Raw genomic sequence first — 57,671 nt, forward strand, 5'->3', positions numbered from 1 at the left:
TGATGAAGGACTGGGACTTCGACCGGGCCATCTCCGTCGCCACCGGCGACACCAAGAAGGTGCGCAAGAGGTTCACCGCCATGGCGGAGCTCTTCCGGGGGGTAGTGGGACAGTGATCGACCAGCTGACGCTGACGAACTTCAAGGCGTTCCAGCACCTGGACCTGCCACTCGGGCCGCTCACCCTGCTGACCGGCCTCAACTCCTCCGGCAAGAGCAGCGTGCTCCAGTCGCTCGGCCTCCTCCACCAGTCGTACGCGGCGGGCGACCTCGACGAGGTGCGGGATCTGGTGGCAGAGGCGGGCTCCGGCGAGATCGCGGCCCTGGACAGCGGTTTCCTCCTCAACGGCGAATTAGTGTCCCTCGGCACCGGCCACGACGTCCTGCACGAGGACTTCACCGGCGACGAGCCGGAACTCACCGTCGCCGTGAACGAAGGCGCGTACCGCTACTCCTGGACCGTGGCCTACGCGGCCGAACAGAACCTGCTTCCGCTGACCGGTGTCGACGTCCCGCTGACCAGTGAAGGGGCGTCGCCTCCTCTCGGCCTCGCCGCAGTCGTCCCCGGATACTTCGTCAACGACTTCCAGTACCTGCACGCCGACCGCGTCTCGCCCGCCGAGTTCTACCCACGTGATCACCAGGTGGCCATCGGGCGCGGCTTCCTCGGCGTGCGCGGCGAACACACCGTCAACTTCCTGCGCCACCACGCCAGGGACGAGGTCCTCGACGGGCCGCTGCGCCACCCGCGCGCGGAGTCGACGCGACTGCTGGACCAGGCCGCAGCGTGGATGGGAGAGCTCTGCCCAGGGGTGGATCTTCTGGCCGAGCCCATCGAAGGCACCGACTCGGTGCGCCTCTCCTACGGCTTCGACGGCCCGCGCGGCACCCGGCGGCGCCCCACGAACGTCGGCTTCGGCCTCACGTACGCCCTGCCGATCGTCGTGGCCTGCCTGACCGCCCGGCGCGGATCGCTGGTCCTCCTGGAGAACCCCGAGGCGCATCTGCACCCGCGTGGCCAGAGCCGGATGGCCGCACTCGTTTCCGCGGCGGCGGCCCAAGGGGCGCAGCTCGTCGTCGAGACGCACAGCGACCACGTGCTCAACGGGGTGCGGCTGGCGGTCAAGCGAGGCGTGCTGGCACCCGAGGCGGCCGTCCTCCACTACTTCCGGGGCGGTCCCACGGGCAGCGAGGTCACCAGCCCCCGCATCGACCGCGACGGACTGCTCGACCAGTGGCCCGAGGGGTTCTTCGACGAGGTCGAGAACACCCTGGACGAGCTGCTCGCCTGAGGACCGGCCGGGGGGGCCGGCCGACGGGCGCGGACGACATTACCAAGGGGGAAGTGTGCCGCTGCTGTTCCTGAACGAGAGATCCTGTGGGACCGGAGTCGATCCCGCGCGGGCCGAACGGGCCATGACGGAACTGGCGCGGGCGGTGCTCGCCGTCCTCCGGGCCGACCGGCCGGGCACCGTGCTGGTCAGCAGGGATCCGATCACCGGACTGCAGATCGCGGACGGGCACCCGATCGGCAAGTGGCACGGCGACCCGAAGAACCGTGACGCCTGGCGGCGGCTCCTCCAGATGCAGAGCAAATGGCCGCACCGCGTCGTCTTTCCCGAGGGCGAGGACTTCTACGACGTCGAGTACCGGCACCAGGGCGAGGCGGTCGCAGGACTCGGCGCTGCCCACCTCATGGACGGGCTCGGTGTGTCGTTGGCCGTCGCCCCGTGCTGGGGCGAGGGCCGGGTGTGGCTGGAACGCGAGCAACTGGTCGAGGAGCAGAACGGAGACTTCGCGTCGCACGTCAGCGACGTCGAGCTCCGGCACGCCTCTAGCGGGACGCATGTCGACGAACATCTGAGGTGGATCGAACAACAGGCCGAACTCGCCCGCAGGGGCGGACTCGACGCGGTGACTCACGGGGCCGACCTGTGGGAACGGCGCGCGGCCCTCTTCCCCCGGCTGGAGTTCCTCCCCCGAGTGGAACAGCAGTTGCGGAACCTGGTCCAGGTCTGGGTACGCCCGGTCGCCAGGCGGCTGGCCGAACTCGACCAGGCGGTCACCTCGTGGAACCCGGACACCGAGCCCGAGGGTCCCCAGTGGCACTCCTGGGTGACGGGCGAGGGCGAAGAGCGAGCCCGCGAGCTCTGCGCGTTCACCGACCTCGACGGCCGGACGCGGACCTTCGCCACGCACGCCCGCTTCACCCCGGGACCCGGCCGGGTGCACTTTCTGCTCGTGCCGGAGAACAAGGCCCTACGCGTCGCGCACGTGGGCCGCAAGCTCGGCGTCTGAGCGGACCGGCGAAGCACGGCCCAGGCCCGGCCACCTCCCTCGGGCCGGGGTGCCGGCCCCGCCCGTTACCGTGGGGCCCGGAGCCGGGCAGGTGACGGCACCGACGAGACACCGGAACGAAGGAGAAGCAGGGTGCGACCGACCCTCGCCGCCGAGCAGGTACGCGACAGCCTGAGCCAGTACCTGTCGACGACGTACGCGCTGGCGGACGAAGGCACCCGCACCGCCCTGGAGCAGTTCCTCGGCGACCCGGACGACGGCATCTTCCGCGGCCCCTACCTGCGGATCCGCACCCCCTTCCGCTCCGCCGAGGACGACGACTGGCAGCGGCACCTCACCTGGTGGCCGCGGACCAAGGGCTTCACCACCCCGTACCGGCACCAGGAACGGGCCTGGGAACGCCTCTCGACCCTGCACGGCCCCGCCCGGCCCACCCTGGTGACCACCGGCACCGGGTCCGGCAAGACCGAGTCGTTCCTCGTGCCGATCCTCGACCACTGCCGACGGGAGCGCGAGGCGGGCAGGGAGGGCGTCAAGGCCGTTCTCCTCTACCCGATGAACGCGCTGGCCACCGACCAGGCCCATCGCATCAACAACTACCTCGACAGCCGCCGGGACGCCCGGCTCAGAGAGGCAGGGGTGCGCGCCGCGCTCTACATCGGCGACAAGGCGTCCAAGGAGTTCAAGCAGGCCAACCCGCGCGTCGCGGTCGACCGGGACGAGATCCGGCGCACCCGGCCCGACATCCTCATCACCAACTACAAGATGCTGGACCTGATGCTCCAGCGGCCCGAGGACCAGCGGCTGTGGCAGGAGCCGGGCGGCTCCGCGCTCGCGTACGTCGTCCTTGACGAGTTCCACACGTACGACGGCGCCCAGGGAACCGACGTGGCCATGCTGCTGCGTCGGCTCGGCGCCGTCGCGGGCCTCGACGAGCCGGGACGGCCCCTGGGACCGGTCTGCCCCGTCGCCACCTCGGCCACCCTCGGCGAGGGCACTCCCGGCATGGCGGGCGGGTCGATACTGGACGTGGCGGAGCAGGTGTTCGGCGTACCCTTCCCGCCGGACGCCGTGGTGGGCGAAGACCGGCGCAGCACACAGGAGTTCGCGGGCAACAGCGACTTCGCGCTGCCCTTCCCCGCCCCGCACGAAGTGGCGCAACTCGGCGACCCTACCCGCGACCGCGAGGCACTGGACCAGCTGATGGCCGCCTTCACCGGCCGGAGCGGCCTGGATCCCGGGCAGCTCGGCAGGCAGCTGCGCCGCCACCGGCTGACCGCCGCCGTCCTGGAGATCCTCGACGGCCGGCCGCGCACCACCGCCGAGATCATGGACGTCCTGCCGCGCTACGCCTACCACTGGGGCGTGGCCGTCCAGCAGAACCCGGCCGTCGCCGCCCAGGCCCTCGCGCGCTACGTCGCCCTGCTGTCCACGGCCCGGGACCCCGAGCACCCCACCCGGCCGCTCCTGTCGATCGAGGTGCACCACTGGGTGCGCTCGGTCTCCCGGGTGCTGCGCGGCGTCAGCGCGGCGAGGGCCGAGTTCCGCTGGGACGACGAGCGGATCACCACGGGCGGCAGGCTCGCCGCCCGTACGGCCGGTGGCCACAAGACCTCAGGCCTCGCCCCGGACGACGACACGGCCCCGGTCGCACCCGCGGGTGACAGCGCGCCCCCGCCCGCGCAGGTGTTCCTGCCCGCCGTCTTCTGCCGGGAATGCGGCCGCTCCGGCTGGGCCGCGCTCTCCCCCGAGGCGGACCCGGCGGAGCTCGACATGGCGGCCACGAAGATCCGCCGGGCGTCCGTCGGCCGCGACAAGAGCCGCGTCCGCAACATGATCGCGGCGACCCCGCGACAGGCGTACGAGGCGGCCTTCGTGGCCGAGAAGCAGCGCAGCGGACCGACCGTGATGGTGCTCTACGGGCCGAGCGGACGCGTACGGCCGCTGTCGCGCGAAACGGACTTCGACCCGCCGCGCGGCGGCGAGGGCCCGCACACGGCCAAGCCGCTGCACGACGCGGCGTTCGTCTGGGCGGACCTAGGCGACGACCGGGCGGCGCGCGGCGACCAGTGCCCGGCCTGCCGCACCTTCAACGCCATCCGCTATCTCGGTACCGGGCTCGCCGCGCTCGCCGCCGCCTCCATCACCCAGCTGTTCACGGGCGGCGAGCTCGACAAGAACCTGAACGAGGACAAGACCCTCCTCTTCAACGACTCCGTGCAGGACGCCGCCCACCGCGCCGGATTCGTCGCCAACCGCTCGTACACGTTCTCGCTGCGTTCCCTGCTCGCCAGCCACATCGACGAGGACGAGCCCATCGCGCTGAGCGACCTGGCCGCCGACCTCATCGCGGACGTCGTGGACAGCAAGGCCGTTCAGGCCGCGGTGATCCCGCCCGACCTGCACGTCGTGCGCGGCGTGGACACGCTGCTGTCCGGACGCAGTCAGGGCTCGCGCGCCACCTGGGAACTCATCGCCCAGCGTCTCGCCTTCGCGGCGGTCATGGAGTTCGGGCTGAGGTCCCGGCAGGGCCGCACGCTGGAGCTGACCCGCACGGTCGCCGCGGACGTCCCGCTCCAGGACCCGGACGCGGTCGCGGAGATCGTACGCGAACTCCTGCACACCACCCCCGGGGACATCGCCCTGCCGGACGGCTCCCTGCCCGGACCGGACCGCTGGATCGGGTACGTGCGCGGCCTCCTCGAAAGGCTGCGCACGCGCGGTGCCGTCCGGCACGCCTGGCTCGACGGCTGGCTGGACGAGGCGGGCGTACGCCGCTGGCTCGTCTGGGGCGGGCGCAGGACCGGTATGCCGGCGTTCCCGCCCGGCGTGTCCGCCCCGGCGTTCCTGCTCGGCAGCCCCAAACAGGGCAGCGACGACTTCGACGTGGTCACCGGCCGCCTCGGCTGGTACCAGGACTGGACACGGCGGAGCCTCGGACTGCGTCCCGACGCCGCCAACGCCTTCCTCGTACGGCTGCTGCCCGCGCTCGTCGACGCGGGCGTGCTGTCCGCCCGCACCGCCAAGGACGGGGTGACCCGCGTCTACGGTCTCCAGCCCGGCCACGTGCACGTCCGCAAGCTGGCCGACGACCGGGTGGCCGACGCCTCCGCGCACTGCCCGGTCTGCTCCTGGGAACAGACCGTCCACCCGGCCCTGGCCGACCAGTGGCACGGACAGCCGTGCCCCCGCTACCGCTGCGGCGGACTTCTGCGCACCGGCCAGGATCTGGAGAGCGGCGTACGGCGCCGGGACTTCACCCAGGACTTCTACCGGCGGATGTACCGGGACGCGGGTGTCTTCACCATCAACACCGCCGAGCACACCGGTACCCTCACCCGCCCCAAGCGCGAAGCCGTGGAGAAGGCGTTCCGCGAGGGCATCCAGGTCCACTACGCCAACCCGCAGGTGCTGTCCTGCACCCCCACGCTCGAACTCGGCATCGACATCGGTGACCTGTCGGCCGTGGTCCTCGCCTCGCTGCCCAAGGGACCGGCCAACTACGTGCAGCGGGTGGGCCGGGCCGGCCGTGCCACCGGCAACGCCTACCTGCTGACCATGGTCGACCGCGGCCCCCGCGACCGCTACTACCTGGACGACCCCCGGCAGATGATCGCCGGGGACATCCAGCCGCCCGGCTGCTTCCTCTCCGCGAGCGAGATCCTGCGCCGCCAGTACCTCGCGCACCTCCTCGACATGGTCGGTGCGGGACGCCTGGCCGCTCCGGACGGCGACGGGGACCCGCTCGACCCGATGCCCCGCCTGGCCACCGACCTGTTCGGTGCTTCCGCATGGCTGTCGGAGTTCCAGCAGGCCGCACTGGCCGAGGGCCCCCGCCGCGTCGACACCTTCATCGAGCTGTTCCCGCCGTACGACGGGACGAAGGGCACGGGTGTCAGCCCGCAGGCGGCCGAGGCACTGCGCTCGTACGCGACGGCGGGGCTCGCCGACGCCCTGAAGGAGGCGCGCGACCAGTGGGAGGACCGGCGCGGCGAGATGCAGCGCCGGGTCACGTCGATCGACGAGGCGCTGAAGGCACTGGTGGCCGGCGATCCCGAACACGAGCGGCAGGGCAGGGAACTGCGGGCCGAACGGCGAGCCGTGTCCCGGCACGCGGGCGAGATCAGCCGCACCACCGCGCACGGCGCGCTCGTCGACCTCGGGCTGCTGCCCAACTACAGCCTCGTCGACTCGCTGACGGAACTCGAAGCCACCCTCACCTGGAAGGAGGACGGCAAGGACGGGCAGCCCGAGCACCAAAGCAAAGTGCTCAGGTACGACCGGTCGGCGCGCCTCGCCCTCACCGACTTCGCGCCCGGCAACCACTACTACGTGCAGGGTTACAAACACCGCGTCACCGGGCTCGACATCGGCAGCCCGAACCGTCCGGCATGGCTGTGGTGGCGTGTCTGCCCCGACTGCGGGCACATCCGCACGGAGCGGGCACGGCAGGACTCCACCGCGTGCCCGCGTTGCCAGTCCCCGGCCATCGGCGACGTCGGCTGCCTGCACAAGGTACTGGTGCCGCACCGGGTGACGGCCCGCGACCAGCGGGACGACATCCGCGTCCGCGACGACACCGACGACCGGGAACGGCGCCTCTACACCGTGGTCCCCGCCGTGGACATCCCGCAGGAGCACGTCGAGGCGGGGTGGAAGCACAAGAACGCCACCTTCGGCTGGGAGTTCACCCGGCAGGCCGTGATCCGCCACCTCAACGTCGGCGCCTCTCGCGTGGACACCGGGGTGGAGAGCGCCTTCGCGGGACGCCAGGTGCGGCTCAACCCCTTCTGGGTCTGCGACTCCTGCGGACACGCCGACCCCGACGGCGGACCCGCCACCGTGCAGGCCGGACAGCAGAGCGCTTTCGGCACGTCGTCGTCCCGGGCCACGAAGTACCACCGCCCGTGGTGCCCCCGGACGCGCGACGGGCTCGGCGACACGAAGGCCGCGCAGGCGGGCGTGAAACTGCTGCTCGCCCACGAGTTGCGCAGTGAGGCGCTGCGCATCCTCATCCCCGCGGTGACCGCGTACACCGAGGAGCGTCTGGCCTCGTTCAAGGCGCTGCTGCTCGCGGGCATCGCCCAGAGCTACGGGGGCGACCCCGACCACCTGGCCGTGGTCACCGACTCGATGCCCGAGCCCGGCGGCGACGTCCGCAGGCACTTCCTCGTCCTGTACGACTCGCTGCCCGGCGGCACCGGCTATCTGCACCGGCTCGCGGGGCCCGACGGGCTCCACGACGTGCTGACCCGGGCCCGCCAGGTCATCGAGCGCTGCCCGTGCGTCGGCGAGAAGCGACCCGCCTGTCACCGCTGCCTGCTGCGGCACGTCGGTGACAGCGAGTACGAACTGGTCTCGCGTGAACACGCCCTCGACATGCTCGGCGAACTCCTCGGCCGCAGCGGCGACGCCTGGCACATCGAGGAAGCCGCGACGACCCGGGCCATCAGCCTCGACAAGCAGGTCGAGAGCGAACTGGAAGCGCTGTTCCGCCGGGGACTCCTCGCCTGGGCCGAAGGCGCCCCCGAGGTGAGCGTGCGTTCCGCGCAGACCCCCGACGGCGAGCGGGACACGACGCTGCGGTTCACCGCGCCCGACGGCAAGGTCAGCGGCTGGCGCATGGAGACCCAGACGGACCTCGGTTTCACCGTGCCCGACGTGGTCTTCCGCAGCCTGGACGACGACCGCAGGCGGGTCGCCGTCTACCTGGACGGTTACCGCTATCACGCGAGCCCCGAGCACAACCGCATCGCGTCCGACGCCGACAGGCGGACCCGGCTGCGCGCCGGACACGGCTGGCAGGTCTTCCAGCTGACCTGGGACGACGTACGTGCCTGGACCGGCGACGCGAAGCCGCCCGCCGATCCGGTCTGGGTGCCCTACCAGAACACGGCGCAGAAGACCGCGTCCGACATCCACCGGCGGCTGCACGGCGACGACCCGCGCGACCTGACCAACTTCGTGTGGACCAACCCGGTCAAGACGCTGATCGGCTACCTGACCACCCCGGACCAGGAGCTGTGGCGGCGGCGTACCCAGAGCGCGCTGGCGGGATTCGCCGCGGTCTCCGCGACGAGCCGCGCCCTGGCGGACGGGCCCGAGATCGGGCACCGGATCGCCGAGGCCCTGAACGGCAAGCGACTCTCAGGCGGGCAGGGCGCCGTCCAGATCATGGCCACCCAGGACGGCAGCGGATGCCCGCTGACGGTCGCCCTCGACCTGCGCAAGGGGCAGGCGGGCGCGGTGTGGACCGCTCTGACCGTGCTCGACGACAGTCCGGAAGCGCCGGTCCGTGACGAGAACGCCCACCGCAGGCGGTGGCAGGCCTGGCTCTACTGGACCAATCTGCTCCAGTTCCTCAACGAGGGCGAGGGCGACGGTGTTCAGCTGGCGGCCGGCCAACTGCCGGGCTTCGACCCGGTGGAACTGGCGGTGACCGGTGGAGGGGGCTGGCTGGAGTCCCGCCGGCAGCCGCAGCGACCCCCTACGGAAGGGCCTGCCACCGAGGCCGCCGAGACCGGGGCAGGGCCCGTGGAGGTACCGCTGCCGTCGGGTTCACCGGCGGAGGCCGTGCGCGATCCCGCCTGGGACGAGGTCGTCGACTATCTGGTGGAGGAGCCGGGGCTCGCGGAACTCGTCGACGTACTCGTCCGGTCCGCGGTGCCCGCTCCCGAGGCGGGGTTCGAGCTCGGCGATGCCGCCTGGCCCGCCGAACTGGCCTGGCCCACCGACCGTATCGGTGTCGTTCTCGCCCCTGCCCAGGAGGACGAAGCCGCCGTCGCCGAAGCGTGGGACCGTGACCGCGCCTACGCGGCGGCGGGGTGGACCGTACGGACCGCCGTCGAGTGGGACGCCGGAGAACTCGCGGCCGCCCTCACCCGGCGCACCGAGGCAGACGGCCGTCCGGCCGCGCACGACGACGAGGAGCAGAACCGATGACCAGCACCGGCGCGCCCACAGCGGGCGCGACCCTCCGCCTGCTCGACAAGGCGGACAAGGAGATCGTCAAACTGGACCGGGCGATCGTCGGAGCGGTCTACAAATTCCAGCACGAGTTCCGGAGGAACCCCGGGGCGCCGGGCTTCGATCTCAAGCCTCTCAAGGGGCACGAGCGTCTGTGGTCGGCGCGCGTCAACCGCGAATACCGGGCGCTGCTGGTGCGACTGGGCGGCAACGACTGGCTGCTCGTCTCGGTCAAGCACCGCGGACACGTCCACCGCAACCTCGACCGGCTCGCCTACGGCATCAACCAGATCACCGGCGCGATCGAGTACGTGGACCTCCAGGTGGTGGAGGACGGCGTTCTGGGCACGGAAGAAGCCGGGGCGCGTCCCGAACCGTCCGCCGCGGAAAGCGCCGCCGCCGAGACTCCGCTGTTCGCCGCCTACACCGCGCGGCAACTGGCGGACCTGGGGGTGGCCGAGCCCCTCATCCCGATCGTCCTCAAGCTCACCACGGACGACGAGTTGCTCGGACTCGCCGAGTACGCCCCGCGGCACACGGGCGAGGTGCTGCTGCGCCTGCGGGACGACGTTCCGTACGACCAGGTGATGGAGGAGGTGACCGCGCCGGTCGCGGTCACCCCCGAGGAATCGGCCGTCAGCGCTCGCGGTGACGACTGGCGAGCCGCGGCCGACCGCTCGCAGGCCGTGGTGATCACCGATGACGAGTCGCTGCGGAGCATCCTGGAGGAGGGCGACTTCGGCCGGTGGAAGGCGTTCCTCCACCCCACCCAGGAGAAGCTGGTGGGACGTGGGTACTCCGGGCCGGCCCGCGTGGGAGGAGGCCCCGGAACGGGGAAGACGATCGTCGCCCTGCACCGGGTGAAGCACCTCGTGGACCGCCTGGCCCCCGGCCACAACAAGCCGGTCCTCCTCACCACGTACAACAAGAACCTGGCCGCCGACCTGCGTTCTCGTCTCCTCTCCCTCGGCGGGCCTCAACTGCTCGCCCGCGTCGACATCCTGCACGTCGACCAGTTGGCGACGCGTGTCGTGAGCGAGGCCGACCCGGGGAACGCCAAGCGCAGAATCGATGACGCACAAGCGCTGCGCGAGTGGCGCCAACTGCTCGTGGAGATCGGCGAGAACCGCTGGGACGCTGAGTTCCTCAGCGACGAGTGGAACCAGGTGATCCTCGGCCAGGCCGTGGCCTCGCGCTCCGACTACTTCAAGGCCCGGCGGGCCGGTCGGGGGCGTAGCGTGAGCCGTCCCGACCGGGCGGAGATCTGGCAGCTCGCCGAGCGCTTCACCCAACGCCTTGACGTCAAGGGACTGGAAACTCACCGACAAGTGGCGGAAAGAGCGGCCCAGTTGGAGATGGCCCGCAGCCACAAGATCGAGGAGCGTCGCCGTCAGGAGGAGGAGCGCGGGGGACCGGGCAACGTCCACGTGGAGTCGGGAACAGGAGCCTGGCTGCGTTACCGCTACCGGCACGTCGTCGTGGACGAGGCACAGGATCTCGGTGCCGCGCACTGGAAGATGCTGCGGGCCATGGTTCCCCGTGAGAACGACGACATGTTCCTCGTCGGTGACACCCACCAGAGGATCTACGACAACCAGGTCACCCTCAGCAGCCTGGGCATCAACATCCGGGGCCGTTCGGCGAGACTGACACTCAGCTATCGCACCACGCGCGAGATCCTGGGCGCCGCCATCGGCATTCTTGAAGGGGCCGACTACGACGACCTCGACGGCAGCACCGACAACCTGGCGGGATACCGGTCGGTGCTGCACGGCGGACGCCCGTGCCTGCGGAGTGCGGACAGCTGGGACGAGGAACTCGACCTCGTGGTGGAGCAGGTGCAGGCGTGGCACGACGTCCCGCGCGAGTCCGTCGCGGTCTGCGTGCCGACGAACGAGAAGGTCGACGACGTGATGGCGCGGCTCGGCCGCCGCGGAATCATGTCCACGAAGATCACCGGTGACGGGGCACGGGGAGTCGAGGGAGTGCACGTCGGCACGATGTACCTCTTCAAGGGGCTTGAGTACCGCCGCATGATCATTGCCGGCGTGTCCGAGGGCTTGGTCCCCCGCTCGGCTGTGGACGCATGGGAGCGGACCGACAAACTGCGCCACAGGCGTGAATTGCAGCGGGCCCGCTCTTTGCTGTTCGTCGCGGCTACAAGAGCGAGAGACGCGCTCACGATCTCCTGGAACGGTGAGCCCAGCAGGTTCCTTCGCACCCTGGGAGCCGGGGTCCAATGAGGCCCCACCCTCCTGATTCCTGCTGGTCAGTGGTGCGGGGGCGTCGTCTCGACGGGGTTCTCGCGCTGGTCGGAGCGGCCGTCACGTCCTGGGACGGTCGCCGCGGCCTCGAAGTCCCAGAGAAGTCCCACAGACGCCGCCGCACCCCCTCAGGACCAGCGTTCCGGCTGGTCGGACGGGGTGCGGCGGCGCCGTCACATCAGATGTCCCGGAAGATCTCGATCTGCGCGCCGATCGAGTTCAGACGCTCGGCGAGGTCCTCGTAACCGCGGTTGATGACGTACACGTTCCGCAGCACCGAGGTGCCGTCGGCCGCCATCATCGCGAGCAGCACGACCACGGCGGGCCGCAGCGCGGGCGGGCACATCATCTCGGCGGCGCGCCAGCGGGTAGGGCCCTCGACCAGCACGCGGTGCGGGTCGAGCAACTGGAGCCGGCCGCCGAGACGGTTGAGGTCCGTCAGGTAGATCGCCCGGTTGTCGTAGACCCAGTCGTGGATCAGCGTCTGGCCCTGCGCGGTGGCCGCGATGGCCGCGAAGAACGGGACGTTGTCGATGTTCAGGCCGGGGAACGGCATCGGGTGGATCTTGTCGATCGGCGCCTCCAGCTTGGAGGGCCGCACCGTGAGGTCGATCAGCCGCGTACGGCCGTTGTCCGCGAAGTACTCGGGCGTGCGGTCGTGGTCGAGGCCCATCTCCTCCAGGACCGCGAGCTCGATCTCCAGGAACTCGATCGGCACCCGGCGCACCGTCAGCTCGGACTCGGTGACCACGGCGGCGGCGAGCAGGCTCATCGCCTCGACCGGGTCCTCGGAGGGCGAGTAGTCCACGTCCATGTCGATGTTCGGCACACCGTGCACCGTGAGCGTCGTGGTGCCGATGCCCTCCACCCGTACGCCCAGGGCCTCCAGGAAGAAGCACAGGTCCTGGACCATGTAGTTGGAGGAGGCGTTGCGGATGACCGTGACGCCGTCGTGGCGGGCGGCGGCGAGCAGCGCGTTCTCGGTGACCGTGTCCCCGCGCTCGGTCAGCACGATCGGCCGTCCGGGGGTGACGGACCGGTCGACGCGGGCGTGGTAGAGCCCCTCGGTGGCGGCGATGTCGAGGCCGAACCGGCGCAGGGCGATCATGTGCGGCTCGATGGTGCGGGTGCCGAGGTCGCAACCGCCCGCGTAGGGCAGCTTGAAGGCCTCCAGGCGGTGCAGCAGCGGGCCGAGGAACATGATGATGGACCGCGTGCGGATGGCGGCCTCGTGGTCGATGGACTCCATGTCCAGCGCGCTCGGCGGCACGATCTCCAGGTCGACCCCGCCGTTGATCCAGCGGGTGCGTACGCCGATCGAGTTGAGGACCTCCAGCAGGCGGTAGACCTCTTCGATCCGGGCGACCCGGCGCAGGACCGTGCGCCCCTTGTTCAGGAGCGTCGCGCACAGCAGGGCGACACAGGCGTTCTTGCTGGTCTTGACGTCGATAGAGCCGGACAGACGACGACCGCCGACGACGCGCAGATGCATCGGACCCGCATACCCGAGCGAGACGATCTCGCTGTCGAGCGCCTCACCGATACGGGCGATCATCTCAAGGCTGATGTTCTGGTTGCCGCGCTCGATGCGATTGACGGCGCTCTGACTGGTGCCGAGCGCCTCGGCGAGCTGCGACTGTGTCCAGCCCCGGTGTTGCCGGGCGTCACGGATGAGCTTGCCGATACGTACGAGGTAGTCGTCTGCCATGGCGCGACCGTATATCGGATGTGAGATAAACAAAAGTGGAGCGCGGCCTTCCGAGTGGTGAGGGTCACCAGGCGGTGTTCGAGGGGCAGTTCGGACGCCGCGCACCGGCGCGGCGACGGCGCCCGCAGGGTGTCCGCACCTCCGCGAGCCCGTGCCGCCGCGCGTGAATGCCGTGAAGAGGCTCTTCCGTGACGCTTCGTCGGTGATGGACTCTTTGTCGCTATTGAGTCACTTTGCCTTGCGCGTGGTCTTGCGCCACCCGAACGGCCCCGGCAGGTCCATCGACGTCGTCCGGCGTCCGGTGCTGCTGTGCGTGCGCTTCGGCCCGTGCTTTCCGCCCGAGGTGATGGACCACGACTTGCGGTTGATGTTGAGCCGCAGCCCGGGAAGGATCCGGAAGCTCTTGCGGAAGGTGAGCGGCATGGGTGCCCCCTGTGTCGTCGTGCCGGGACTCTCCCGGCGGACACCGGGTACCCCGAAACGGCTCCGGTGTGCCTGTCCGTGCCTTCGGGGCGTCAACTTCCCGCGGGAGGTGGCGCCGTGGCCGTCCGGGCGCGGGATCCGTCCGGAGGCGGCTCGTCGGCGACGGGGCGCGGACGTGTGCTCGTGGCCGGGTGATGCCGGATGATGCGGGCATTCCGTGCGCGGCGTGACAAGTGGTACGGCCCGGACATGCGGGCGTGCGGACATGACCTGTCCGCCCCCATGCACTAGAGTTATCTCGACATCGAGATATCTGCCGAGGCGTACCGCAGACAGCGCGCCGCCATCGGTCCGGCGGTAAGGGTTACCTAACTTAGCCTTACCTTAGCGGATCGGCCATGGCGTCGTGGCGGCAGGATGCGGTGGGAACGCGCACATCAATGAAGGAGACTGTCGTGTCGGCGAACAGCTTCGACGCCCGCAGCACGCTGCAGGTGGGCGACGAGTCGTACGAGATCTTCCGGCTGGACAAGGTGGAAGGCTCGGCTCGCCTTCCGTACAGCCTGAAGGTGCTGCTGGAGAACCTGCTTCGCACGGAGGACGGCGCGAACATCACCGCCGACCACATCCGGGCGCTCGGCGGCTGGGACTCGCAGGCCCAGCCCAGCCAGGAGATCCAGTTCACGCCCGCCCGCGTGATCATGCAGGACTTCACGGGCGTGCCCTGTGTCGTCGACCTCGCCACCATGCGCGAGGCCGTCAAGGAGCTCGGCGGCGACCCGGCCAAGGTCAACCCGCTCTCCCCGGCCGAGCTGGTCATCGACCACTCCGTCATCGCCGACAAGTTCGGCACGAAGGAAGCCTTCGGCCAGAACGTCGAGCTGGAGTACGGCCGCAACAAGGAGCGCTACCAGTTCCTGCGCTGGGGCCAGACCGCCTTCGACGACTTCAAGGTCGTCCCGCCGGGCACCGGCATCGTGCACCAGGTCAACATCGAGCACCTGGCCCGCACGGTCATGGTCCGTAACGGCCAGGCGTACCCCGACACGCTCGTCGGCACCGACTCGCACACCACCATGGTCAACGGCCTCGGCGTGCTCGGCTGGGGCGTCGGCGGCATCGAGGCCGAGGCCGCGATGCTCGGCCAGCCGGTCTCCATGCTCATCCCGCGCGTCGTCGGCTTCAAGCTGACCGGTGAGCTCACCCCCGGCACGACCGCCACGGACCTCGTGCTGACCATCACCGAGATGCTGCGCAAGCACGGTGTCGTCGGCAAGTTCGTCGAGTTCTACGGCGAGGGCGTGGCCGCCACGTCGCTGGCCAACCGCGCCACCATCGGCAACATGTCGCCGGAGTTCGGCTCCACCGCCGCGATCTTCCCGATCGACGGCGAGACCATCAAGTACCTCAAGCTCACCGGCCGCTCCGAGCAGCAGCTCGCGCTCGTCGAGGCGTACGCCAAGGAGCAGGGCCTCTGGCTCGACCCGGCCGCCGAGCCCGACTTCTCCGAGAAGCTGGAGCTCGACCTCTCCACGGTCGTCCCCTCCATCGCCGGCCCGAAGCGCCCGCAGGACCGCATCGTCCTCGCGAACGCCGCCGAGCAGTTCAAGAGCGACGTGCGCAACTACGTCGCCGACGACGACGAGGCGGGCAAGGAGTCCTTCCCGGCCTCCGACTCCCCGGCGGCCGCCAACGGCGTCCCGTCCAACCCGGTCACGGTCACGGCCCCCGACGGCTCGACCTACGAGATCGACCACGGCGCGGTGACGGTCGCGGCCATCACCTCCTGCACCAACACCTCGAACCCGTACGTCATGGTCGCCGCCGCGCTCGTCGCGAAGAAGGCCGTGGAGAAGGGCCTGACCCGCAAGCCGTGGGTCAAGACCACCCTCGCCCCGGGCTCCAAGGTCGTCACCGACTACTTCGACAAGGCGGGGCTCACCCCCTACCTCGACAAGGTCGGCTTCAACCTGGTCGGTTACGGCTGCACCACCTGCATCGGCAACTCCGGCCCGCTGCCGGACGAGGTCTCCAAGGCCGTCAACGACCACGACCTCGCGGTCACCTCGGTCCTCTCCGGCAACCGGAACTTCGAGGGCCGTATCAACCCCGACGTCAAGATGAACTACCTGGCCTCCCCGCCGCTGGTCGTCGCCTACGCCCTCGCGGGCTCCATGAAGGTGGACATCACCCGCGACGCGCTCGGCACCGACACCGAGGGCAAGCCGGTCTACCTGGCCGACATCTGGCCCTCCGAGGCCGAGGTCAACGACGTCGTGGCGAACGCCATCGGCGAGGACATGTTCAACAAGTCCTACCAGGACGTCTTCGCGGGCGACGCCCAGTGGCAGGCGCTGCCGATCCCCGAGGGCAACACCTTCGAGTGGGACGCGCAGTCGACGTACGTCCGCAAGCCCCCTTACTTCGAGGGCATGACGATGGAGACCACCCCGGTCTCGGACATCGCCGGCGCCCGCGTCCTCGCCAAGCTGGGCGACTCGGTCACCACCGACCACATCTCCCCGGCCGGTGCGATCAAGGCCGACACCCCCGGAGGCAAGTACCTCACGGAGCACGGTGTCGAGCGTCGTGACTTCAACAGCTACGGCTCGCGCCGCGGCAACCACGAGGTCATGATCCGCGGTACGTTCGCCAACATCCGCCTGCGCAACCAGATCGCGCCGGGCACCGAGGGCGGCTACACCCGCGACTTCACCGTCGAGGGCGCGCCCGTCGCCTTCATCTACGACGCCTCGCGCAACTACATCGAGCAGGGCATCCCGCTGGTCATCCTGGCCGGCAAGGAGTACGGCTCCGGCTCGTCCCGCGACTGGGCCGCCAAGGGCACCGCGCTCCTCGGCGTCAAGGCCGTCATCGCCGAGTCGTACGAGCGCATCCACCGCTCGAACCTCATCGGCATGGGCGTCCTGCCGCTCCAGTTCCCGGAGGGCGCCACGGCCGAGTCCCTCGGTCTGACCGGCGAGGAGACCTTCTCCTTCACCGGCGTCGAGGAGCTCAACAACGGCACCACCCCGCGCACGGTGAAGGTCACCACCGACACCGGTGTCGAGTTCGACGCGGTCGTCCGCATCGACACCCCCGGCGAGGCGGACTACTACCGCAACGGCGGCATCATGCAGTACGTGCTGCGCAACCTGATCCGCAACTGACCACTCCGGTGACCCAGTTGTAGACAGCTCCGCAGGAGTTCGAGGGCCGCATCCCCGGTTGACGGGGGTGCGGCCCTTCGCCGTCGCTCCGTACGTCCTTCCAGGACATCGGCGGGCCTCAGGCGGAACACAGGATTCCCTCAGCGGACGGCGACACGATTGCCCCATGTACGGCACTTTCGGAGTCCTTGTCATCAGCCCGCCGGAGCACGGGAGATGAACCCGTCCGGCGCGCACCGGCCCGCGCGGACGAGGCCGTGGCCGCGCGAACGGTCCCGGCGGAATCGGTCCCTGCGCACGCGGCTCCTCGTCCTCGTCGGACTGGCACTCTTCGCGGTGTGCGTGACCACGGCCTTCACCGCGGTGCTCACACAACGCGCCTACCTCCTCGGCGACTTGGATAGGCGCGTCGCCGAGGCGGCCGAGCGCGGCCGGGACGGCGTCCTCGACGGCGGACCCGGCTCGGACACGGGCCTCGGCCCGTTCGACGGCCGGGGCCTGCCGACCGGCACGATCACCGCCCGGCTCGACGCGGGCGGTACCGTCGTCGCGGCCGAGGTGGTGACCCGTTCCGGAGGGCCGCGCGCGCTCCGCGCCGCCCAGCGCTCCGCCCTCGCCGGCATCGAGCCGGACGGCACACCGCACACCCGCACCGTCCCCGGGCTCGGCGCCTACCGGGCCCTCGCGCTCGACGGCGGCGGACGGCCCGTGCTCACCGCCCTCCCCATGGGCGGCGTACAGGAAGCCGTACGGGGCCTGGCCGTGGTCGAGACCGTGGTGGCCGCCGGAGCCGTCACCGTCGCGGGATCGGTCTGCGCGGTCGTGGTCCGGCGCCGACTGCGCCCGCTCGAACGCGTGGCGGCCACGGCCGTCGAGATCTGCCGGTCACCGCCCGGACAGGACGAGCCGGCCGGCCCGGCCTCCGCCCCCGGACACGGCACCGGGCCGCCCGCCGACGAGGCCGACCGGATCGGCGCCGCCCTCGACCGGCTCAAAGGTCACGCCGAGACCGCCCGCGCGGAGCGCCTGCGCGCCGAGGCGGAGACTCATCGCGCCGAGGAGGAGACGCGCCGCGGCGAGGAACGCATGCGCCGCTTCCTCGCCGACGCGAGCCACGAACTCCGCACACCGCTGGCGTCGATCGCCGGGTACGCCGAACTCATGAACCGGGGCACCGGCGTCGTCGAACCGGCCACGGCCTGGCGGCGGGTGTCCGCCGAGTCGGCCCGGATGACGGGCCTGGTCGAGGATCTGCTGCTGCTCGCCCGGCTCGACGAGGGGCACCCGCCGGAGGCGGCGGAGGTGGACCTGACCATGCTGGTGGCCGAGGCCGTACGGGCCGCGCGAGTCGCGGGGGAGGACCACGTCTGGCACCTCGCCGGGCTTCCGGACTCCCCGGCCCTGGTGGCCGGCGACGCGGCCCACCTGCGCCGAGTCGTGGCGAACCTGCTGGGCAACGCCCGTGCCCACACGCCGGCGGGCACGACCGTCGTCGCCACGGTGGAGGTCACGGACGCGTCCTGCGCGATCCGGATCCGCGACGACGGCCCCGGCGTCCCGCCCGCGCTGCTGCCCGGCGTCTTCGAACGCTTCACCCGCGCCGACGCCTCCCGCTCCCGCGTCTCTCCCGGTCAGGGCGGCTCGGGCCTCGGGCTCGCCGTCGTCGCCGCCGTCACGAAGGCGCACGGCGGCCGTGTCCACGCCGAGAGCGCCCCGGGCCGTACGGAGTTCACCGTCGAACTCCCGGCCCTGCGGCCGGTGCCCGCGCCGCGGCCACCGGCGGGGGTCCCGGTCGACCCGGCCCGGTCCGAGCGCGCACCCGAGCCCCGGGCAGGAGGGCGGGCCGTCGCCTTCCCCCGGCGGTGAGCCCGGTGCGCCGGGCGTTTACAGGGGTTCCCGGGTGCGTTACTTTCCGAGTGAGGTGGGAGCGCTCCCACGCGGTGGACCGGAACCCGCTGCCCCGGAACCGCTCCCGCCTCGCCCCGATCCCGCACACCCCACGAAGGGATTGTCATGCACCTATCAGGATTGAAGCGTGCGGAGGTGGCGCGACCGCCACTGTCCCGATTACGGCTCCCCGGGCGCCGTCCGTCGCCCTTCCTCGTTCTCCTCGCCCTGCTCGCGGCACTCCCCGCCCTCGCCCTCATCGTCATGACCGGCACCCGGGCGGAGGCCCACGGCACCCCCATGAAGCCCGGCAGCCGTACGTTCCTGTGCTGGCAGGACGGACTGACCGACACCGGTGAGATCAAATCGGTGAACCCGGCGTGCAAGGCGGCCCAGCAGGTGGGCGGGACCACGCCGTTCTACAACTGGTTCTCGGTGCTGCGCTCGGACGGCGCGGGGCGCACCCGTGGCTTCGTCCCCGACGGCTCGCTGTGCAGCGGCGGCAACCCCAACTTCTCGGGCTTCGATCTGCCGCGCTCCGACTGGCCGTTGACCCACCTCACCGCGGGCGCGACCGTCGACTTCGCGTACAACGCCTGGGCGGCGCACCCCGGCTGGTTCTACGTCTACATCACCAAGGATGGCTTCGACCCGACCAGGACGCTGACCTGGGACGCCATGGAGGACCAGCCGTTCCTCACCGTCGACCACCCGCCGCTCAACGGCACCCCGGGCACGGTCGCGGCCAACTACTCCTGGAGCGGCAGGCTGCCGGCGGGCAAGACCGGCCGCCACATCGTCTACATGGTCTGGCAGCGCTCGGACAGCGCGGAGACCTTCTACTCCTGCTCCGACGTCGTCTTCGACGGCGGCAACGGCGAGGTCACCGGCATCCACGACCCGGGCAACCCGACCGAGCCCCCGCCCGGCGCGTGCACGGCGACGCGGCGCACCACCAACACCTGGCCCGGCGGCTACCAGTCCGAGGTGACGGTGACCAACACCGGTACGGTCCCGATGCTCGGCTGGATGGTCGACTGGACGCTGCCGGGCGGACAGTCGGTCGCCAGTCTGTGGAACGGCAACGCGACCTACGCGGGGCAGGACGTGATGGTGCACAACGCCGACTGGAACGGCTCGCTGAGTCCGGGCGGCAGCACCACGTTCGGCTACGTCGCCACGGGTTCGGGTGACGATCCGTCAACGGCCCTTCCCTGCCGGGTCGGCTGAAAGGGCGACGCTCGGGGCGGACCGGGTGGGTGGGTTCGGACCCACCCGGTCCGCGAGCCCGGACGCGGCGGGGGAGGCCCTGCCCGGGGATGGTGCGGCTTGTGGCGACCGCTGTGCGCGACAACGTTGTCGAACGGTCTGCCCCCGACTCTATCGCCTCAACGGACAACGATGTCAAGAAGGTTGTCGGCCTGCGTCGGTGGCCGGCCTCGGCTCGTCGGTGCCGATCGGGGGTGTGGCTCCATCGGAGTGCGCGGCGGGCGCGGCTCCGCCGGCGCAGGCGGTCTTCCGTGGTACCCGTGGCGCACGTTACTGTCCCTGCGGCTTGTGCGACCTGTGGTGCGCGACCCGTCCGAAGGAGGAGGGGCCGCGTCATGCGTTTCCGCCCGTCATCGTTACTGCTGGCCGTCGCCCTGACGGTCGCCGGCGCCGGCCCGGCGCTCGCCGCGCCTCCGTCGGGGCCGCCGGAGCTCGTCAAGGACCCCACCGCGTACGTCGACCCGCTCATCGGCACCAGGAACGGCGGCAATGTCTTCCCCGGTGCCGTCACGCCCTTCGGCATGCTCTCCTGGAGCCCGGAGAACACCCGCGGGGACGCCACCCGCACGGCCGCGCCCGGCGGCTATCAGTACGACGCCACGCGCGTCCGGGGCTTCAGCCTCACCCACATGTCCGGAACGGGATGCGCGGGCGGCAGCGGCGACATCCCGTTCTTCCCGTACGCGGGTCAGGTCACCTCGTCCCCGGCGACCGACACCAAGGACGCCGTCTACGCGGCGGGGTTCGCGCACTCCGACGAGGCGGCCGAGCCAGGGCACTACAAGGTGGGGCTCGCCTCCGGCGTGACCGCCGATCTCACGGCGACCGCGCGCACCGGCTCGGGCCGCTTCGCCTTCCCCGCCGACAAGCCCGCCTCGATGCTGATCCGCACCGCCAACTCCGAGGTCGGGTCGACGGATTCGACCGTGCGCATCGACCCGGCGACCAGGACCGTCTCGGGCTCCGTCACCTCCGGGAACTTCTGCGGCTATCTCGATCCCGAGGGGCAACGCTCCTACTACACCCTGTACTTCACCGCCCGCTTCGACCGCGCCTTCAAGACCACCGGCACCTGGCAGGACGACCGGCTGAGCCCGGGGGCCACCGAGGCGAGCGGCGGCACCGGCGGCTTCCAGCAGGGCGGCCGGCCCCTCGCGGGCAAAGGCGCGGGCGGCTACGTGGAGTTCGAGCCGGGCGCCGACCCGGTGAACGTCAAGGTCGGTATCTCCTACGTCAGTCAGGAGGGCGCCACCGCCAACCTGGACGACGAGAACCCGCCGTCGCGCTCCTTCGACTCCGTCCGGCGCGCCGCCCACCGGGCCTGGCGCGAGCGGCTCGGCGCGATCGGCGTCGGCGGCGGCACCGACAGCGACCGCACCACCTTCTACACCGCGCTGTACCACGCGCTGCTGCACCCGAACGTCATCAGTGACGCCGACCGCAGATACCGGGGTCCCGACGACAAGGTGCACAAGGTCGGCAGGGGCCACGAGGCGCAGTACGGCACCTTCTCCGGCTGGGACGTCTACCGCTCCCAGGTCCAGCTCCTGACCCTGCTCGATGCGGACACCGGCTCCGACATCGCGCAGTCGCTCCTCGAACTGGCCCGGCAGAACGGGGGAGTCTGGGACCGCTGGCTGCACGGCGCGAGCGGCACCCACGTCATGAACGGTGATCCGTCGGCGCCCGCCCTCGCGGGCATCCGTGCCTTCGGCGGCACGGACTTCGACCTGCGCAGGGCTCTCGGCTCGCTGGTGAAGGCGGCGACCGTGCCGACCGGGCAGGACCTCTCGGCGGCGGGCAAGCCGGTGCTCTCGGTGGGCCAGCGCCCCTCGCTCGACAAGTACCTCGAACACCACTACATGCCGTCCGTCTCCAACGCCTGGGGCGGCGCGGCCGAGACCCTGGAGATGTCCGGCGCGGACTTCGCGATCTCCCAACTGGCCAAGGCCGCCGGGGAGAAGAAGACCGCCGCCGACTTCGCCGAGCGCTCCCAGTGGTGGCAGAACAACTTCAACATCGCGGCCGACCCCGGCGGCGGCTATGTCGCCAACCGGAAGGCCGACGGGAGCTGGGTGACCGGCTTCACCCCGGCGACCGGCAACGGATTCGTGGAGGGCACGGCGGCCCAGTACACCTGGATGGTGCAGCACGACCCGGCGGGCCTCTTCGCCGCCATGGGAGGGCGCGACAAGGCCCTCGACCGCCTCGACACGTTCTTCCACAACGCGGACGGAAGCTGGGCGTTCAGCGGCAGCGGTGGTGCCAAGTCCGAGCTGGACAACGAGCCGTCGGTCAACGTGCCCTACCTGTACGACTACGCGGGCGCGCCCTACAAGACGCAGGAGACCGTCCGCGCGGCGATGACCCGGCTGTGGTCGACGAAGCCCGAGGGTATCCCCGGCAACGACGACCTCGGCGAGATGTCGTCCTGGTACGTCTTCTCCGCGCTCGGCATGTACCCGCAGGTGCCCTCCCGCGCCGAACTGACGCTGGCCTCACCGCTGTTCCCGAGGATCGAGATCGAGCGTCCGGGCGGCGCCGACATCGAGATCCGGGCCCGGGGCGCGGCCGCGGACGCCCCGTACGTCCAGTCGCTGCGGGTGGACGGCCGCGGCAGCGAACGGCCGTGGCTGCCGGCCTCCTTCGTCCGTGAGGGCGGCACCCTCGACTACACGCTGTCGGCGACACCGGACAAGAGCTGGGGGAGCGCCGAGGCGGCCGCGCCGCCCTCCTTCCGCACGGGTGAGCAGCCGTACCAGGTCGGTGTGGGCCCGACGGCAGCGACGCTCACGCCCGGCGGCAGCACCGCGCTCGACATCCGCGCCCTCGCCCTCGGCGGCGGCGCCGGGCCCGAGGTCCGCTTCCGGGTGGAGGCGCCCGCGGGAGTGACGGCGACCCCCGCCGAGGGCACGGTGACCGACGGCGCCCAGCGGATCGCCCTCACCGCCGCCACCGACGCCGAACAGGGGTTCTACGACGTCAAGGTGACCGTGACCTCGGGCGGCACCTCGTACGCGCAGCCGGTGGCGCTCACCGTCGCGGCCACCGGATCCCTCCTCGCGGCCTACGACAACACCGGCGTCTCGGACGACACCGGCGATCACGCCGAGGCCGACTACGACGGCGGCGGCTGGAGTTACTCCCGTCAGGCACTCGCCGACGCGGGTCTGATCCCGGGCGGCCGGGGCACGGTGGACGGTCTCGCCTTCACCTGGCCGAAGTCCCCGTCCGGCCGCCCCGACAACGCCTCGGGCACCTCGCAGACCATCGAACTGAGCGAACCCGCGGGCCGGTTGTCCTTCATCGGCAGCGCCGTGAACGGCAACCAGAAGACCACGGCGACCGTCACCTACACCGACGGCGGCACCGACTCCGTCGACCTGTCCTTCACCGACTGGACCGTCGGCGGCGGGGGCGGCACCGTCCAGTACGGCAACGTCACCGTCGCGAAAGCCGCGTACCGCAATGTCGCCGGGGCCGACAAGGACCTTGTGGCCACCTACGTCTTCGCCACCAAGCCGTTCACGGCACCGGAGGGGAGGACGATCAGGAGCGTCAAGCTCCCGGACAACGCGGACCTGCACGTCTTCACCCTCGCCGTGAGCCGGTGAGCTGACGCGCGCACGAACGTCCGTACACGAACGCGGGGCGGGCCCGGAGGAGACTCCGGGCCCGCCCCTTCTCGTCGGCTGTGGCTCAGCCCAGCAGTTCCACCTCCGCGAGGGTCGACTCGCCGTCGAGGACGAGCCGGTAGTGGGCGTACGAGCCGGGCGTCGCGACCGTGAACGCCCGGGTCTGCCTGTCCCAGGGGAAGGACTCACCGGAGCGCTTGTCGAGGTCCGTCCAGGTGGTCCCGTCCGACGAACCCTGGAGGGTCCACCCGGTCGGCGCCTCGGTGTGGTCCCCGGAGGTCAGCGTGTACTGGACTCCCTTGGTCTCGGCGCCGGCCGGCAGATCCACCGAGGTGACACGGGCGTCCGTGGCCGAGGTGTTGTCGAAGAGGGCGCCGTCCCCCTTCAGGGTGTCCGCGCGGGGGGAGGGCACCTTGTCGTCCTCGGTCACCGACACCGGTGCCGCGTTCCTGCCGCTGCCCCACGAGGACGGCTTGGAGCCCATGTCGAACTCCAGCACCCCGCCCTTGGCGATCAGCGACTGGGGCAGTGAAGTCGAGTTCCACGCCTTGCCGTTGAACCGGACGCCCTGCACGTACACGTTCCTCGTGCTGTTGCGCGGGGCCTTGACGACCAGGTCGTGGCCGTTCTCCAGGTGGACGGTCGCCTTTGTGAACAGCGGTGAGCCGATGGCGTATTCGCCGCTGCCCATCACCAGCGGATAGAAGCCGAGCGCGGAGAAGAGGTACCAGGCCGACTGCTCGCCGTTGTCCTCGTCCCCGTGATAGCCCTGGCCGATCTCGCTGCCGGTGTAGAGACGGGAGAGGACCTCGCGGATGTTCTTCTGGGCCTTCCAGGGCTGCCCGGCCGCGTCGTACATGTAGTTGACGTGGTGGGCCACCTGGTTGGAGTGGCCGTACTGGCCCATCCGTACGTCGCGGGCCTCGGTCATCTCGTGGATGACGCCGCCGTAGGAGCCCACGGTGTCCGGCGAGGCCGTCTCCGGGGTGGAGAAGTAGGTGTCGAGCTTCTCCGCCAGCGCGGCCCGGCCTCCGTACAGGTTGGCGAGACCGCGCGAGTCCTGCGGCGCGGTGAAGGCGTAGCCCCAGCCGTCGGTCTCCGTGTAGTCGTAACCCCACACGCGAGGATCGTACTTCGTCGAGTCGACCCGCCAGTCGCCCTTGGCGTCGCGGCCCTGGAAGAAGCCGGCCTTGGAGTCGAAGAGGTTCACGTAGTCCTGGGAGCGGTTGAGGAAGTAGTCCGACTCCTCCTTGTAGCGCTTCTCGCCGGTCTTCTTGTAGAGCGTCTTGCCCATCTGCGCGATGCCGTAGTCGTTGACGTAGCCCTCCATGGCCCAGGACAGGCCCTCGCCCGTGGAGGTGCTCGTGTAGCCGAGGAAGGGCGAGGTGGTCATGCCCTTGCGGCCCACGCCGGAGGTCGGCGGGACGACCGTCGCGTTCTTCAGGGCCGCCTCGTACGCCGACTTGGCGTCGAAGTCGACACCCTTGACGTACGCGTCCGCGAACGCCACGTCCGAGGAGGTGCCGGTCATCAGGTCCGCGTAGCCGGGCGAGGACCAGCGCGAGGTCCAGCCGCCGTCCTTGTACTGCTGCACGAACCCGTCGACCATCTCACCGGCCTGACCGGGGGTCAGGAAGGAGTAGGCGGGCCAGGTCGTCCGGTAGGTGTCCCAGAAGCCGTTGTTGACGTACACCTTGCCGTCGACGATCTTCGCCCCGGTGTGGGTCGGGGTGTCCGGACCGGGCATGGCGGAGAACGGCGAGGCGTACTGGTACGTGGAACCCACCTTCTCGAAGCCGGAGTTCGGGTACAGGTAGAGCCGGTACATGCTGGAGTACAGCGTCGTGAGCTGGTCCGGCGTGGCGCCCTGCACCTCGACCTTGCCCAGGATCCTGTCCCACTGCTTGCGCGCCCCCTTCTTGACCGCGTCGAAGGACGTGCCGTCCGGGATCTCCTGGCGCAGGTTGTCCTTGGCCTGGTCGATGCTGATGAGCGAGGTGGCCAGGCGCAGGGTGACGGTGTGGTCGGAGCCGGGCCTGAACTTCAGATAGCCCTTGACGCCACTGGAGGAGCCCTCGGTCACGGGCGCGTCGAAGGTCCCGTAGACGAAGAGCCGGGTGGCGCCGGTCGACAGACCGGACTTCACGTCCGAGTAGCCGGTGACGACGCCCGCCGAGGTGTCCAGCGTCAGGCCCGCCTGCTCGGTGACGTTGTCGAAGATCACGCTCGCGTCGTCGCCCGGGTAGGTGAAGCGCAGGGCGGCGGCGTGATCGGTCGGGGCCATCTCCGCCTTGAGACCGTTCTCGAACGTGACGCCGTAGTAGTACGGCCGCGCGGTCTCGTTCTCGTGCCTGAAGGCCAGTTCGCGGGCCGCCCGGCCGGTGTCGGGGGTGCCGGAGGCGGCCGACGGCATCACCTGGAAGGTCTGCCGGTCGCCCATCCAGGGGCTCGGCTCGTGGCTCGCGCTGAACGCCTGGATGGTGGGCAGGTTGTCCGCGTTGTTTGCACGCGCGTAGTCGTACAGCCAGCTCAGCGAGCCCGCGTTGGTCACCGGCGTCCAGAAGTTGAAGCCGTGCGGTACGGCCGTCGCCGGGAAGTTGTTGCCGCGGGAGAAACCGCCGCTGGAGTTGGTGCCGCGGGTCGTGAGCGCGTAGTCGGCCAGGTGCGCCGCCGGCTTCCCCGGTGCGGCCTTCCTGAGCGCGACGTCGTCCAGCCAGCCGCGGAACTTCGCGGGACCCTTGGGCGAGTCGTACGCGAGGAGGATCCGGTCGACGGTCTTCCCGGCCGCGACGGAACCGATCCGCGAGGTGACGCTGTTCCACTGGTTGACGTAGAGCACCTTGGCGGCGCCCTGGCCCTGCGGCGTCAGCGTGAATCCGTGCTGGTCCACGGCGTCGAGACCGCTCAGCGAGGTGCCGTCGGTGAACACCAGGTCCACGGCCACGTTCGTGGCGTCGTAGTCCCGGTCGCCGTCCGCCATCGAGGGGAAGATTCGGTACGACAGTTCGGTGTCGCGCCCGACGGCGACGTTCACGTCGAAGACCTTGTTGTACGAGTACGCCCGGCCGTCGCCCTTGTGGGTGCCGGCGTAGCGCAGGGCCCGCTTGCCGGTGAAGCCGGCGCCCGACTTCGCGGTGGGGGAGCCACTCGGCCCCCGGTCCACGAGCGAGAGCATGTCCTTGGGCGTCGGGTCGTCGCCGCCGCCCGTCGAGAACTGGACATCGGCGAGTTGCAGGATGTCGCCGCCGTTGTTCTTCGTGACGTCGAGCCGGAAGTGCTGGTACTCGACGGGACTCTGGATGTCGTACGACTTCGTCCGGAACCGCTCGCCGAAGGATTCGCCGGAGCGGGTGTCGAGGGTCTTCCAGTCCTTGCCGTCGGTGGAGCCCTGGAGGGTCCAGTCCCGCGGGTCGCGTTCGTCGTGGTCGTTCGCGGAGGTGAGCGCGTACGTGACCGCCTTGACCGGCGCGTCGAGGTCGAACTCCGCCCAGCCGGTGGGCTCGAAGGTCAGCCACTTGCTGCTCGGCTCGCCGTCGACGAGGTTCTCCTTGACCTCGCCCGCGCCGGTGTTCTCGCCGCTGGCCCGCACGTCGGTGACGTGGTCGGTCACATTGCCGGGGATGCCGGTGCTGTAGCCGCCGTCGACGCCGGAGGACCGCTTCGTCCCGTCGGGAGCGGTGTCCACCGTGTTGAGCCAGTCCGGGGCGGGATCGTCCGATTCGAACGAGGAGCCGAACTCCCGGTCGGGCTTGGCCGTTTGGGCGGGCAGGGCGACCGCGACGCCCTGGGAGGCCGCTAACAGGGAGAGAGCCGCCACCCCCAGTGCCGCCGGGGAACGCCATCCGGACCGCCGCGTGGGACTCTGTCTGTACCGAGCTCTGTGCTGCATGCGCGAGCACCCTCCCTGCACGTGGACAACGTTGTCAATTTTGCTGCGCAAGGACCATTTGGGCGTCAAGTTGACAGTGCTGTCAAGGGTGTTGGGTGTGGCATCCGGGGTGAATACCGTGTGACGAACCGTGCATTGAGTTCATTGCGGGACGCCGGCGTGGTGTGGATCTTCGCCGGGGTGGTCCGGGGCTGCCCCATATTTCCGTGAGGTCTCAACTCGGAAAAGACCGACGGCCAAACCTGCATTCGATCTTGCTCCGCTGGCGGGAAGTGGACTATACCTGTCGCGTCCGGCCAGTCGATCGACTGGCTCTGGACAGGCAGGACCCAGGGGGGAATTTCGCGGGACGGTGGAGCGTGTTCCATACACGTAACGCCGGTTCGTCCTGGTGAATCCCCTACGCACGCCCCAGCTTGAACTGACCGCGGTGCCGGGGAGGATCCGGTTCACCGCCTGAGTCCTGGAGAAGGCGAGGACTTGAGCATGGGATCCACTTCCGCCGAGAACAGCAGCCCCGAGGGTGTCGGCCGCCGTGACCTCATCAAGAGGTCGGCCGCACTCGGCCTGATCACCGTCCCGACGATGAGCTTCCTGTCCGCGTGTGCGAGCGGCGGGGGCGATGACGACAACTCCGGCGACAAGGGCACCGGCAAGACCAGCAAGGACAACCCCTTCGGTGTGAAGAAGGGCAACGGCAAGCTCGACGTCGTCGTCTTCAAGGGCGGCTACGGCGACGACTACGCCAAGGCGTGGGAAGCCGCGTTCGACAAGAAGTGGGGCAGCAAGAGCGCCCACACCGGTACCCAGGAGATCACCGGCAAGCTCCAGCCGCGCTTCAACGGCGGCAACCCGCCGGACATCGTCGACGACTCGGGCGCCCAGCAGATCAAGCTGGACGTGCTGTACAAGAGCGGTCAGCTCCTCGACCTCGCCGCCGTTCTCGACGCCCCCTCCATCGACGACCCGTCGAAGAAGGTCCGCGACACGCTGATCCCCGGCACGCTCGACCCGGGCCTGCAGGGCGGCAAGGTCGTGTCCCTCAACTACATCTACACGGTGTGGGGGTTGTGGTACTCCGGCAAGCTCTTCAAGGAGAAGGGCTGGGAGGTGCCCAAGACCTGGGACGACTTCCTCGCCATCTGCAAGGACGCCAAGTCGCAGGGCATCGGCGGCCTCGCCCACCAGGGCAAGTACCCGTACTACATCAACGTCGCCATCATGGACCTGATCGCCAAGCAGGGCGGTCTGGACGCCATGAAGGCGATCGACAACCTCGACCCCAAGGCGTTCGTCGGGTCCGACGCCGCGAAGGCGGCCATCGAGGCCATCTACGAGGTCGTGGAAAAGGGTTACCTGCTGGCCGGCACCAACGGCCTGACCCACACCGAGTCGCAGACGCGGTGGAACCAGTACAAGGCCGCGTTCATCACCTGTGGCTCCTGGCTGGAGAACGAGCAGCTCAAGCAGACCCCGGCCGACTTCGACATGAAGTTCATGCCGATGCCCAGCCTGCCGGGCGACAAGCTGCCGTTCGAGGCGATCCGGGCCGGCTCGGGCGAGCCGTTCATCATCCCGGCGAAGGCCGGGAACCTGGCCGAGGCCCAGGAGTTCATGCGCTCCATGCTCTCCAAGGAGTGGTCGACGCTCTTCGCCCAGAAGGCCAACTCGCTCACCATCCTCAAGGACGGTGTGTCCGACGGCGTGCAGCTCCGGCCCGGTACGCAGTCCACGGTCGAGGCCTCCAAGGCGGCCGGCGACAACTCCTTCAACTACCTGTACCCCAACTGGTACAGCGAGATGGACGTCTCCATCCAGAACGCGTCCAACGAGCTGATGTCCAAGCGCATCCAGCCGAAGGAATGGCTGAAGCGCGCGCAGGCGGCGGTCGACAAGGCGGCCAAGGACCCGGCGTCCAAGAAGAACCACCGCGACTGATCATGTAAACCCGGAACACCAGGGGCAGGATGCCATGCGAAAAGGGCAGAACCGGTTCGTCGCGGGGTTTCTCCTCGCACCTTTGGCGCTGTATCTGATCTTCGTGATCTGGCCTTACCTCCAGACCATCGGTTACTCCTTCACCGACTGGAAGGGTCAGTCGCAGACGTTCAGTTTCGTCGGCCTGGACAATTACAAGGCGTTGGTCCAGGACGACGTATTCCTCCAGGCGATCTGGCACAACATCCTGTTCCTGGTGTTCATCCCGGTGATCACCATCCTGCTCGCCCTCTTCTTCGCCTTCATGGTGAACGCGGGCGGGCGGGGTGGCGCCGGCGGTGTCCAGGGTGTCGCGGGCTCGCGCTTCTACAAGATCGTGTACTTCTTCCCGCAGGTCCTGTCACTCGCGATCGTCGCGGTGCTCTTCGGGGCCCTCTACCGCAGTGACACCGGCGGTCTGCTCAACGGCCTGCTGATCAAGCTCGGCCTGGTGGACGCGAGCAGTCCCGTCGAGTGGATGAACGAGCCCAACCTGGTGCTCTGGTGTCTGATGGCGGTCGTCGTCTGGCACGGCGTCGGCTTCTATCTGGTGCTGTTCTCCGCCGCCATGCAGTCCATCCCGCGGGACATCTACGAGGCGGCGCTGCTGGACGGCGCCAGCCGCACCCACACCTTCTTCCGGGTCACCCTGCCCCTGCTCTGGGACACGGTGCAGACCGCCTGGGTCTATCTCGGCATCATCGCGATGGACATGTTCGTGCTCGTCTCGACCACGACCCAGGGCACCGGCTACGGCGGTGGGCCCGACCACCACAGCGAGGTCATGGCGAACGTCATGATGCGCAACTTCCTCTACTTCGGAAAGAGCGGCTACGCCTGTGCCATGGGCGTCGTCATGCTCCTTCTCACCCTGATCCTGTCCGTGGTCACGCTGCGCGCCACCCGCCGCGAGCGCATCGAGTTCTGAGCGGGAGACACGACTATGAGCGCACCCATCACGGAGCCGGCGAAGGTCGACGGCGCCGGAGTACCCCCGCAGCGAGGCGCCAGGAAGGCGCCACCGCGGCCGGGCGACAAGCGCACCGAGGGCGTGGCCCTCAACGTCTTCTCGCACGGGTTCCTCGCCCTGTGGGCGATCCTGATCATCCTGCCGCTGCTGTGGCTGGTCCTGAGTTCCTTCAAGACCGACGCGCAGATCGGCGGTTCGGCCCTCGGCTGGCCCTCGAACTGGCAGTTCGACGTCTTCGGCCGGGCCTGGAACAAGGGCATCGGCGACTACTTCGCCAACACCCTGATCGTCCTGGTGTTCTCGGTCCCGCTGACCATGCTGCTCGGCGCGATGGCGGCGTACGTCCTGGCCCGGTACGAGTTCCCGGGCAACCGGATCGTCTACTTCTTCTTCGTCGGCGGGGCCATGTTCCCCGTCTTCCTGGCCCTGGTGCCGCTGTTCTTCATGGTCAAGCGTCTCGACATGCTGAACACCTACCAAGGCCTGGTCCTGGTGTACGTGGCCTACTCGCTGCCGTTCACCGTGTTCTTCATGCACGCCTTCTTCAGGACTCTGCCCACGGCGGTCTTCGAGGCGGCGGTGCTCGACGGCGCCTCGCACACCCGGGCGTTCTTCCAGGTCATGCTGCCGATGGCCAAGCCCGGACTGCTCAGCGTCGGCATCTTCAACGTGCTGGGCCAGTGGAACCAGTACATCCTGCCCTCGGTGCTGATGCAGCCGCAGACCAGTTCCGATCCGGAGCGCTACGTCCTGACCCAGGGCCTCATCCAGCTCCAGCAGCAGCAGGGCTACGCCACCGACCTGCCCGTCCTGTTCGCCGGCGTGACCATCGCCATGATCCCCATGCTGATCGTCTACCTGTCGTTCCAGCGTCAGGTCCAGGCAGGTCTCACTTCGGCGACGCTCAAGTAACGAATCGCCCCGCCCGTCACATGCGCCACCTCCGTCCCGGGGGTGGCGCATGTGCGTCCGGGTGGGTCCGGGACTCGAACACGACTGGGCGACCCCGATTTCCGTCAAGGACTTGACTGCGGTAACCCGTTCAGCGGAGCTTGGAGTTCACAACTTGTAAGTGACCGGGGTCCCGTTGACGTGACCCAGATCACATGGGCGGCATCGGGGCCGCCCGGCTGAGGGCAGGAGTGGATGAGTCGATGGAGACTCCGGGGTCGCAGTCGTCGCTGCACCGAGCCAATCTGGAGCGCGTCGTGCGAGCGGTGCGGCTCGCCGGTTCGCTCACGCAGGCGGAGATCGCGAGGGCGACGGGCCTTTCGGCCGCGACCGTTTCCAATATCGTTCGTGAACTCAAGGACGGTGGAACGGTCGAGGTCACACCCACTTCGGCGGGGGGCCGCAGGGCGCGCAGCGTGTCCCTGAGCGGGGACGCGGGCATCGTCATCGGCGTCGACTTCGGGCATACCCATTTGCGCGTAGCTGTCGGAAATCTGGCCCATCAGGTGCTGGCCGAGGAGTCCGAGCCGCTGGACGTGGACGCCTCCGCCGCGCAGGGCTTCGACCGGGCCGAGGAGCTGGTCAGCCGCCTGATTGCAGCAACGGGCGTGGACCGTTCCAAAATCGCGGGTGTGGGCCTCGGTGTACCGGGGCCCATCGACGTGGAGTCGGGCACCCTGGGGTCCACCTCGATCCTGCCCGGCTGGACCGGCGCGAGGCCCGCCGAGGAGCTGCGGGGGCGGCTCGGCGTGCCCGTACAGGTGGACAACGACGCCAATCTGGGCGCGCTCGGCGAGATGGTCTGGGGCAGCGGTCGCGGGGTCCGGGATCTGGCCTACATCAAGGTCGCCAGCGGAGTCGGCGCGGGCCTGGTCATCGAGGGCAAGATCTACCGCGGCCCGGGTGGCACAGCGGGAGAAATCGGGCATATTACACTTGATGAATCCGGCCCCGTCTGCCGTTGCGGCAACCGCGGCTGCCTGGAGACGTTCGCGGCGGCGCGTTATGTGCTGCCGCTGCTCCAGTCCAGCCATGGTACCGATCTGACCATGGAGGGCGTGGTCAGGCTGGCGCGGGACGGAGATCCGGGCTGCCGTCGGGTGATCGCCGACGTCGGCCGCCACATCGGTAGTGGAGTCGCGAACCTCTGCAATTTGCTGAACCCGAGTCGAGTGGTCCTCGGCGGCGATCTCGCCGAGGCCGGCGAGCTCGTTCTGGGGCCCATAAGGGAGTCTGTCGGCCGCTACGCGATCCCCAGCGCCGCACGTCAACTCTCGGTGTTGCCAGGGGCACTTGGGGGCCGTGCGGAGGTGCTCGGAGCGCTTGCTCTCGCACTCAGCGAGATGGGCGATTCGACCCTTTTGGACGGTTCTCTGTCGGCCGGTACTCCTGTCTTCACTTAGAGAACGCATGGCACCGTTGCCATCTCGTTAAGTATTTACTTCTTGACGTCGCACGTGTGGCCGAGTTGACTCCAGTCCACCTCGGCCGCAACGACGCGGCCTCGTCAGGGAGGTTTAGGAATGAACACGCAGATGCGTCGTGCCGCCGTTGCCGTTGCCGCTGGTGCAATGGCTGTCTCTCTCGCCGCCTGTGGCAGCGCGAAGGAGTCCGGTGGCGGGAGCGACAGCTCCGCCAGCTCCGCCAAGAAGGGCGACGCGATCAAGGTCGGTCTGCTCCTTCCGGAGAACCAGACGGCCCGCTACGAGAAGTTCGACAAGCCGCTGATCGAGAAGAAGGTCGCGGAGCTCACGAACAACAAGGGCACGGTCGTCTACGCGAACGCCAAGCAGGACGCGAGCACCCAGAACCAGCAGGTCGACACGATGATCACCAACAAGGTGGACGTGCTGATCGTTGACGCTGTGGACGCCGCCGCGATCAAGAGCTCGGTCCAGAAGGCCAAGGACGCCGGCATCCCGGTCGTGGCCTACGACCGCCTCGCGCAGGGCCCCATCTCGGCCTACACCTCGTTCGACAACAAGACGGTCGGCAAGACGCAGGGTGAGGCGCTCCTCTCCGCGCTCGGCTCCAAGGCCAAGTCCGGCAAGATCGTCATGATGAACGGTTCGGTCACCGACCCGAACGCCGCTCAGTTCAAGGCCGGCGCCCACGAGGTGCTCGACGGCAAGGTGAACGTCGGCAAGGAGTACGACACCAAGGAGTGGAAGCCGGAGAACGCCAACGCCAACATGGAGGCGGCGATCTCGGCTCTCGGCAAGAAGAACATCGTCGGTGTCTACTCCGCGAACGACGGCATGGCCGGCGGTATCATCACCGCGCTGAAGGCCGCCGGCATCAAGGTCCCGGTCACGGGCCAGGACGCCGAGCTCGCCGGTGTGCAGCGCATCCTCGCGGGTGAGCAGTTCATGAGCGTCTACAAGCCGTACGCCCCGGAGGCCGACGCGGCCGCCGAGCTGGCCGTCGCGCTCGCCCAGGGCAAGTCGCTCGACTCCGTCGCCAAGGACAAGGTCGACAGCCCGACCGACAAGCAGATCCCGTCCCTGCTGGTCCCGGTCACCTCGCTGACCAAGGAGAACATCAAGGACACCGTCGTCAAGGACGGCCTGTACACGGTCAACGACATCTGCACCCCGGCCTACGCCGCGGCCTGCAAGAAGGCCGGCCTGCAGTAACCAACCGCGAGTCGTCCACGCGTACGGGAATTCGCCGCTGAATTCCCGTACGTGACTCGTTGATCCAAAGCTCCTCCGGTGCCCCGCATCCAACAGCCCCGCAAGCTAAGCGGGGCACCGGACGGAACCCCCACCGCAAACTTCTGCACAACCTCCCGCCGGGTCAGGCGGCGAAGGAGATGGTTCACGTGTCCGCTACGCCTGTTCTGGCGTTGCGCGGGGTCTCCAAGCGATTCGGTGCCGTCCAGGCGCTCACCGATGTAGAGCTTGAAGTCCACGCCGGTGAAGTGGTCGCCCTGGTGGGCGACAACGGCGCCGGAAAGTCCACGCTGGTCAAGACGATCGCCGGCGTGCACCCCATCGATGAGGGCTCCATCGAATGGGACGGCAAGGCCGTTCAGATCAACCGCCCGCACGACGCCCAGAACCTGGGCATCGCGACGGTCTACCAGGACCTCGCGCTCTGCGACAACATCGACGTCGTGGGGAACCTCTACCTGGGACGCGAGCTCAAGAAGCGCGGTGTCCTGGACGAGGTCGAGATGGAGCGCCGCTCCCGCGAGCTGCTGGACACGCTGTCCATCCGCATCCCCAGCGTCCGCATCCCGATCGCCTCGCTCTCCGGCGGTCAGCGCCAGACCGTGGCGATCGCCCGTTCGATGCTCGGCGAGCCCAAGCTCGTCATCCTCGACGAGCCCACCGCGGCCCTCGGCGTCGAGCAGACCGCCCAGGTCCTCGACCTGGTCGAGCGGCTGCGCGAGCGGGGTCACGCGGTGATCCTCATCAGCCACAACATGGCTGACGTCAAGGCCGTGGCCGACAAGGTCGCCGTGCTGCGTCTCGGACGCAACAACGGCATCTTCGAGGTCAAGTCGACCTCCCAGGAAGAGATCATTTCCGCCATCACGGGCGCCACGGAGAACGCCGTGACCCGTCGTGCGGCGCGCAGCGGGGAGGCTCAGAAGTGAGCATCGACAAGACTTCTGAGACCGGTTCCCACGAGGTGGAGAACCCCGAGGCGGCCGCCAAGGCGGTCACCGCCGTGGACCCGCGCCTGCTCGTCCGCGAGCAGGGCTTCGCCGGTTACGTCGGCGAGTTCAAGCGCAAGATGAAGTCCGGTGACCTGGGTTCCATCCCGGTCGTCATCGGCCTGATCGTCATCTGGGCGATCTTCGCGAGCCTGAACGAGAACTTCCTCACGGCGGGCAACCTCTCCGACATCTCCGTCGCCATGGTCGGCACGGGCATGATCGCGGTCGGCATCGTCTTCGTGCTGCTGCTCGGTGAGATCGACCTGTCGGTCGGTTCGCTCTCCGGCCTGGCCGGCGCCACGTTCGCCGTGCTCAGCGTCACGCACGGCATGAACGAGTGGCTGGCGTTCGTCCTGGCCATCCTCACCGGCACGGTCGCCGGCGCGGTCCAGGGCTTCGTCTTCGCGCGCATCGGTGTGCCGGCCTTCGCCGTCACCCTGGCGGGTCTGCTGTTCTGGAACGGCCTCATGCTCCAGATCCTCGGCAGCAACGGCACCATCAACCTGGACAGCGAGGGCGTCGTCGCCAAGCTGACCAGCTACTACTTCACCGATGTCGCCGCCGCCTACGTGCTCGCGGTCGTCGTGACCGCCGGGTTCTTCGTCAGCTCGTTCCTCGGCAACAAGCGCCGCGAGGCGGCCGGTGTGCCGTCCCGCCCGGTCGGCGAGACCGTCGCCCGCACGGTGCTGCTGGGTGTCCTCACCTTCGGCGTGGCGATCATGTACAACCAGTACAAGGGCCTGCCCCTCGCCGTCGTGATCTTCCTCGCGGTCCTGCTGGTCACGGACTTCGTGCTCCGCCGTACCGCGTTCGGCCGGAAGATCTTCGCGCTCGGTGGCAGTGTCGAGGCCTCCCGCCGTGCCGGTATCAACGTCGAGCTGATCCGCATCTCGGTCTTCTCGATCTCCGGTACCTTCGCCGCCGTCGGCGGTCTGTTCATCGCCTCGAAGATCGCCTCCGCCAACCAGGGCGCCGGTGCCGGTGACCTCCTGATGAACGCCATCGCGGCGGCCGTCATCGGTGGCACCAGCCTCTTCGGTGGCCGTGGTCGCACCTGGAACGCCCTGCTGGGTGTTCTGGTGATCGTCTCCATCCAGTACGGTCTGGCCCTGCAGGGCATCGCCTCGCCGGTCCAGTACATGATCACCGGTGGCGTTCTGCTCGCCACGGTCGTCATCGACGCCGTCACCCGCAAGACCCAGAAGTCCGCGGGTCGCGCGTAGGGTTCTCACCCACCCAGGCCTGTGCCCGGCGCCAATGGCGGCGCCGGGCACAGTCACGTCCGGTGCCCGTCGAGGCGCCGGACGCAGCCACGTCCGGACGGGAAACGCGTGTTCCGTCCGGTTGGGCCGTTCGTGTGGCGTGGATCGCCAGGCCCGGCCCGCGCCCGAAAAGGCGGAACATTAGACTCGACGAACCCGGCAACAGCTCGATCACTGCAAGGAGGCACGGGTGGCGCTGCTGACCCGCATCACGGGACCGCGCGATCTGGACCGGCTGACCCTGGAGCAGCTCGACCAGCTGGCCGAGGAGATCCGGACCTTCCTCGTCGACGCGGTCTCCAAGACCGGTGGCCACCTCGGCCCCAACCTCGGTGTCGTGGAGCTGACCATCGCCCTGCACCGCGTCTTCGAGTCACCGAAGGACAGAGTGCTGTGGGACACGGGCCACCAGTCCTACGTCCACAAGCTGCTCACCGGCCGGCAGGACTTCTCCCGGCTGAAGATGAAGGGCGGTCTGTCCGGCTACCCGGCGCAGGCCGAGTCCGAGCACGACGTCATCGAGAACTCGCACGCCTCCACGGTCCTCGGCTGGGCCGACGGCCTCGCGAAGGCGAACGAGGTCCTCGGCAGGAACGACCACGTGGTCGCCGTCATCGGTGACGGCGCGCTCACCGGCGGCATGGCCTGGGAGGCGCTGAACAACATCGCCGACGCCAAGGACCGCCCGCTGATCATCGTCGTCAACGACAACGAGCGTTCGTACGCGCCGACCATCGGCGGCCTCGCGAACCACCTGGCGACCCTGCGCACCACCGACGGCTACGAGCGCTTCCTGGCCCGCGGCAAGGACCTCCTGGAGCGCACGCCGGTCGTCGGCAAGCCGCTCTACGAGACGCTGCACGGCGCGAAGAAGGGTCTGAAGGACTTCATCGCCCCGCAGGGCATGTTCGAGGACCTCGGCCTGAAGTACGTCGGCCCCATCGACGGTCACGACATCGAGGCCCTGGAATCGGCCCTGGCCCGCGCGAAGCGCTTCGGCGGGCCGGTCATCGTGCACTGCCTCACCGAGAAGGGCCGCGGCTACCAGCCCGCGCTCCAGGACGAGGCGGACCGCTTCCACGCCGTCGGCAAGATCCACCCGGACACGGGCCTGCCGATCGCCTCCTCCGGAGCCGACTGGACCTCCGTCTTCGGCGAGGAGATGGTCGCGCTCGGCAAGGAGCGCGAGGACATCGTCGCGATCACCGCCGCGATGCTCCAGCCGGTCGGCCTCGACCGGTTCGCCAAGGCCTTCCCCAAGCGGGTCTACGACGTCGGCATCGCCGAGCAGCACGCCGCCGTCTCCGCGGCCGGCCTCGCCACCGGCGGACTGCACCCCGTCTTCGCCGTCTACGCGACCTTCCTGAACCGCGCCTTCGACCAGGTCCTGATGGACGTGGCCCTGCACAAGTGCGGCGTCACCTTCGTCCTGGACCGCGCCGGTGTCACCGGCACCGACGGCGCCTCGCACAACGGCATGTGGGACATGTCCATCCTCCAGGTCGTCCCGGGCCTCAGGCTCGCCGCTCCGCGCGACGCCGACCAGGTCCGTGCCCAGCTCCGCGAAGCCGTCGAGGTGAAGGACGCGCCCACCGTGGTGCGCTTCTCCAAGGGCGCGGTCGGCCCGGCCGTCCCCGCCCTGGGCCGGATCGGCGGCATGGACGTCCTGCGGGAGCCCGGCACCGACGCGCCCGACGTGCTGCTGGTGTCCGTCGGCGCGCTCGCCCCGATGTGCCTGGAGATCGCCGCTCTGCTGGACCGCCAGGGCATCTCCACCACCGTCGTGGACCCGCGCTGGGTCAAGCCGGTGGACGAGGCCATGGCGCCGCTCGCCGAGCAGCACCGCGTGGTCGTCACCGTCGAGGACAACTCCCGGGTGGGCGGTGTCGGCTCGGCCGTCGCGCAGGCACTGCGCGACGCGGGCGTCGACGTCCCGCTGCGCGACTTCGGCATCCCGCCGCGCTTCCTCGACCACGCCTCCCGCGCCGAGGTCATGGCCGAGATCGGGCTGACCGCGCCGGACATCGCCCGGCAGGTCACCGGACTCGTCGCCAAGCTCGACGGCCGCTTCGAGAGCAGCGCGGCGCAGGCCGTGGACGCCGTACAGCCCGCGCGCGACTGACGCATCCCGACACGGCCGATGGGCCGGTTTCAGCACCCTGTACGGGTGGTGGAACCGGCCCATCCGCGTGATGCGCGCCGCGTCGGGGGATACGTGCTACCTGCCCTCTCGATCATGTCGAGGACGACAAGCGTGGGAGGTACGTCCGTGAGCAACACCCTCTTCAGGACGAAAAGGGTCGAACAATCGATTCTGGACACCGAGGAGCCGGAGCACGCGCTCAAGAAGTCGCTGTCCGCTCTGGACCTCACCGTGTTCGGCGTCGGTGTCATCATCGGCACCGGCATCTTCGTCCTCACCGGCAAGGTGGCCAAGGAGAACGCGGGACCCGGTGTCTCGCTGGCCTTCGTCGCCGCGGGTGTCGCCTGCGGACTGGCGGCCCTGTGCTACGCGGAGTTCGCCTCCACGGTCCCGGTCGCGGGATCCGCGTACACCTTCTCGTACGCCTCCCTGGGCGAGCTGCCCGCCTGGATCATCGGCTGGGACCTGGTCCTGGAGTTCGCGCTCGGCACGGCGGTGGTGGCGGTCGGCTGGTCCGGCTACGTGCGCTCGCTGATGGACAACGCGGGCTGGCACCTTCCCGACTCGCTCGGCGGGCGTGACGGGGCCTCCGGCTTCGGTTTCGACATCCTCGCCTCGGCGCTGGTCCTGGTGCTCACCGCCATTCTCGTCATCGGCGTGAAGCTCTCCGCCCGGATCACGACGCTGGTCGTCGCGATCAAGGTCACGGTCGTCCTGATCGTGATCATCGCGGGTGCCTTCTTCATCGAGAGCAAGAACTACTCGCCGTTCATCCCGCCGGCGCAGAACGTGGAGGCGGGCAGCGGCATCAAGTCGCCGCTGATCCAGCTCATGTTCGGCTGGGCGCCGACCAACTTCGGCGTGATGGGCATCTTCACCGCGGCCTCCGTCGTGTTCTTCGCGTTCATCGGCTTCGACGTCGTCGCGACGGCCGCCGAGGAGACGAAGAACCCGCAGCGGGACATGCCGCGCGGCATCCTCGGCTCGCTCATCATCTGCACCACGCTCTACGTCCTGGTGTCGATCGTGGTCACCGGCATGCAGAAGTACACCGAACTCTCCATCGACGCACCGCTCGCCGACGCGTTCAAGGCCACCGGGCATCCCTGGTTCGCGGGCGTCATCAGCTTCGGCGCCGCCGTCGGACTGACCACGGTCTGCATGATCCTGCTGCTCGGCCAGACCCGGGTCTTCTTCGCGATGAGCCGCGACGGGCTGCTGCCGCGGTTCTTCTCCCGCGTCCACCCGAAGTTCCGCACCCCGCACCGGCCCACCATCCTGCTCGGTGTCATCATCGCGATTCTCGCGGGCTTCACCACCCTCAGCGAGCTCGCCGAGCTGGTCAACATCGGCACGCTCTTCGCCTTCATCGTGGTCGCGGTCGGCGTCGTCGTCCTCCGCCACACCCGTCCCGACCTGCCCCGCTCCTTCCGCACCCCGCTGGTGCCCTGGGTGCCGATCCTGTCGGTGCTCGCGACGCTGTGGCTGATGCTGAACCTGCCGGCGGAGACCTGGCTGCGGTTCGCGATCTGGATGGTGATCGGCGTCGCCGTGTACTTCCTGTACGGACGCAAGCACAGCCTCTTGGGGCGCCGGGCGGAGACCGGCCCCGAGGGAACCCGGAACCCGCCCGGCGGCACGGCCGGCTGACCGCCCGCCACCCGCTCACCGGCCCCGTGCCCGGCACCCGGCCGCCGGGCACGGGGCCGCCGCCCGCCCGCACCCCGTATCGCCGCTCCCGGCGTCCCCGGTGGCCGGTGGCCGGTGGCCGGTGTCAGGGGTGGGGGCGTACGGTGCGCGGGCCTGCGACCTCGGCGCCCAGGTCGGTGACCCGTCGGCGCAGTTCGCGGTCGGCCGTGACCACGAGACGCGGGCGGTCCCGCGCCTCGGCCACCAGCTCCACCATGCGGTCGTCGCCACTGCCCGGTGCCTCGTCGACCCGCACCCCGGGGACGGAGTCCACCCCGCGCGCCGCGCCCTCCACCACCAGCACGATCTCCAGCGGACCGGGACGGCCGGGCAGACCCCGCCGGGCCACCTCCACCAGGCCGTCCCTGAGTCGCTCGGCGGCGCCGCGGCGGTCCCGCCACCAGCCGTCCGGCACGGAGCCCACCACGTTGGCACCGTCCACGACGACCAGCGTCGCCCGTTCCTCCGAAGTCGTCATGCCCTCACTCTGCCGGAGAGCCGTCGGTTCCTTCGGAGGCATCCTCCCGTCAGACGACGCGGGCCGCGGCTATCGGCCAGGAGCTCACGGGGCGGGCGTTCTCCTTGGCCGTGTTGACGCTCCACCGGTAGCGGGAGAACTCGCCCGTGGTGTTCGACGCGTAGAACATCATGTGACCGATGCCGACGCCTTCCAACTGGTCCGCCTTCTCGGTGCTGACCATACGAGTGTCGGGGTATTTGGGGTAGTTGGTCAGCGCGTACACGCCGTGCGGCTCGGCCGTGCAGTCGACGACCTCGACGGCGTACTGGGTCTCGCCCGCGAAGTCCGCGACCCCGGTGAACACGCCCTTGACCGCCCGGACCATCACGATATGGCCGGTGCTGCCGTCGACCTGACTCTGGTAGTCCACCGCGATCAGATCCCCGGGCTGGAGATCGGCGACCTTCCGGATCCGCTGGAACCGCGGACCGGCGGTGCCGTCGGTGAAGGCGTTGCGATAGTCGGCGGCCTCCGGGATCCGGTCGTGGAAGTACTGGGAGAAGTAGTCGTCGGTGGCCCAACTGTAGGTGTGCTTCAGCACCCAGGTGAGGAAGGAGGAGCAGCGGGCCCGTGCGATCCAGGTCGGCAGTTCGTCGGGCGTTCCCCAGGTGACCGTGGACGGGGAGCCGACCAGATAGACGTTGTTGAGCCGAGCGGTGCGGCCGCTGATGAGGGAGACCTCGTCGGCGCTCAAGGCACGGCCGTACGCGCGGACGTCGTCGATCGCCCCCTTGAAACGGTTGACGTAGGCGCCGTCCCAGCGGGCCCTGCCGACGTTGAGTCCCTGGGGCGACGCCCAGGACACGGTCGCGTCCGCGCTTCCCTCCAGCACGCCGTTCACGTACAGGTGGACGCGGTTGCCGTCCCACACCCCGGTCAGGTGGGTCCAGACGCCCGGGGTGGGGGCGGTGGTCGCCAGGGCGGAGATCTTGGTGCCCTGATCCTCGGTTCGCACCTTGAACGCCCAGGCGCGGGCGGTGTCGTCGTACTGGAGCAGGAAGCGGCTGCAGCTCGTTCCGTCCTGGCTGACCGCCGTGTACATGTTGTCGGCGGCGGCGTCGGCCGCCAGGCAGACCCAGGCGGAGACGGCGAAGGGCGCCGTGGTGTCGAGGACGGAGGAGGTGGCCCCGTATCCCGCCGGGGTTCCGTCGAGCGTGAGTTCGCCGCCGGCCCGCCGGCTGGTCCAGGACGCGCCGGTGCCGAGGGTGAGGGGGCGGTCCTGACCGGATCGGTCGGCGGCGGAGCCGTCCAGCGGCCAGTGTCCGGAGAGGCCGTGGGGCAGATGCCCGGCAGCCATCAGCCGTTGGTAGTGGACCATCCGCTCGGCTTCGAGAAGGTGGGGTGTGGCGACCGGGGTGAACGGGGTGTCCAGCGGGGCGTCGGCCGCGGCGGTCCCCGCGCTGCCGACGACGCCGGTCACAGCGCCCGCCCCCGCGAGTGCCATCCCGCCCAACAGCTCACGTCTGCTTACCATGTGGGTCTTCTCCGTTCCGATGGTGCCCGCATTCGTCCCGGGCACCCGTGGGCATGGCCGAGTGGGTCCGGACGACTGGATCCGAGCCCGGTGATCAACGACAGGATGCCTGACGGCGTGATCTTGACGCACAGGACTTGTTCCGGTGCGCCACGGGTGCCGCGCCGGTCCGCCCACGCGGCGCCGAGCGACCGTGAACCGCTGACGGGGAGGGGCGGGATCCGGCGAGCGGCATGCCCCGGATCAACGGGCGGTCCGCCCCCGATTAAGGTGAAGCGGTGAACGTCGACTGGCTCATACGCGGTCGCGACGGCAGGCTCAGTGCGTACCTGCTGTCGGAGGCCACCGTCCGCTGCCGGGCGGAGCGCGGACCCGGTGGCCCCTGGGACCCGCCCCGCACCGTGGGGGGCGAACAGCGCCTGCACTCCGTACTGGCCCTGGGGCAGGGGCCCGACCGCTACACCCATCTGGTCTCCTGGCGTCCGACGGTCCGGGACGAGTCGGGTCTCGTCCACTCGACCCACTTCCGGCCGGATCTCGCCGCCCTCGACTGGAGCCCGATCGGGCACCCCGACCGCACCGGGGACCGGACCGGCAACCCCGCCGTCGCGGTCGACGCGCAGGGGCGCGCCCATGTCTTCGTGCGCAACAGGGGCGGCGGAGTCAGCATGATCGCCCAGAAGGAGAAGGGCGGCTGGGGGCCCTGGCGCGACCTCAAGGGGCATGACGTCCAGGGCGACCTGGCGGCCGTGACCGGGATGTCCGGCCGCGTCGAGCTGTACGCGGCCGTCGCGGGCGGCGTGCTGCACTGGAGCCAGGAGGAGGCGGGCGCGGAACCCGCCCTGGACGAGGCGCTGGAGGCACCGGTCCGCGCGGACACGCTGCAGGCGCTCGCCACCTCCGCCGACTCGACCACGCTCTTCTTCACCGACACCTCGGGCGATGTGTGCGCCTGGCGTCCCGGTACCAGGCCCGTGAGCCTGCTGACTTCGGCCGGCCCGGGTCCCGTCCGGGTCATCCGCTGCCAACTGGACGGCCACGACTGCACGTTGCTCGCCCAGCGCGCATCGAGCGGCCGGGTGGCCTTCGCCGCCTACCCGACCGAGGACGAGTCGGCGGGCGCGTGGTGGACGGAGTCGGGTCCCGAACTCCCCGCCGACGCGCTGCTGGCGCTGGCCGAGGACGAGGAGGGCCGGGTGGTCGCCGCGACGCTCTCCCCGGGGCTCGGAGAACTCCGCGTAACCCGCCGCAAGGACGAGCCGGGCATAGCCCTGGAGGCCTGGCGCACGGTCTGACGCCGTTCACCGCTCACACGAACGAGGGCCCGGCCGCCACCTGTTCAGGTACCGGCCGGGCCCTCGCCCATGGTCGCCCGTGGTCGCCCGTGGGGGCAGGTCAGGAACTCCCGCCTGTGGCGGGCGACTTCTTCGCCGACTCGGGCCGTCGAGGTCGCAGTAGAGCCAGTACGCGGTACCGCCGGGCGCGAGAACGAGGACCGTCAGACCCAGCAGGTCTTCCGGCCGATCCGCCGACCGCCGGGGCGCTCGCGCTCGCCTCCCCGCCCTCCGCCGCCCTTTGACGGAGCGTCGGTCGTGGCGGTTCGCGGTGGTTGAGAACGAGAGAGGGCCTCCGCGCGGTGCGCGGAGGCCCTCTTCCCGTATGCCGTCAGGCCGTTACGCCGGAACCGACGCCACGCCCGGCTCCAGGAACCGCTTCCCGGTCACGCGCTCCGAGACGCCCTCGCGGTCCAGGTACGGCGTGATGCCGCCCAGGTGGAAGGGCCAGCCCGCGCCGGTGATCAGGCAGAGGTCGATGTCCTGGGCCTCGGCGACGACGCCCTCGTCGAGCATGAGCCCGATCTCCTGGGCGACCGCGTCGAGGACCCGGTCCCGCACCTGCTCCTCGGTCAGGACGACGTCGCCCTGCTTGAGGAGAGCCGCGACCTCGGGGTCCAGCTCCGGCTTGCCGGAGTCGTAGACGTAGAAGCCGCGCTTGCCCGCCTTGACGACGGCCGCGAGGTTCGGGGAGACCGTGAAGCGGTCCGGGAAGGCCCGGTTGAGGGTCTCCGAGACGTGCAGACCGATCGCGGGACCGACCAGCTCCAGGAGGACCAGCGGGGACATCGGCAGGCCGAGCGGCTCGATGGCCTTCTCCGCGACCTCGACCGGGGTGCCCTCGTCGATGACGTTCTGGATCTCGCCCATGAAGCGGGTCAGGATGCGGTTCACGACGAACGCCGGGGCGTCCTTGGTGAGGACCGCGGTCTTCTTCAGCTTCTTGGCGACGGCGAACGCCGTGGCCAGCGAGGCGTCGTCCGTCTGCTCGCCGCGCACGATCTCCAGGAGCGGGAGGATCGCGACCGGGTTGAAGAAGTGGAAGCCGACGACCCGCTCGGGGTTCTTCAGCTTCGACGCCATCTCGGTGACCGACAGCGAGGAGGTGTTGGTGGCGAAGATCGCGTGCGCCGGGGCGACCGCCTCGACCTCGGCGAACACCTGCTGCTTGACGCCGATCTCCTCGAAGACGGCCTCGATGACGAAGTCGGCGTCGGAGAAGCCCTCGGCCTTGTCCAGCACACCGGAGACCAGGGCCTTCAGGCGGTTGGCCTTGTCCCGGTTGACGCGGCCCTTGAGCAGCAGCTTGTCGATCTCGGCGTGGACGTAGCCCACACCCTTGTCGACGCGCTCCTGGTCGATGTCCGTGAGGACGACCGGGACCTCGAGGCGGCGCAGGAAGAGCAGGGCCAGCTGCGAGGCCATCAGGCCCGCGCCGACCACGCCGACCTTGGTGACCGGACGCGCGAGGGACTTGTCCGGCGCGCCCGCCGGACGCTTGCCGCGCTTCTGGACCAGGTTGAAGGCGTAGATGCCGGAGCGCAGTTCGCCACCCATGATCAGGTCGGCGAGCGCCACGTCCTCGGCGTCGTAGCCCTTCTGGAGGTCGCCGTCCTTGGCCGCGGCGATGATGTCCAGCGCGCGGTAGGCGGCCGGGGCGGCCCCGTGCACCTTGCTGTCGGCGATGAAGCGACCCCGCGCGACGGCCTGGTCCCAGGCCTCGCCGCGGTCGATCTCCGGGCGCTCGACGGCGATCTCGCCCTTGAGGACGGCGGCCGTCCACAGCAGCGACTGCTCCAGGAAGTCCGCACCCTCGAACAGCGCGTCGGCGATGCCGAGGTCGTAGACCTGACCGCCCTTGAGCTGCTTGTTCTGGTTGAGCGAGTTCTCGATGATCACCGAGACGGCCTTGTCCGCGCCGATCAGGTTCGGCAGGATCGTGCAGCCGCCCCAGCCGGGGACCAGACCGAGGAAGACCTCGGGCAGCGAGAAGGCCGGCAGGGCCGCGGAGACGGTCCGGTACGAGCAGTGCAGACCGACCTCGACGCCACCGCCCATCGCCGCGCCGTTGTAGTAGGCGAAGGTCGGGACCGCGAGGCCCGACAGACGCTTGAAGACCTCGTGGCCGCCCTTGCCGATGGCGAGCGCGTCCTCGTGCCTCTTCAGCAGCTCGACGCCCTTGAGGTCGGCGCCGACCGCGAAGATGAACGGCTTGCCGGTGACACCGATACCGACGATCTCGCCGGCCGCGGCCTCCTTCTCGACCTGGTCGATGGCGGCGTTCAGGTTCGCCAGCGACTGAGGACCGAAGGTGGTCGGCTTGGTGTGGTCGAAGCCGTTGTCGAGGGTGATGAGCGCGAAGCGCCCGGCACCGAACGGCAGGTCGAGGTGGCGTACGTTCGCGGACGTCACTACCTCGTCGGGGAACAGCTCGGCTGCGCCCTTCAGGAGTTCAGCGGTGGTCACTTGTCGCCTCCGGCGTCCTTGTGGTGCGGGTTCTCCCAGATCACCGTGGCGCCCATGCCGAAGCCGACGCACATGGTGGTGAGGCCGTAACGGACCTCCGGCTGCTCCTCGAACTGGCGGGCCAGCTGCGTCATCAGACGGACGCCGGAGGAGGCGAGGGGGTGGCCGTAGGCGATGGCGCCGCCGTACTGGTTGACGCGCGCGTCGTCGTCGGCGATGCCGTAGTGCTCGAGGAAGGCGAGCACCTGGACGGCGAAGGCCTCGTTGATCTCGAAGAGGTTGATGTCCTCGATCGACAGACCGGCCTGGGCGAGGGCCTTCTCGGTGGCCGGGATCGGGCCGTAACCCATGACCTCCGGCTCGACGCCCGCGAAGGCGTACGAGACCAGGCGCATCTTGACCGGGAGGTTGTTCTCGCGGGCGAAGTCCTCGCTCGCGATGATCGAGGCGGTGGCGCCGTCGTTCAGACCGGCCGCGTTGCCGGCGGTGACCCGGCCGTGGACGCGGAACGGGGTCTTCAGACCGGACAGGTTCTCCAGCGTGGTGCCCGGACGCATCGGCTCGTCGGCGGTGACCAGGCCCCAGCCCGTCTCACCGACCTCCGCATTGGTGTTGCGCACCGAGATCGGCACCAGGTCCTGCTGGATCTTGCCGTTGGCGTACGCCTTGGCGGCCTTCTCCTGCGAGCGCACGGCGTACTCGTCGGCGCGCTGCTTGGTGATGGTCGGGTAGCGGTCGTGCAGGTTCTCGGCGGTCATGCCCATGAAGAGGGCGGACTCGTCGACCAGCTTCTCGCTGACGAAGCGCGGGTTCGGGTCCACGCCCTCGCCCATGGGGTGACGGCCCATGTGCTCGACACCGCCGGCGATGACGACGTCGTACGCGCCGAAGCCGATGGAGCCCGCGGTGGCGGTGACGGCGGTCAGCGCGCCCGCGCACATACGGTCGATGGAGTAGCCCGGGACCGACTGCGGCAGTCCGGCGAGGATGCCGGCCGTGCGGCCCAGGGTCAGACCCTGGTCACCGATCTGCGTGGTCGCGGCGATGGCGACCTCGTCGATCTTCTTGGGGTCAAGACCGGGGTTGCGGCGCAGCAGCTCCCGGATGGCCTTCACGACGAGGTCGTCGGCGCGGGTCTCGTGGTAGATGCCCTTCGGGCCCGCCTTGCCGAACGGGGTGCGGACGCCGTCGACGAAGACGACGTCCCTGACGGTACGAGGCACGATGGCTCTCCTCCAGATGCGGGATGGCACTGCTGCGCGGACACACGCCTGAGCGCGCGCTCAGCACCCATGCTACTTACGAGTAACCAACCTGCCCAGTCTCGCGGGCGGGAGCGGCGAACGTCACATCCGGAAGGCCGAACGCCCGGCGGAACCGGCCATGATCGAGGGCCCAGGATCTTGGCGTGATCTCGTCGCCCGTTCGACGGGCCGACTGAGCCGTGAGGCCACGGAAAAGGCCTCCTGAGCCGAAGCGGATCGGATCAGGAGGCCTCTGCGCGGTGTCGTGCCCCGGGGCGGACCGCCAGCGGTCGCGCCCCTGGGCCCCCTAGACCGTCTTCAGCGACAGCGCGGTCACCAGTGCCGGGGTGACCAGCTCGACCTGCCAGGGCCGCGCCCCGCAGGCGGTGAGCGCCGCGCCGACGGACTGCGTGTCCGGCGTCGTGGGCGGCTCCCAGCACACGCGCCGCACGGTGTCCGGGGTGATCAGGTTCTCCTGCGGCATGTTCAGCTCCTCGGCCAGCGCCGACACGGCGGCGCGCGCGGCGGAGAGCCGGGCGGCGGCGGCCGGGTCCTTGTCGGCCCAGGCCCGCGGCGGGGGAGGGCCGGTCACCGGCTGTCCGGGCTGCGGCAGCTCGGCGTCCGGCAGCGCCCTCGCGCGGTCGACGGCGGCCTGCCACTGTTCGAGCTGGCGCCGGCCCATGCGGTGCCCGAAGCCGTTCACGGCGGCCAGGGCGTGCAGGTTCACGGGCACGGCCAGCGCGGCCTCGACGATCGCCGCGTCCCCGAGCACCTTGCCCGGCGAGATGTCCCGGCGCTGCGCGACGCGGTCCCGGGTCTCCCACAGCTCCCGTACGACGGCCATCTGCCGGCGGCGGCGCACCTTGTGCATCCCGGACGTACGGCGCCAGGGGTCCTTGCGCGGCGGCGCGGGCTCGGCCTGGGCGATCGCGTCGAACTCCTGCCGGGCCCACTCCAGCTTGCCCTGCCGGTCGAGCTCCTTCTCCAGGGCGTCGCGCAGGTCCACCAGCAGCTCGACGTCGAGCGCGGCGTAGCGCAGCCAGGGCTCGGGCAGCGGGCGCGTCGACCAGTCGACGGCGGAGTGCCCCTTCTCCAGGACGAAGCCGAGGACGCTCTCGACCATGGCGCCGAGGCCCACCCGGGGGAACCCGGCGAGGCGTCCGGCCAGCTCGGTGTCGAAGAGGCTGGTGGGGATCATGCCTATCCCGCGCAGGCAGGGCAGGTCCTGGGTGGCGGCGTGCAGGACCCATTCGGCCCCGGAGACGGCCTCGCCGAGACCGGAGAGGTCGGGACAGGCGACGGGGTCGATGAGGGCGCTGCCGGCGCCCTCGCGGCGAAGCTGCACGAGATAGGCGCGCTGGCCGTACCGGTACCCGGACGCGCGCTCGGCGTCGACGGCCACCGGGCCGGTGCCCGCGGCGAAGGCGGCGATCACCTCGGCGAGCGAGGCGTCGTCGGCGATCACCGGCGGGATGCCCTCTCGGGGCTCCAGCAAAGGGGTCGGCGCCGATTCGACGTCGTCCGGAGGGCCGCCTCCGGTGGTTCGCAGTGAGCTGTCTGCTGCGGTCTCTTGGGCGTCGGTCACCTGTCAAGGGTATCCGTGGATGGACGACGCCCGTCGACGGAACGTTCCGTCGACGGGCGTCGGATGGTCGTAAACCAGTCAGGTGAGCGCAAGACGGGGTTCACGCGCCGGGGGGCGGGCGGGCGGCGGGGAGGCCGCTCGGTGTCGGGTGCGGGGCATCAGGGGGAGGGGGTGGTGGAGGGTCAGTGGATGATTCCGGTCCGCAGGGCCACCGCGACCATTCCGGCGCGGTCGCCCGTGCCGAGCTTGCGCGCGATGCGGGCGAGGTGGCTCTTGACGGTCAGTGCGGACAGGCCCATGGAGACGCCGATGGCCTTGTTCGACTGGCCCTCCGCGACCAGCCGCAGGACCTCGACCTCTCGTCCGGACAGTTCGCGGTAGCCGCCCGGGTGGCTCGGGGCACCCGGGGGGCGGCGGTGCATACGGGCGGCGGCCGAGCCGATGGGCGCGGCGCCGGGCCGGGTGGGGAGCCCGACGTTCGTACGGGTGCCGGTGACGACGTAGCCCTTGACGCCGCCCGCGAGGGCGTTGCGTACGGCACCGATGTCGTCGGCTGCGGAGAGGGCGAGGCCGTTGGGCCAGCCCGCGGCTCGGGTTTCGGAAAGGAGGGTGAGGCCGGAACCGTCCGGCAGATGGACGTCGGCGACGCAGATGTCTCGCGGGTTGCCGATTCGGGGACGGGCCTCCGCGACGGACGACGCCTCGATGACGTCGCGCACTCCGAGCGCCCACAGATGGCGGGTGACGGTGGAACGGACCCGGGGGTCTGCCACGACCACCATGGCGGTCGGCTTGTTCGGACGGTAGGCGACCAGGCTTGCGGGCTGCTCGAGGAGAACGGACACCAGGCCTCCTGGGGTGCGGGACGGGACCGGCTCTGAGAGGGGCGAGCCAGGACGAACCGTGCTTTCAAGGTCACAGACGTCTTCGGCATCAAACCCGTCGACCTTTAGGGAATGATCACGATGGGGTGAGTAACAATCCGTGCAATTCGGACGCGCGATCGATCATCCGAAGATCGAACCGAGTCGTTCCCCGTCGTTCCTCGTCGATACACGGCCGAAAGTGGTCGTATCGACATGCGGCCGGTAAGGAAACGGAAAGGGCGCGCGCGTCGGCGCGCGCCCTCGGCGGGGTCAGCGGGACTGTGGTCCCCGGCGCTGCGGCAGGGTCACCACCGAGGCGTCACCCGGAGTCACCGGCGGCAGTCCGGCGATCTGGCACAGCAGGTCGCACCAGCCGGCGAGGTGCGCGGCCGTGTCCGGTACGCCGCCGAGGCCTTCCCGGGGTGTCCAGGACGCGCGGATCTCGATCTGTGAGGCGGCCGGACGCTCGGCGAGCCCGCCGAAGTAGTGCGAGCTCGCGCGCGTCACGGTGCCGCTCGGCTCGCCGTACGAGAGCCCGCGGGCCTGGAGCGCGCCGGTCAGCCACGACCAGCAGACCTCGGGGAGCAGCGGGTCGGCGGCCATCTCCGGCTCCAGCTCCGCGCGGACCAGGGTCACCAGACGGAAGGAGCCCTGCCAGGCGTCGTGTCCGGCCGGATCGTGCAGCAGCACGAGGCGGCCGTCGGCCAGATCCTCGTCGTCGGCGACGACCGCGGCCTCCAGCGCGTACGCGTACGGAGCCAGGCGTTGTGGTGGTCGCGTCGGGTCGATCTCGATCTCCGGCCGAGGCCGGGCGGCCCGCAGGGCGTCGACGGCCGCCCGGAAGGGTGCCGGGGCCGTCTCCGCCGCATTCCTGTCCCCCTCCTTCTCCTCCCTCGCGTCGTCCATTCCGCCAGCGCCGTCCGACAGTCGTCCCTGAGCCGCAGCCATGCCGGGAAGATTAAGGGGAACGGAGCCCGCGCGCAGGGAGAGACACCCGTGCGTGGGACCCCTGTCCGGATCACGCCGGGCGCACGCCGTCGCGCGAGCGGGCCGTCCGGAGGGGCGGCGGGCGCACGGGAGCCCGGGGCGGGGGCGCCGGTGAACCGTGGGAGACTTTCCGTCGTGAGCGCCAACCACAGCCCCGCCGGGCAGCAGCCGACAGCCACGTACGAGTCCGCCTTCCTCAAGGCGTGCAGGCGCGAGCCCGTGCCGCACACGCCCGTGTGGTTCATGCGGCAGGCCGGGCGCTCGCTGCCCGAGTACCTCAAGGTGCGCGAGGGCATCCCCATGCTGGAGTCCTGCGCGCGGCCCGACCTGGTCGCCGAGATCACGCTCCAGCCGGTCCGCCGGCACCAGGTGGACGCCGCGATCTACTACAGCGACATCGTGGTCCCGCTGAAGGCCATCGGCGTGGACCTGGACATCAAGCCGGGCGTCGGCCCGGTCGTCCAGAACCCCATCCGCACCCGCGCGGACCTGGCCCAGCTCCGTGACCTGACCCCCGAGGACGTCTGGTACGTCACCGAGGCGATCGGACTCCTGACGGCCGAACTCGGCGAGACCCCCCTCATCGGTTTCGCGGGCGCGCCTTTCACCCTCGCGAGTTACCTCGTGGAGGGCGGTCCGTCCAAGAACCACGAGCACACCAAGGCGCTGATGTACAGCGACCCGCAGCTCTGGGCCGATCTGCTGGACCGTCTCGCCGAGATCACCTCCGCCTTCCTGAAGGTGCAGATCGAGGCCGGCGCGAGCGCCGTCCAGCTCTTCGACTCCTGGGTCGGAGCCCTGGCCCCGGCCGACTACCGCCGTTCCGTGATGCCCGCCTCGGCGAAGGTCTTCGACGCCGTCGCCTCGTACGGAGTGCCGCGCATCCACTTCGGCGTCGGCACCGGCGAACTGCTCGGTCTCATGGGTGAGGCCGGCGCGGACGTCGTCGGCGTCGACTGGCGCGTCCCGCTCGACGAGGCCGCCCGTCGCGTCGGCCCCGGCAAGGCGCTCCAGGGCAACCTCGACCCCGCGGTCCTGTTCGCGAGCACCGAGGCCGTGGAGGCGAAGACCCGCGAGGTGCTCGACGCAGCCGCCGGTCTGGAGGGCCACGTCTTCAACCTCGGGCACGGCGTCATGCCGAGCATGGACCCCGACGTGCTGAGCCGGCTGGTGGAGTACGTCCACACGCAGACGGCCCGCTAGAGGCCGCGGCCGGCCCGCACCGGACCCCGCGGTCGGCCTCTTCACGCCTCACCAGCCGTGCCGCGCCTGTCTGCCCCACAGCAGGCGGCGCGGTTCGGGCGGTGGCGGGGTGCCCGGACGCAGCGGCCAGGCCAGCAGCATGCCGGCCAGGAAGCCGACGACGTGCGCCGCGTACGCCACGGTGCCCGCGGCGGGCACCGCGGCGCCGGACGAGTACGCGGCCTGGAGCACGAACCAGAAGCCCAGCACGAGCCACGCGGGCAGCCGGAGCGGCAGGAACACCAGGAACGGGACCAGGACCCAGACCCTGGCTCTCGGATACAGCACCAGATACGCGCCCAGGACCCCGGCGATCGCCCCCGAGGCGCCGATCAGCGGGTCGCCCGAGTCCTCGTTGACCAGGGCGAAGCCGTACGCCGCCGCGAAGCCGCACGCCACGTAGAACAGCGTGAAGCGCACATGCCCGAGCCGGTCCTCGATGTTGTTGCCGAAGATCAGCAGGAAGAGCATGTTGCCCAGCAGATGCAGCCAGCTCCCGTGCAGGAACATCGCCGTGAGCACCGACAGCGGCGGGGACTTGTCGTAGTCCGGCGGTCCCAGCGCACAGCCCGATCCGTGGACGCCGCCGGCGACCTCGCCGGTGGGCACCAGGCGGGGCATCCGATGGTGGATCAGTTCCTGCGGCACGGCGGCGTAATGGTCCATGAACGCGTGCAGATGACAGAGCTGCGACAGGGCGCTGTCGCCCGCCACCGATCCGGCGAGACCGGGGGTGTAGAGGAACACGAGCACATTGGCGGCGATCAGCGCGTACGTCACATAGGGCGTGCGCCGCACCGGGTTCACGTCATGGACGGGAATGACCACGAGGAACTACTGCCCGCGAAGCGCGGGGCGAATCCGTGCTCCACCGGGCCGGACGGGCCCACCACCGGGGCCGCCCCCCGGCTCGGTTTCCCGTCGAACACACTGAACACTTGTGCCCCCGCGGCCGTATGTCTCCTCAGCCCCCCGCGTCGCTCCGGCGACGTGACGGGGCACGACGACGCGACGACGTGAAGACGTGAGGACACAGGCCATGAGCGACCGAGTTATGCCTCCGATGCACGCCCTGCCCGACGGCGAGGCGGAGATCGCGCTGGTGCTGCACCTCCCCTGGGAGGATGTCGCCGCGCTCGGCCAGGAGGCCGGACGGCTCGCGGCCCGGCTCCAGCGGCCGGTGACCCTGGACGAGGCCGTCAGCCATCGTCTGCGGTCCTCCCGGCCGGCCGCGCACGCGAAGCCGGCCCAGACCCCGCCCGCGGTCACCGCGGCCGGCTCGGTCTCCTCGCTGCCGCCCCGGCCCGCCGAGCAGGCCCGGCAGGCGATCGACCGGATCAACGGATCGGCGGGGAACGAGTCCGCGTAGCCGGTACGGGCCGATGGCCGCCGGGCTGACCGTCCGGGGGACCGTCTCCCCGCGTCCGTCAGGGGGCTGCCCGGCGCACCTTCGCCACCGCCTTGCGGGCCGCGACCAGGACGGGGTCCCAGACCGGGGAGAACGGCGGGGCGTAGCCGAGGTCCAGCATCGTCATCTGTTCCACCGTCATGCCCGCGGTCAGCGCCACCGCGGCGATGTCCACCCGCTTCGCCGCGCCCTCCCGGCCGACGATCTGCACGCCGAGCAGCCGTCCCGTCCGGTGCTCCGCGAGCATCTTCACCGTCATGAGGGCGGCGTTCGGGTAGTAGCCCGCGCGGCTCGTCGACTCGATGGTGACGGTCTCGAACCGGAGGCCCGCCCGGCGCGCGTCCTTCTCGCGCAGTCCGGTGCGGGCGATCTCCAGATCGCAGACCTTGCTCACCGCCGTTCCGACGACACCGGGGAACGTGGCGTATCCGCCGGCCACGTTGGAGCCGATGACCTGCCCGTGCTTGTTCGCGTGGGTGCCCAGCGCGATGTGCCGCTCGCGCCCCGACACCAGGTCGAGCACCTCGACGCAGTCGCCGCCCGCCCAGATGTCCTCGTGTCCGCGCACCCGCATCGACAGATCGGTGAGCAGCCCCCCGTGGTCGCCGAGCGGCAGCCCGGCCGCGCGGGCGAGCGTCGTCTCGGGGCGTACGCCGATGCCGAGCACCACCACGTCCGCCGGGTACGTGGCGTCCTTGGTGACGACCGCGCCGACCCGCCCGTCGGCGCCGGTGAGGAACGCGGTGACCTCGGCGTCGTCGACCATGGTGATCCCGAGGCCCTCCATGGCGGTGTGCACCAGACGGCCCATGTCCGGGTCGAGGGTGGCCATGGGCTCCCTGCCCCGGTTGACGACGGTCACCTCGTACCCGCGGTTGATGAGCGCCTCGGCCATCTCGACGCCGATGTAGCCCGCGCCGACGACCACGGCACGGCGGCCCTCGGTCCTCGCGAGCGTGTCGAGCAGCGCCTGCCCGTCGTCCAGCGTCTGCACGCCGTGCACCCCCGGAGCGTCGGCGCCCGGCAGATCGGGGCGGACCGGCCGCGCGCCGGTCGCGATGACGAGCCGGTCGTACGACGTCCACGCCTCGGCCCCGGTGCCGAGGTCGCGCGAGCGCACCCGGGCGCCCGCGACGTCGATCTCGGTGACCTCCGTGCGCATCCGCAGGTCGATGGCGCGCTTGCGGTGTTCCTCGGGGGTCCGCGCGATCAGCCGGTCGCGGTCGGGGACGTCACCGCCCACCCAGTACGGGATGCCGCACGCCGAGTACGACGTGAAGTGGCCCCGCTCGAAGGCCACGATCTCCAGCTCGTCGGGACCGCGCAGCCGACGAGCCTGTGACGCGGCGGACATGCCCGCCGCGTCACCGCCGATCACGACCAGCCGTTCCCGGTCGCCCCGCCCGCCGCTCGCACCGTTCGTATCGCTCATACCCATACGAACACGCTACGGGGGCACGGCACTTCAGTCCTCCCCGCCACCTTCCCGACCCGAGCCGGAAGCGGTGCCGCCCGTCGGGCCGGAGGCCGGGTCGGCAGCCGGTTCCGCGGACGGTTCCGGAGCCGGGCGCGAGGCCGGAACCGGGGCCGGAACCGGGGACGGACCCTGGCTCGCGGACACCGCCGGAGAAGGAACCGCGGCCGCGGCCGGGCCCGGAGCCGCCGGGGACGGGCCCGAGGCCATCACCGGGGTCCCACGACGGCGCAGCCGCGGGCTCACCCCGCGCGTCCACACCAGGGCGATCAGGCCGAGGAGCACCGCGAAGGGGAGCACCGCCCCGACGGCCAGCGCCAGCCAGCGCGCCACGGTGACCAGCACGTGCCAGCCGCCCGAGAGCGCGTCGAGGAAGCCGGGGTCGGACTCCTTCTTCTCGGCCTTCTTCACCGGCGTCTCGGACAGCGTGAGCGTGATCGTGGCGAGGCTCGTGCGGTCCTTCAGCGACGCCTGCTGGGCGAGCAGCGCCTCCAGATCGGACTCCCGGGTGCTCAACTCCCCTTCCAGAGCCACCACATCACTGAGCTTGGTGGCCTTGTCCATCAGCTCGCGGACCCGGGCCACGCTGGCGCGCTGCGACTTGACCCGGCTCTCCACGTCCACGACCTGGTCGGTGACATCCTGCGCCTTGGCCGTCCGCGTGACGACCTTGCCGGCGCCCTCCAGAGCGGCGAGCACCTCGTCGTACCGCTCGGTGGGTACCCGCAGGACGACCCGGGTGCGCTCGTGGTCCCGGCCGTCACGGGTGGTGGTCTCGTCGCCGACGTATCCTCCGGCGTTCTCGGCCGCCGCGCGCGCGTCGTCCAGAGCCCCGGCGACGTCCTTGACCACGACGGTCAGCGAGGCCGTACGGATGATGCTGTTCACCGTCACCCTGGGCGGAGCGGCCGCCTTGCGGCCGTTCGGCGCCCCGCTCCCCGCGGCTCCCGAGTCCGCCTGCTGAGCGGGTGCGGCGTTCGCGTCGCTCCGCGCGACCGACTTGTCGTTGCTGCCTCCGATGTCGCTCGCCCCGCCGCATCCCGCCAGCGCGAGCGACGCGACGAGGAACATCCCGGCCATGACCCGGACGGGACGGACCACGCGCGCCGGTGACACGGACGGGGCCGACGGGACGCCCGAGCCGGACTCGCCGGGTGACGTGGGCCGGAGTGGATGTGCGGAGCCGGCTGTGTACATGCGGGTCTACCCCCCAGGGTGGTGACGACTGACGCTTCTTCGACGCCGGACGGGCACAGGACGTTGGCGTACTCCGGTCCCGATGCGGTCACGGTCCGGACTCGAAGGGGCCGCACGGCCCTGGCGAGAGGGCCGGTGGTGTCTGAGAGGGTGGGGCCATGAGCACATCGGGTTCGGGCACGGGGCACGTCGTCGTCATCGGAGCCGGCATCGCCGGGCTGGCGGCCGCACACCGATTGCTCGGGCGCGGCACACGCGTGACCGTCGTCGAGGCCTCGGACCGGGTGGGCGGCAAGCTGCTTCCCGGGGAGATCGCGGGCGTCCGGGTCGACCTGGGCGCCGAGTCCATGCTGGCGCGCCGCCCCGAAGCGCTCGACCTCGCTCGCGAGGTGGGCCTGACCGACGGGCTGCGGCCGCCGGCCACCGCCACGGCCTCGATCTGGACCCGCGGCGCGCTGCGCCCGATGCCCAAGGGCCATGTGATGGGCGTACCGGGCACGGCCGCGGCCCTCGCCGGTGTCCTGTCGGACGAGGGCCTCGCCCGCGTCGAGCGCGACGCCGAGCTGCCCCGCACCGAGGTCGGCGACGACGTGGCCGTCGGGGAGTACGTGGCGGCGCGCCTCGGCCGCGAGGTCGTGGACCGCCTGGTCGAGCCGCTCCTGGGCGGCGTCTACGCGGGTGACGCGTACCGCATCTCGATGCGTTCCGCCGTCCCGCAGCTCTTCCAGGCCGCGCGGACCCACGACTCGCTGACGGAGGCGGTCCGGGAGATCCAGGCCAAGGCGGCCGCGAGCGGGCAGACCGGACCGGTCTTCATGGGCATCGAGGGCGGCGTGGGCCGGCTGCCGCTCGCCGTGGCGCGTTCGGTCCGGGCCCGGGGCGGAGAGATCCTGACCGGGGCACGGGTGACGGAACTGCGCCGGACGGCACCGACGGGCTGGCAGGTGGTCGCCGGTGAGCGTGTCCTGCGGGCCGACGCGGTGGTCGTCGCCGTTCCCGCCCCCGCCGCGGCCGCGCTGCTGGGCGCCGAGTCACCCGCGGCCGCCGCCGAGCTGCGCACGGTCGAGTACGCCTCCATGGCCCTGATCACCCTCGCCTACCGCCGTGCCGACGCCGCCCTCCCCGAGGGCAGCGGCTTCCTGGTGCCGCCGGTGGACGGCCGCACGATCAAGGCGTCCACCTTCGCCTCCCGCAAATGGGGCTGGATCGCCGACGAGGACCCGGACGTGCTGGTGCTGCGCACCTCCGTGGGGCGGTACGGCGAGACGGAGATCCTGGAGCGGGAGGACGCCCACCTGGTCGACGCCTCCCGGCACGACCTGCGCGAGGCCACCGGCCTGGACGCCGAGCCGCTGCAGACCCGCGTCACCCGCTGGGACGACGGCCTGCCCCAGTACCCGGTCGGCCACCACGCGCGCGTGGCCCGCATCCGCGAGGAGGTCGCCAAGCTGCCGGGTCTCGTGGTGTGCGGCGCGCAGTACGACGGTGTCGGCATCCCGGCGTGCATCGCGAGCGCGTACGCCGCGGTGGACCGGTTGGGCGGTGACACGCGCGGTGTGCAGGAGCTCACCGCCAACCCGGTGCAGAGCCTGCACGGCGGCGCGGGAGAATAGCCCCATGAGCGACGACGCCCCCACCACCGAGCCGGCCAGGATCCCGAACAAGGGCAAGCTGGCCAAGGACCTGAACGAGGTCATCCGCTACACC

At 70.4% G+C, this 57,671-nt stretch carries 36 protein-coding genes (2 of these 36 running past the window's edge); 23 read left to right on the forward strand and 13 right to left on the reverse strand.

The window, feature by feature from the left end:
- The 5 genes from ACIQ7M_RS29500 to ACIQ7M_RS29520 form a co-directional block, all read left to right on the forward strand.
- A protein-coding gene (locus tag ACIQ7M_RS29500; protein ID WP_403650091.1) for a DUF262 domain-containing protein crosses the window boundary here: on the forward strand, window positions 1-116 show its final stretch. The gene continues 1,189 nt to the left of window position 1, outside the view; only the last 116 of its 1,305 coding nucleotides appear in the window; its start codon lies off the left edge, out of view; the stop codon is at window positions 114-116.
- A complete protein-coding gene (locus ACIQ7M_RS29505; RefSeq protein ID WP_403650094.1) occupies window positions 113-1,291 on the forward strand; it encodes a DUF3696 domain-containing protein in 1,179 nt (392 codons plus the stop codon). The genes ACIQ7M_RS29500 and ACIQ7M_RS29505 overlap by 4 nt, the downstream gene beginning before the upstream one ends.
- A 55-nt stretch (window positions 1,292-1,346) precedes the next feature.
- Window positions 1,347-2,297 (forward strand): hypothetical protein, encoded by a 951-nt coding sequence (locus ACIQ7M_RS29510; protein WP_403650097.1) that lies wholly within the window; start codon window positions 1,347-1,349, stop codon window positions 2,295-2,297.
- A gap of 132 nt (window positions 2,298-2,429) precedes the next feature.
- A complete protein-coding gene (locus ACIQ7M_RS29515) occupies window positions 2,430-9,239 on the forward strand; it encodes a DEAD/DEAH box helicase (protein WP_403650100.1) in 6,810 nt (2,269 codons plus the stop codon).
- A complete protein-coding gene (locus tag ACIQ7M_RS29520; protein WP_403650103.1) occupies window positions 9,236-11,506 on the forward strand; it encodes a UvrD-helicase domain-containing protein in 2,271 nt (756 codons plus the stop codon). Before ACIQ7M_RS29515 ends, ACIQ7M_RS29520 begins: the two co-directional genes overlap by 4 nt.
- Before the next feature lie 199 nt (window positions 11,507-11,705).
- On the opposite strand, the gene ACIQ7M_RS29525 is transcribed toward ACIQ7M_RS29520, so the two are convergent.
- Both ACIQ7M_RS29525 and ACIQ7M_RS29530 read right to left on the reverse strand, forming a co-directional pair.
- Window positions 11,706-13,235: a helix-turn-helix domain-containing protein gene (locus ACIQ7M_RS29525; protein WP_403650106.1), complete on the reverse strand. Its 1,530-nt coding sequence runs from the start codon at window positions 13,233-13,235 to the stop codon at window positions 11,706-11,708.
- A 228-nt stretch (window positions 13,236-13,463) separates the two neighbouring features.
- A complete protein-coding gene (locus tag ACIQ7M_RS29530; protein WP_355774734.1) occupies window positions 13,464-13,658 on the reverse strand; it encodes a DUF4236 domain-containing protein in 195 nt (64 codons plus the stop codon).
- 455 nt (window positions 13,659-14,113) lie between these two features.
- Here ACIQ7M_RS29530 and acnA point away from each other — a divergent pair, with 455 nt between their 5' ends.
- From acnA to ACIQ7M_RS29550, 4 genes are all read left to right on the forward strand, one after another.
- Window positions 14,114-16,828 (forward strand): aconitate hydratase AcnA, encoded by a 2,715-nt coding sequence (gene acnA, locus ACIQ7M_RS29535; RefSeq protein WP_355774731.1) that lies wholly within the window; start codon window positions 14,114-14,116, stop codon window positions 16,826-16,828.
- A 216-nt stretch (window positions 16,829-17,044) separates the two neighbouring features.
- Window positions 17,045-18,694 (forward strand): sensor histidine kinase, encoded by a 1,650-nt coding sequence (locus ACIQ7M_RS29540; RefSeq protein ID WP_403650110.1) that lies wholly within the window; start codon window positions 17,045-17,047, stop codon window positions 18,692-18,694.
- Between the two features lie 285 nt (window positions 18,695-18,979).
- Window positions 18,980-19,945 (forward strand): lytic polysaccharide monooxygenase, encoded by a 966-nt coding sequence (locus ACIQ7M_RS29545; RefSeq protein ID WP_403650207.1) that lies wholly within the window; start codon window positions 18,980-18,982, stop codon window positions 19,943-19,945.
- A 374-nt stretch (window positions 19,946-20,319) separates the two neighbouring features.
- Window positions 20,320-23,598: a GH92 family glycosyl hydrolase gene (locus tag ACIQ7M_RS29550; protein WP_403650113.1), complete on the forward strand. Its 3,279-nt coding sequence runs from the start codon at window positions 20,320-20,322 to the stop codon at window positions 23,596-23,598.
- An 85-nt stretch (window positions 23,599-23,683) separates the two neighbouring features.
- Here ACIQ7M_RS29550 and ACIQ7M_RS29555 read toward each other — a convergent pair whose 3' ends face one another.
- Window positions 23,684-27,508 carry a GH92 family glycosyl hydrolase gene (locus ACIQ7M_RS29555; RefSeq protein ID WP_403650116.1) on the reverse strand — a complete coding sequence of 1,275 codons (3,825 nt, stop codon included), beginning with the start codon at window positions 27,506-27,508 and terminating at the stop codon, window positions 23,684-23,686.
- Between the two features lie 486 nt (window positions 27,509-27,994).
- On the opposite strand from ACIQ7M_RS29555, the gene ngcE reads away from it, so the two are divergent.
- The 9 genes from ngcE (at window position 27,995) to ACIQ7M_RS29600 (ending at window position 40,128) form a co-directional block, all read left to right on the forward strand.
- On the forward strand, window positions 27,995-29,446 hold the full coding sequence (gene ngcE / locus ACIQ7M_RS29560; protein WP_355769275.1) for an N-acetylglucosamine/diacetylchitobiose ABC transporter substrate-binding protein: 1,452 nt from the start codon (window positions 27,995-27,997) through the stop codon (window positions 29,444-29,446).
- A 34-nt stretch (window positions 29,447-29,480) separates the two neighbouring features.
- Window positions 29,481-30,413, forward strand: a complete 933-nt coding sequence (locus ACIQ7M_RS29565) for a carbohydrate ABC transporter permease (protein WP_403650120.1) — start codon at window positions 29,481-29,483, stop codon at window positions 30,411-30,413.
- 15 nt (window positions 30,414-30,428) lie between these two features.
- Window positions 30,429-31,367 carry a carbohydrate ABC transporter permease gene (locus ACIQ7M_RS29570; RefSeq protein WP_355769270.1) on the forward strand — a complete coding sequence of 313 codons (939 nt, stop codon included), beginning with the start codon at window positions 30,429-30,431 and terminating at the stop codon, window positions 31,365-31,367.
- Window positions 31,368-31,609: 242 nt separating this feature from the next.
- On the forward strand, window positions 31,610-32,809 hold the full coding sequence (locus ACIQ7M_RS29575) for an ROK family transcriptional regulator (RefSeq protein WP_355769267.1): 1,200 nt from the start codon (window positions 31,610-31,612) through the stop codon (window positions 32,807-32,809).
- Between the two features lie 132 nt (window positions 32,810-32,941).
- Entirely contained in the window at window positions 32,942-34,042 is a 1,101-nt protein-coding gene (locus tag ACIQ7M_RS29580; protein WP_355769278.1) for a substrate-binding domain-containing protein, read from the forward strand.
- A 179-nt stretch (window positions 34,043-34,221) separates the two neighbouring features.
- On the forward strand, window positions 34,222-35,010 hold the full coding sequence (locus ACIQ7M_RS29585; protein ID WP_037621840.1) for an ATP-binding cassette domain-containing protein: 789 nt from the start codon (window positions 34,222-34,224) through the stop codon (window positions 35,008-35,010).
- Window positions 35,007-36,296: an ABC transporter permease subunit gene (locus ACIQ7M_RS29590; RefSeq protein ID WP_355769264.1), complete on the forward strand. Its 1,290-nt coding sequence runs from the start codon at window positions 35,007-35,009 to the stop codon at window positions 36,294-36,296. The genes ACIQ7M_RS29585 and ACIQ7M_RS29590 overlap by 4 nt, the downstream gene beginning before the upstream one ends.
- 229 nt (window positions 36,297-36,525) lie before the next feature.
- The gene (dxs, locus tag ACIQ7M_RS29595) at window positions 36,526-38,457 is read left to right on the forward strand and encodes a 1-deoxy-D-xylulose-5-phosphate synthase (protein WP_386981141.1); all 1,932 of its coding nucleotides are present in this window, start codon (window positions 36,526-36,528) and stop codon (window positions 38,455-38,457) included.
- A 147-nt stretch (window positions 38,458-38,604) separates the two neighbouring features.
- Window positions 38,605-40,128, forward strand: a complete 1,524-nt coding sequence (locus ACIQ7M_RS29600; protein WP_403650126.1) for an amino acid permease — start codon at window positions 38,605-38,607, stop codon at window positions 40,126-40,128.
- 124 nt (window positions 40,129-40,252) lie between these two features.
- Here ACIQ7M_RS29600 and ACIQ7M_RS29605 read toward each other — a convergent pair whose 3' ends face one another.
- Window positions 40,253-40,645, reverse strand: a complete 393-nt coding sequence (locus ACIQ7M_RS29605; protein WP_403650129.1) for an NTP pyrophosphohydrolase — start codon at window positions 40,643-40,645, stop codon at window positions 40,253-40,255.
- A 49-nt stretch (window positions 40,646-40,694) separates the two neighbouring features.
- Complete coding sequence (locus ACIQ7M_RS29610; protein WP_403650132.1) at window positions 40,695-42,161, reverse strand: LamG domain-containing protein; 1,467 nt, start codon at window positions 42,159-42,161, stop codon at window positions 40,695-40,697.
- 278 nt (window positions 42,162-42,439) lie between these two features.
- Here ACIQ7M_RS29610 and ACIQ7M_RS29615 point away from each other — a divergent pair, with 278 nt between their 5' ends.
- Complete coding sequence (locus ACIQ7M_RS29615; RefSeq protein ID WP_403650135.1) at window positions 42,440-43,456, forward strand: hypothetical protein; 1,017 nt, start codon at window positions 42,440-42,442, stop codon at window positions 43,454-43,456.
- Between the two features lie 378 nt (window positions 43,457-43,834).
- On the opposite strand, the gene ACIQ7M_RS29620 is transcribed toward ACIQ7M_RS29615, so the two are convergent.
- The 5 genes from ACIQ7M_RS29620 to ACIQ7M_RS29640 all read right to left on the reverse strand — a co-directional run bounded on the left by ACIQ7M_RS29620 (window position 43,835) and on the right by ACIQ7M_RS29640 (window position 50,562).
- Window positions 43,835-45,961 carry a 3-hydroxyacyl-CoA dehydrogenase NAD-binding domain-containing protein gene (locus ACIQ7M_RS29620; protein ID WP_403650138.1) on the reverse strand — a complete coding sequence of 709 codons (2,127 nt, stop codon included), beginning with the start codon at window positions 45,959-45,961 and terminating at the stop codon, window positions 43,835-43,837.
- Complete coding sequence (locus ACIQ7M_RS29625) at window positions 45,958-47,184, reverse strand: acetyl-CoA C-acyltransferase (protein ID WP_355775684.1); 1,227 nt, start codon at window positions 47,182-47,184, stop codon at window positions 45,958-45,960. Before ACIQ7M_RS29625 ends, ACIQ7M_RS29620 begins: the two co-directional genes overlap by 4 nt.
- A gap of 328 nt (window positions 47,185-47,512) precedes the next feature.
- Window positions 47,513-48,790, reverse strand: a complete 1,278-nt coding sequence (locus tag ACIQ7M_RS29630) for a ribonuclease D (RefSeq protein WP_355776237.1) — start codon at window positions 48,788-48,790, stop codon at window positions 47,513-47,515.
- A 182-nt stretch (window positions 48,791-48,972) separates the two neighbouring features.
- Window positions 48,973-49,635, reverse strand: coding sequence for a response regulator transcription factor (locus ACIQ7M_RS29635; protein ID WP_019073943.1), 663 nt, complete (start codon window positions 49,633-49,635; stop codon window positions 48,973-48,975).
- Window positions 49,636-49,926: 291 nt separating this feature from the next.
- On the reverse strand, window positions 49,927-50,562 hold the full coding sequence (locus tag ACIQ7M_RS29640) for a DUF3000 domain-containing protein (protein ID WP_403650210.1): 636 nt from the start codon (window positions 50,560-50,562) through the stop codon (window positions 49,927-49,929).
- A gap of 216 nt (window positions 50,563-50,778) precedes the next feature.
- On the opposite strand from ACIQ7M_RS29640, the gene hemE reads away from it, so the two are divergent.
- A complete protein-coding gene (gene hemE / locus ACIQ7M_RS29645) occupies window positions 50,779-51,846 on the forward strand; it encodes a uroporphyrinogen decarboxylase (protein WP_355767669.1) in 1,068 nt (355 codons plus the stop codon).
- Window positions 51,847-51,894: 48 nt separating this feature from the next.
- Here hemE and ACIQ7M_RS29650 read toward each other — a convergent pair whose 3' ends face one another.
- On the reverse strand, window positions 51,895-52,713 hold the full coding sequence (locus tag ACIQ7M_RS29650) for a rhomboid family intramembrane serine protease (protein WP_355767672.1): 819 nt from the start codon (window positions 52,711-52,713) through the stop codon (window positions 51,895-51,897).
- A gap of 211 nt (window positions 52,714-52,924) precedes the next feature.
- On the opposite strand from ACIQ7M_RS29650, the gene ACIQ7M_RS29655 reads away from it, so the two are divergent.
- Window positions 52,925-53,254 (forward strand): hypothetical protein, encoded by a 330-nt coding sequence (locus ACIQ7M_RS29655; protein WP_355767675.1) that lies wholly within the window; start codon window positions 52,925-52,927, stop codon window positions 53,252-53,254.
- Between the two features lie 58 nt (window positions 53,255-53,312).
- Here the strand turns inward: ACIQ7M_RS29655 and ACIQ7M_RS29660 are convergent, their stop codons facing one another.
- Together ACIQ7M_RS29660 and ACIQ7M_RS29665 are read right to left on the reverse strand one after the other, a co-directional pair.
- Window positions 53,313-54,731, reverse strand: coding sequence for an FAD-dependent oxidoreductase (locus tag ACIQ7M_RS29660; protein WP_386981154.1), 1,419 nt, complete (start codon window positions 54,729-54,731; stop codon window positions 53,313-53,315).
- A gap of 27 nt (window positions 54,732-54,758) precedes the next feature.
- Window positions 54,759-55,847: a DUF4349 domain-containing protein gene (locus tag ACIQ7M_RS29665; protein WP_403650145.1), complete on the reverse strand. Its 1,089-nt coding sequence runs from the start codon at window positions 55,845-55,847 to the stop codon at window positions 54,759-54,761.
- A 275-nt stretch (window positions 55,848-56,122) separates the two neighbouring features.
- Here ACIQ7M_RS29665 and hemG point away from each other — a divergent pair, with 275 nt between their 5' ends.
- Together hemG and hemQ are read left to right on the forward strand one after the other, a co-directional pair.
- Window positions 56,123-57,577, forward strand: coding sequence for a protoporphyrinogen oxidase (hemG, locus tag ACIQ7M_RS29670; RefSeq protein ID WP_403650148.1), 1,455 nt, complete (start codon window positions 56,123-56,125; stop codon window positions 57,575-57,577).
- Window positions 57,578-57,581: 4 nt separating this feature from the next.
- Window positions 57,582-57,671: the 5' portion of a hydrogen peroxide-dependent heme synthase gene (gene hemQ / locus ACIQ7M_RS29675; protein ID WP_355767686.1), read on the forward strand. 642 nt of this gene lie beyond the right edge of the window; only the first 90 of its 732 coding nucleotides appear in the window; it begins with the start codon at window positions 57,582-57,584; its stop codon lies off the right edge, out of view.

Source organism: Streptomyces sp. NPDC096324 (genome assembly GCF_044763015.1).
Taxonomy (GTDB): Bacteria; Actinomycetota; Actinomycetes; order Streptomycetales; family Streptomycetaceae; genus Streptomyces.

Excerpts from the sequence above, each read along its gene's own strand:
- ACIQ7M_RS29520 (WP_403650103.1), top strand. The coding sequence starts at position 9,236 with ATGACCAGCACCGGCGCGCCCACAGCGGGCGCGACCCTCCGCCTGCTC.
- ACIQ7M_RS29525 (WP_403650106.1), bottom strand. The coding sequence starts at position 13,235 with ATGGCAGACGACTACCTCGTACGTATCGGCAAGCTCATCCGTGACGCC.
- ACIQ7M_RS29530 (WP_355774734.1), bottom strand. The coding sequence starts at position 13,658 with ATGCCGCTCACCTTCCGCAAGAGCTTCCGGATCCTTCCCGGGCTGCGG.
- ACIQ7M_RS29540 (WP_403650110.1), top strand. The coding sequence starts at position 17,045 with ATGAACCCGTCCGGCGCGCACCGGCCCGCGCGGACGAGGCCGTGGCCG.
- ACIQ7M_RS29545 (WP_403650207.1), top strand. The coding sequence starts at position 18,980 with ATGACCGGCACCCGGGCGGAGGCCCACGGCACCCCCATGAAGCCCGGC.
- ACIQ7M_RS29550 (WP_403650113.1), top strand. The coding sequence starts at position 20,320 with ATGCGTTTCCGCCCGTCATCGTTACTGCTGGCCGTCGCCCTGACGGTC.
- ACIQ7M_RS29555 (WP_403650116.1), bottom strand. The coding sequence starts at position 27,508 with ATGCAGCACAGAGCTCGGTACAGACAGAGTCCCACGCGGCGGTCCGGA.
- ngcE (WP_355769275.1), top strand. The coding sequence starts at position 27,995 with ATGGGATCCACTTCCGCCGAGAACAGCAGCCCCGAGGGTGTCGGCCGC.
- ACIQ7M_RS29565 (WP_403650120.1), top strand. The coding sequence starts at position 29,481 with ATGCGAAAAGGGCAGAACCGGTTCGTCGCGGGGTTTCTCCTCGCACCT.
- ACIQ7M_RS29570 (WP_355769270.1), top strand. The coding sequence starts at position 30,429 with ATGAGCGCACCCATCACGGAGCCGGCGAAGGTCGACGGCGCCGGAGTA.
- ACIQ7M_RS29575 (WP_355769267.1), top strand. The coding sequence starts at position 31,610 with ATGGAGACTCCGGGGTCGCAGTCGTCGCTGCACCGAGCCAATCTGGAG.
- ACIQ7M_RS29580 (WP_355769278.1), top strand. The coding sequence starts at position 32,942 with ATGCGTCGTGCCGCCGTTGCCGTTGCCGCTGGTGCAATGGCTGTCTCT.
- ACIQ7M_RS29585 (WP_037621840.1), top strand. The coding sequence starts at position 34,222 with ATGGTTCACGTGTCCGCTACGCCTGTTCTGGCGTTGCGCGGGGTCTCC.
- ACIQ7M_RS29605 (WP_403650129.1), bottom strand. The coding sequence starts at position 40,645 with ATGACGACTTCGGAGGAACGGGCGACGCTGGTCGTCGTGGACGGTGCC.
- ACIQ7M_RS29610 (WP_403650132.1), bottom strand. The coding sequence starts at position 42,161 with ATGGTAAGCAGACGTGAGCTGTTGGGCGGGATGGCACTCGCGGGGGCG.
- ACIQ7M_RS29640 (WP_403650210.1), bottom strand. The coding sequence starts at position 50,562 with ATGGACGACGCGAGGGAGGAGAAGGAGGGGGACAGGAATGCGGCGGAG.
- ACIQ7M_RS29655 (WP_355767675.1), top strand. The coding sequence starts at position 52,925 with ATGAGCGACCGAGTTATGCCTCCGATGCACGCCCTGCCCGACGGCGAG.
- ACIQ7M_RS29660 (WP_386981154.1), bottom strand. The coding sequence starts at position 54,731 with ATGGGTATGAGCGATACGAACGGTGCGAGCGGCGGGCGGGGCGACCGG.
- ACIQ7M_RS29665 (WP_403650145.1), bottom strand. The coding sequence starts at position 55,847 with ATGGCCGGGATGTTCCTCGTCGCGTCGCTCGCGCTGGCGGGATGCGGC.
- hemG (WP_403650148.1), top strand. The coding sequence starts at position 56,123 with ATGAGCACATCGGGTTCGGGCACGGGGCACGTCGTCGTCATCGGAGCC.